The 55,412-nt window shown below is 67.0% G+C and carries 54 protein-coding genes (1 of these 54 running past the window's edge); 17 read left to right on the top strand and 37 right to left on the bottom strand.

Annotated features, from left to right (window positions below):
- The 3 genes from VES41_RS12420 to VES41_RS12410 form a co-directional block, all read right to left on the bottom strand.
- On the bottom strand, positions 1 to 409 hold the beginning of the coding sequence (locus VES41_RS12420; protein WP_324817186.1) for a PTS sugar transporter subunit IIA. 428 nt of this gene lie to the left of the window's left edge; the window shows 409 of its 837 coding nt (coding positions 1–409); it begins with the start codon at positions 407 to 409; the stop codon falls past the left edge of the window.
- 83 nt (positions 410 to 492) lie between these two features.
- Positions 493 to 1,308 carry a TorF family putative porin gene (locus tag VES41_RS12415; RefSeq protein WP_324817182.1) on the bottom strand — a complete coding sequence of 272 codons (816 nt, stop codon included), beginning with the start codon at positions 1,306 to 1,308 and terminating at the stop codon, positions 493 to 495.
- Positions 1,309 to 2,004: 696 nt separating this feature from the next.
- Positions 2,005 to 2,535, bottom strand: coding sequence for a GNAT family N-acetyltransferase (locus tag VES41_RS12410; protein WP_324817180.1), 531 nt, complete (start codon positions 2,533 to 2,535; stop codon positions 2,005 to 2,007).
- Between the two features lie 307 nt (positions 2,536 to 2,842).
- Between VES41_RS12410 and VES41_RS12405 the strand changes: the two genes are divergently transcribed.
- Together VES41_RS12405 and VES41_RS12400 are read left to right on the top strand one after the other, a co-directional pair.
- Positions 2,843 to 3,643, top strand: coding sequence for a cysteine hydrolase (locus tag VES41_RS12405; protein ID WP_324817176.1), 801 nt, complete (start codon positions 2,843 to 2,845; stop codon positions 3,641 to 3,643).
- Between the two features lie 45 nt (positions 3,644 to 3,688).
- Entirely contained in the window at positions 3,689 to 4,249 is a 561-nt protein-coding gene (locus VES41_RS12400) for an XRE family transcriptional regulator (RefSeq protein ID WP_324817174.1), read from the top strand.
- A gap of 100 nt (positions 4,250 to 4,349) precedes the next feature.
- On the opposite strand, the gene VES41_RS12395 is transcribed toward VES41_RS12400, so the two are convergent.
- From VES41_RS12395 to VES41_RS12385, 3 genes are all read right to left on the bottom strand, one after another.
- Positions 4,350 to 4,913 carry a hypothetical protein gene (locus VES41_RS12395; protein ID WP_324817171.1) on the bottom strand — a complete coding sequence of 188 codons (564 nt, stop codon included), beginning with the start codon at positions 4,911 to 4,913 and terminating at the stop codon, positions 4,350 to 4,352.
- Positions 4,914 to 4,927: 14 nt separating this feature from the next.
- Positions 4,928 to 6,421: a carotenoid oxygenase family protein gene (locus VES41_RS12390; protein ID WP_324817169.1), complete on the bottom strand. Its 1,494-nt coding sequence runs from the start codon at positions 6,419 to 6,421 to the stop codon at positions 4,928 to 4,930.
- A gap of 299 nt (positions 6,422 to 6,720) precedes the next feature.
- Entirely contained in the window at positions 6,721 to 7,278 is a 558-nt protein-coding gene (locus VES41_RS12385; protein WP_324817167.1) for a hypothetical protein, read from the bottom strand.
- Between the two features lie 358 nt (positions 7,279 to 7,636).
- Between VES41_RS12385 and VES41_RS12380 the strand changes: the two genes are divergently transcribed.
- Complete coding sequence (locus tag VES41_RS12380) at positions 7,637 to 8,671, top strand: helix-turn-helix domain-containing protein (protein WP_324817164.1); 1,035 nt, start codon at positions 7,637 to 7,639, stop codon at positions 8,669 to 8,671.
- 218 nt (positions 8,672 to 8,889) lie between these two features.
- Here the strand turns inward: VES41_RS12380 and VES41_RS12375 are convergent, their stop codons facing one another.
- The 3 genes from VES41_RS12375 to VES41_RS12365 are packed head-to-tail and all read right to left on the bottom strand — an operon-like array spanning position 8,890 to position 10,488.
- Positions 8,890 to 9,606, bottom strand: coding sequence for an MgtC/SapB family protein (locus tag VES41_RS12375; RefSeq protein ID WP_324817161.1), 717 nt, complete (start codon positions 9,604 to 9,606; stop codon positions 8,890 to 8,892).
- 13 nt (positions 9,607 to 9,619) lie between these two features.
- Positions 9,620 to 9,985 (bottom strand): hypothetical protein, encoded by a 366-nt coding sequence (locus tag VES41_RS12370; RefSeq protein WP_324817158.1) that lies wholly within the window; start codon positions 9,983 to 9,985, stop codon positions 9,620 to 9,622.
- On the bottom strand, positions 9,982 to 10,488 hold the full coding sequence (locus VES41_RS12365; RefSeq protein ID WP_324817156.1) for a cupin domain-containing protein: 507 nt from the start codon (positions 10,486 to 10,488) through the stop codon (positions 9,982 to 9,984). The genes VES41_RS12370 and VES41_RS12365 overlap by 4 nt, the downstream gene beginning before the upstream one ends.
- Before the next feature lie 536 nt (positions 10,489 to 11,024).
- Between VES41_RS12365 and VES41_RS12360 the strand changes: the two genes are divergently transcribed.
- The 4 genes from VES41_RS12360 to VES41_RS12345 all read left to right on the top strand — a co-directional run bounded on the left by VES41_RS12360 (position 11,025) and on the right by VES41_RS12345 (position 13,719).
- A complete protein-coding gene (locus VES41_RS12360) occupies positions 11,025 to 12,062 on the top strand; it encodes a helix-turn-helix domain-containing protein (RefSeq protein ID WP_324817433.1) in 1,038 nt (345 codons plus the stop codon).
- A gap of 275 nt (positions 12,063 to 12,337) precedes the next feature.
- The gene (locus VES41_RS12355) at positions 12,338 to 12,604 is read left to right on the top strand and encodes a hypothetical protein (protein WP_324817154.1); all 267 of its coding nucleotides are present in this window, start codon (positions 12,338 to 12,340) and stop codon (positions 12,602 to 12,604) included.
- 30 nt (positions 12,605 to 12,634) lie between these two features.
- Positions 12,635 to 13,123: a hypothetical protein gene (locus tag VES41_RS12350; RefSeq protein WP_324817152.1), complete on the top strand. Its 489-nt coding sequence runs from the start codon at positions 12,635 to 12,637 to the stop codon at positions 13,121 to 13,123.
- A gap of 131 nt (positions 13,124 to 13,254) precedes the next feature.
- On the top strand, positions 13,255 to 13,719 hold the full coding sequence (locus VES41_RS12345; RefSeq protein WP_324817150.1) for a DUF6790 family protein: 465 nt from the start codon (positions 13,255 to 13,257) through the stop codon (positions 13,717 to 13,719).
- 37 nt (positions 13,720 to 13,756) lie between these two features.
- Here the strand turns inward: VES41_RS12345 and VES41_RS12340 are convergent, their stop codons facing one another.
- Positions 13,757 to 14,239: a hypothetical protein gene (locus tag VES41_RS12340; protein WP_324817148.1), complete on the bottom strand. Its 483-nt coding sequence runs from the start codon at positions 14,237 to 14,239 to the stop codon at positions 13,757 to 13,759.
- 298 nt (positions 14,240 to 14,537) lie between these two features.
- On the opposite strand from VES41_RS12340, the gene VES41_RS12335 reads away from it, so the two are divergent.
- Positions 14,538 to 15,668: an AraC family transcriptional regulator gene (locus tag VES41_RS12335; protein ID WP_324817145.1), complete on the top strand. Its 1,131-nt coding sequence runs from the start codon at positions 14,538 to 14,540 to the stop codon at positions 15,666 to 15,668.
- A gap of 171 nt (positions 15,669 to 15,839) precedes the next feature.
- Here VES41_RS12335 and VES41_RS12330 read toward each other — a convergent pair whose 3' ends face one another.
- The 5 genes from VES41_RS12330 to VES41_RS12310 form a co-directional block, all read right to left on the bottom strand.
- Complete coding sequence (locus VES41_RS12330; RefSeq protein ID WP_324817142.1) at positions 15,840 to 16,292, bottom strand: DUF2214 family protein; 453 nt, start codon at positions 16,290 to 16,292, stop codon at positions 15,840 to 15,842.
- Positions 16,289 to 17,326, bottom strand: coding sequence for a LysR family transcriptional regulator (locus tag VES41_RS12325; RefSeq protein ID WP_324817140.1), 1,038 nt, complete (start codon positions 17,324 to 17,326; stop codon positions 16,289 to 16,291). The genes VES41_RS12330 and VES41_RS12325 overlap by 4 nt, the downstream gene beginning before the upstream one ends.
- Positions 17,327 to 17,334: 8 nt before the next feature.
- The gene (locus VES41_RS12320; protein ID WP_414719112.1) at positions 17,335 to 17,532 is read right to left on the bottom strand and encodes a helix-turn-helix transcriptional regulator; all 198 of its coding nucleotides are present in this window, start codon (positions 17,530 to 17,532) and stop codon (positions 17,335 to 17,337) included.
- The gene (locus VES41_RS12315; protein ID WP_324817135.1) at positions 17,529 to 17,924 is read right to left on the bottom strand and encodes a hypothetical protein; all 396 of its coding nucleotides are present in this window, start codon (positions 17,922 to 17,924) and stop codon (positions 17,529 to 17,531) included. The genes VES41_RS12320 and VES41_RS12315 overlap by 4 nt, the downstream gene beginning before the upstream one ends.
- Positions 17,925 to 17,991: 67 nt before the next feature.
- Entirely contained in the window at positions 17,992 to 19,170 is a 1,179-nt protein-coding gene (locus tag VES41_RS12310) for a CaiB/BaiF CoA transferase family protein (RefSeq protein ID WP_414719111.1), read from the bottom strand.
- A 171-nt stretch (positions 19,171 to 19,341) separates the two neighbouring features.
- Here VES41_RS12310 and VES41_RS12305 point away from each other — a divergent pair, with 171 nt between their 5' ends.
- Complete coding sequence (locus VES41_RS12305; protein ID WP_324817130.1) at positions 19,342 to 21,531, top strand: malate synthase G; 2,190 nt, start codon at positions 19,342 to 19,344, stop codon at positions 21,529 to 21,531.
- Positions 21,532 to 21,582: 51 nt separating this feature from the next.
- Here the strand turns inward: VES41_RS12305 and VES41_RS12300 are convergent, their stop codons facing one another.
- Both VES41_RS12300 and VES41_RS12295 read right to left on the bottom strand, forming a co-directional pair.
- Positions 21,583 to 22,035, bottom strand: coding sequence for a helix-turn-helix transcriptional regulator (locus tag VES41_RS12300; RefSeq protein ID WP_324817127.1), 453 nt, complete (start codon positions 22,033 to 22,035; stop codon positions 21,583 to 21,585).
- A gap of 79 nt (positions 22,036 to 22,114) precedes the next feature.
- Positions 22,115 to 23,044, bottom strand: a complete 930-nt coding sequence (locus VES41_RS12295; protein WP_324817124.1) for a LysR substrate-binding domain-containing protein — start codon at positions 23,042 to 23,044, stop codon at positions 22,115 to 22,117.
- Positions 23,045 to 23,125: 81 nt separating this feature from the next.
- Here VES41_RS12295 and VES41_RS12290 point away from each other — a divergent pair, with 81 nt between their 5' ends.
- The 3 genes from VES41_RS12290 (at position 23,126) to VES41_RS12280 (ending at position 25,914) form a co-directional block, all read left to right on the top strand.
- The gene (locus VES41_RS12290; protein ID WP_324817121.1) at positions 23,126 to 23,443 is read left to right on the top strand and encodes a DUF2917 domain-containing protein; all 318 of its coding nucleotides are present in this window, start codon (positions 23,126 to 23,128) and stop codon (positions 23,441 to 23,443) included.
- A gap of 114 nt (positions 23,444 to 23,557) precedes the next feature.
- A complete protein-coding gene (locus VES41_RS12285; RefSeq protein WP_324817120.1) occupies positions 23,558 to 24,736 on the top strand; it encodes an acetyl-CoA C-acetyltransferase in 1,179 nt (392 codons plus the stop codon).
- Positions 24,737 to 24,750: 14 nt separating this feature from the next.
- The gene (locus tag VES41_RS12280) at positions 24,751 to 25,914 is read left to right on the top strand and encodes an acyl-CoA dehydrogenase family protein (RefSeq protein ID WP_324817118.1); all 1,164 of its coding nucleotides are present in this window, start codon (positions 24,751 to 24,753) and stop codon (positions 25,912 to 25,914) included.
- Between the two features lie 4 nt (positions 25,915 to 25,918).
- On the opposite strand, the gene VES41_RS12275 is transcribed toward VES41_RS12280, so the two are convergent.
- The gene (locus tag VES41_RS12275; RefSeq protein WP_324817115.1) at positions 25,919 to 26,473 is read right to left on the bottom strand and encodes a sugar O-acetyltransferase; all 555 of its coding nucleotides are present in this window, start codon (positions 26,471 to 26,473) and stop codon (positions 25,919 to 25,921) included.
- A gap of 61 nt (positions 26,474 to 26,534) precedes the next feature.
- Between VES41_RS12275 and VES41_RS12270 the strand changes: the two genes are divergently transcribed.
- Both VES41_RS12270 and VES41_RS12265 read left to right on the top strand, forming a co-directional pair.
- Positions 26,535 to 26,777, top strand: a complete 243-nt coding sequence (locus VES41_RS12270) for a cysteine-rich CWC family protein (protein ID WP_324817112.1) — start codon at positions 26,535 to 26,537, stop codon at positions 26,775 to 26,777.
- The gene (locus tag VES41_RS12265; protein WP_324817109.1) at positions 26,774 to 28,030 is read left to right on the top strand and encodes a 6-phosphofructokinase; all 1,257 of its coding nucleotides are present in this window, start codon (positions 26,774 to 26,776) and stop codon (positions 28,028 to 28,030) included. The genes VES41_RS12270 and VES41_RS12265 overlap by 4 nt, the downstream gene beginning before the upstream one ends.
- Here the strand turns inward: VES41_RS12265 and VES41_RS12260 are convergent.
- Positions 28,007 to 29,275, bottom strand: a complete 1,269-nt coding sequence (locus tag VES41_RS12260; RefSeq protein ID WP_324817107.1) for a zinc-binding metallopeptidase family protein — start codon at positions 29,273 to 29,275, stop codon at positions 28,007 to 28,009. The two genes, VES41_RS12265 and VES41_RS12260, sit on opposite strands and share 24 nt — an antisense overlap.
- 118 nt (positions 29,276 to 29,393) lie before the next feature.
- On the opposite strand from VES41_RS12260, the gene VES41_RS12255 reads away from it, so the two are divergent.
- The 3 genes from VES41_RS12255 to VES41_RS12245 all read left to right on the top strand — a co-directional run bounded on the left by VES41_RS12255 (position 29,394) and on the right by VES41_RS12245 (position 34,098).
- Positions 29,394 to 30,899: a DHA2 family efflux MFS transporter permease subunit gene (locus VES41_RS12255; protein WP_324817104.1), complete on the top strand. Its 1,506-nt coding sequence runs from the start codon at positions 29,394 to 29,396 to the stop codon at positions 30,897 to 30,899.
- A gap of 55 nt (positions 30,900 to 30,954) precedes the next feature.
- Complete coding sequence (locus VES41_RS12250) at positions 30,955 to 31,719, top strand: class II glutamine amidotransferase (protein WP_324817101.1); 765 nt, start codon at positions 30,955 to 30,957, stop codon at positions 31,717 to 31,719.
- Between the two features lie 156 nt (positions 31,720 to 31,875).
- Entirely contained in the window at positions 31,876 to 34,098 is a 2,223-nt protein-coding gene (locus tag VES41_RS12245; RefSeq protein ID WP_414719116.1) for a TonB-dependent receptor, read from the top strand.
- Positions 34,099 to 34,210: 112 nt separating this feature from the next.
- Here the strand turns inward: VES41_RS12245 and gshB are convergent, their stop codons facing one another.
- The 18 genes from gshB to VES41_RS12155 all read right to left on the bottom strand — a co-directional run.
- Positions 34,211 to 35,182 (bottom strand): glutathione synthase, encoded by a 972-nt coding sequence (gene gshB / locus VES41_RS12240; protein ID WP_324817095.1) that lies wholly within the window; start codon positions 35,180 to 35,182, stop codon positions 34,211 to 34,213.
- A complete protein-coding gene (locus tag VES41_RS12235) occupies positions 35,179 to 36,396 on the bottom strand; it encodes a benzoate/H(+) symporter BenE family transporter (protein WP_324817093.1) in 1,218 nt (405 codons plus the stop codon). The genes gshB and VES41_RS12235 overlap by 4 nt, the downstream gene beginning before the upstream one ends.
- Positions 36,397 to 36,594: 198 nt before the next feature.
- Positions 36,595 to 37,134 (bottom strand): hypothetical protein, encoded by a 540-nt coding sequence (locus VES41_RS12230; RefSeq protein WP_324817090.1) that lies wholly within the window; start codon positions 37,132 to 37,134, stop codon positions 36,595 to 36,597.
- Positions 37,135 to 37,161: 27 nt separating this feature from the next.
- Positions 37,162 to 38,385 carry a hypothetical protein gene (locus VES41_RS12225; protein WP_324817088.1) on the bottom strand — a complete coding sequence of 408 codons (1,224 nt, stop codon included), beginning with the start codon at positions 38,383 to 38,385 and terminating at the stop codon, positions 37,162 to 37,164.
- Between the two features lie 113 nt (positions 38,386 to 38,498).
- A complete protein-coding gene (locus tag VES41_RS12220) occupies positions 38,499 to 39,071 on the bottom strand; it encodes a hypothetical protein (protein WP_324817085.1) in 573 nt (190 codons plus the stop codon).
- Positions 39,072 to 39,472: 401 nt separating this feature from the next.
- Positions 39,473 to 40,081 (bottom strand): hypothetical protein, encoded by a 609-nt coding sequence (locus VES41_RS12215; protein ID WP_324817082.1) that lies wholly within the window; start codon positions 40,079 to 40,081, stop codon positions 39,473 to 39,475.
- A 365-nt stretch (positions 40,082 to 40,446) separates the two neighbouring features.
- Positions 40,447 to 42,330: a potassium transporter Kup gene (locus VES41_RS12210; RefSeq protein WP_324817080.1), complete on the bottom strand. Its 1,884-nt coding sequence runs from the start codon at positions 42,328 to 42,330 to the stop codon at positions 40,447 to 40,449.
- Positions 42,331 to 42,490: 160 nt separating this feature from the next.
- Positions 42,491 to 43,789 carry a glutamate--cysteine ligase gene (gshA, locus tag VES41_RS12205; RefSeq protein ID WP_324817078.1) on the bottom strand — a complete coding sequence of 433 codons (1,299 nt, stop codon included), beginning with the start codon at positions 43,787 to 43,789 and terminating at the stop codon, positions 42,491 to 42,493.
- A 124-nt stretch (positions 43,790 to 43,913) separates the two neighbouring features.
- Complete coding sequence (locus VES41_RS12200) at positions 43,914 to 45,380, bottom strand: TrkH family potassium uptake protein (protein WP_324817075.1); 1,467 nt, start codon at positions 45,378 to 45,380, stop codon at positions 43,914 to 43,916.
- Positions 45,381 to 45,452: 72 nt separating this feature from the next.
- Entirely contained in the window at positions 45,453 to 46,910 is a 1,458-nt protein-coding gene (trkA, locus tag VES41_RS12195; RefSeq protein WP_324817073.1) for a Trk system potassium transporter TrkA, read from the bottom strand.
- Between the two features lie 28 nt (positions 46,911 to 46,938).
- Positions 46,939 to 48,231, bottom strand: coding sequence for a glutamate-5-semialdehyde dehydrogenase (locus VES41_RS12190; protein ID WP_324817070.1), 1,293 nt, complete (start codon positions 48,229 to 48,231; stop codon positions 46,939 to 46,941).
- A 58-nt stretch (positions 48,232 to 48,289) separates the two neighbouring features.
- Positions 48,290 to 49,363: a DNA polymerase III subunit delta gene (holA, locus tag VES41_RS12185; RefSeq protein WP_324817067.1), complete on the bottom strand. Its 1,074-nt coding sequence runs from the start codon at positions 49,361 to 49,363 to the stop codon at positions 48,290 to 48,292.
- Between the two features lie 28 nt (positions 49,364 to 49,391).
- Positions 49,392 to 50,309 (bottom strand): arginase, encoded by a 918-nt coding sequence (locus VES41_RS12180; RefSeq protein WP_324817065.1) that lies wholly within the window; start codon positions 50,307 to 50,309, stop codon positions 49,392 to 49,394.
- Positions 50,310 to 50,321: 12 nt separating this feature from the next.
- On the bottom strand, positions 50,322 to 51,374 hold the full coding sequence (locus VES41_RS12175) for an ornithine cyclodeaminase (protein WP_324817062.1): 1,053 nt from the start codon (positions 51,372 to 51,374) through the stop codon (positions 50,322 to 50,324).
- A gap of 150 nt (positions 51,375 to 51,524) precedes the next feature.
- Entirely contained in the window at positions 51,525 to 51,998 is a 474-nt protein-coding gene (locus VES41_RS12170; protein ID WP_324817059.1) for an Lrp/AsnC family transcriptional regulator, read from the bottom strand.
- Positions 51,999 to 52,046: 48 nt separating this feature from the next.
- On the bottom strand, positions 52,047 to 52,559 hold the full coding sequence (lptE, locus tag VES41_RS12165; RefSeq protein ID WP_324817056.1) for an LPS assembly lipoprotein LptE: 513 nt from the start codon (positions 52,557 to 52,559) through the stop codon (positions 52,047 to 52,049).
- Positions 52,560 to 52,562: 3 nt separating this feature from the next.
- Positions 52,563 to 55,190, bottom strand: coding sequence for a leucine--tRNA ligase (gene leuS / locus VES41_RS12160; protein WP_324817053.1), 2,628 nt, complete (start codon positions 55,188 to 55,190; stop codon positions 52,563 to 52,565).
- Positions 55,187 to 55,412: hypothetical protein (locus VES41_RS12155; RefSeq protein WP_324817050.1), on the bottom strand; the 226-nt coding region annotated here is incomplete at its 5' end. The genes VES41_RS12155 and leuS, both read right to left, overlap by 4 nt.

Here is a 55,412-nt window from a genome sequence, read left to right as displayed (position 1 = left end):
CTGAGCGGAAGAAGAGATCCGACAAGAGACGAGCGACCAATGCAAGCAACTGCAGATGGTCGTCGCTTGCGCCGCCCTCGGGCACCACGAGGACAAGCAGTTGAGAAACGGGCAGGCCGTCCGGCGCGTCGAAGGCAATGGCCGTCCTGGGTCGCATGAAAAGCGCTGTGGGCTGAGCAATGCCCGCCATTCGGGCATGCGGGATCGCAAATCCTCCGCCCAGGGCAGTGGATCCAGCTTGCTCGCGCCGCCATAGTGCGCGAAACGTGCGCACTGGATCGATCGAATGTCCTTGGCAGATTGCTGTTGCCGCAACCTGAAGCGCATGCGAACGGTCCCGCACCTGAGTTTCCAGGAGGATTGCCTTGGGTTGCAGCCAGGCCGCAAGCAGGTCGAGGCTTTTGGCCATCGCTGAATCTCCGTGACTGCGGACCTCAGGTCGCGTGCAGCTTGCAGCCAATCTGGCGCGCGCGGGCATGGATTGGCCGGTCGTTACAGCGTCTTGGTCAAGGCCACGATGAAGCGGGCCTTGTTTGGGTTGAGGGTGTTGCCATCGGCGCCGGTCACCTCGAAGGCGCTGCCCTTGTTGGCGCCCTGCACGTAGGCACCCAGTGCCAGGCCGGCGCCGAAGTCATACGAGGCGCCGAGGTTGTAGTCGTAGTAGTTCGTGGCCGAGGTGTTGTCCTTGATGTCCGAAGCGAAGCAGGTGTAGCCCACCGCGGCCTTGAGCGTCAGCTTGGGCACCACCTCGTAGGCATAGCCGAGGTTCAGGTAGCCGGTGTTGCGGCCCGACAGACCCGAGCCGCCCTTGGCGCCGGCCCAGTTGAAGTAGTCGTCCGACACGGTGCGCGAGTACTTCACGGTGAAGGCGCCGAAGGCGCTGGCGTAGGTGCCCGCGCCATAGATTTCCCAGGTGTTGCCCTGGGTGCCGCCCGGATAGATGTAGCCGAGCGTGCCTACGTCCCAGTCGATGCCGGCGCCCTTGAACTTGTAGCCGCCGTACAGGTCGGACTCGATGCTGTTGCCGTCAATCCAGTCCACGCTGGAGTTCCAGTTGCCGATGTAGAAGCCGCTCTCGTGGGCGTAGTCGAAGCCGCCCTGGATGGCCGGCTTGACCGCGCTGGTCTTGAAGTTTCCGTTGCTGCCCAGCACGTCCTGGTCCTGGCCGCGGAACTTGTAGTTCGTGGTCAGCGTGACGTTTGCCGTGACGGGAGACGTCTCCGGCGCCGCGGTCTGCGCGCTGCCGAGCATGGGCAGCGTGATCAAGAAGGCAGTTAGCAGGGATCTTTCGAGATTGCGGTAGTTCATGTCCGATGGGCAATTTGAGGAGCCCAGAGCCTACGATCGCTTCCATAAAAGGCATGTAAAAAGGAAGCGTCTGCGCATAAAGGATTGATCTCTGGGCGATCGCGGTTGCCGTGGGCCAAGCTGCCAACAACTTGGATGCGCACGAGATGTGTTGCGCAATTGGGTGTGCGAGTTGCGTGAGGCGCCGCAGCAGCCTTTCCTGCAATGCAAGCAGACGGCGCAGGATGCGGAGATAGCCAGGCTGCGCAAGGAAGTGGCCAAGCTCACATGCTCAGAAAGCTCAGGTCGGTGTCAACGAGCCGGAAGCACCCCACCGGGCCTTGATGCAACGTCCTCGATGTCGATAGCGCGTGAACACGCTACGTCCTTACCAGGTTGCGCACAAAGCCGATGTCCGCTCTTCCAGCGTCAGCGCCTGTATCCCTTCGCTGCTATTCATGAAGTTGGTGCAGGTAGATCCTGCAGGCGCTAAGAATTTTTCAAGGACTGGATCGTCTGGTGAGGGCACATTTCACCTGCACGCGGCGGCCTCCTTGAGGCATCTCAAGTCCAATCCAGCAGTTCCGGGGTCGCATTGCGCGGTCGCGATGAGTGACTCACCCATTCGACTCTGGATGCCATAGCGATGATTTTCTCAGGACCAGCGGAGGTCGGGACGTTCAACGAACATCGTCTCGACCCCGCAAGCTGCTCCCCTCAACCATCAATAGGTGCGGCAGGCGTCTCCAGCAAGAGTTGGTAGAACACCAGATCGAGCCAGCGTCCGAACTTGAAGCCGACCTGCGGCAAGGTTCCGACGTGCTTGAAGCCGAGTCGCTCGTGCAGTGCGATGCTTCCGGCGTTGGACGCGTCGATGGCACCGATCATCGCGTGCACGTCCCGCTGCCTGGCCGCTTCGACCAATGCCTGCATCACGATCCGGCCGAGGCCCGCGCCGCGATGGTTCTTGTGGACGTACACCGAGTGCTCCACGGTGTACTTGTACGCGGGATAGCCGCGGAAGGTTCCGTAGCTGCCAAATGCCAACAGCGTCCCTCCTGCGTCCTCGACGCCGATCACCGGGAAGCTGCCTGAACGCTTGGCCTCGAACCAGCTGACCATGCTCTCTGGCGGGCGCGCCTTGTAGTCGTAGAGCGCCGTCGATGTTTCTATGGCCTCGTTGAAGATTTCGAGCATCGCTGCGGCATGTCGCTCTCGGGTGCACTGCACGATGATGTGTTCGCTCATAGCTTCCTCTTTCACTGAAATGACGCCCCGACGCAATGGGGCCACGCCGGTGCCGACTGCGCACGTGTTCGGGCTCGGCCGACTTCTGTTGGTGCGAAACCGCTGAGAGCGCTTCGCGCCTCAAGGTCTCCCAGCAGCCAGATCGGAGCGCGACGTCTTGCCCAAAGCCTTGCTGCATCTGCAGAATCGAATGGCCGTTCACTATATTACTATGCGCGTCTCCTATGTTGGCATGTCATTTGCATCTGCGGATGAGCGCCTTGGGCCCAAGGCGCCGGAGGACTGAACCACCATAGAGAGGAATTCCATGAACGAATCGACATTGACCCACCGCAGAGCTTTTCTGGGAACGGCTGGCGCCGCAGCAGCCACCCTGCTCGGCGTATCGGGCGCCAGAGCAGCCAGCCCTTCGACGGTCGGCGGCATCCACGCCATCCCGGAGTTGGCCGCACAGTGGAAGGAGCTGGACTTGGCCGAGATCCTGTCCCGGCCCGCGGCCTATTGCTCGGTCAGCCAGAACAAGTCCTGCTACGACGAAGGCGGCGTGCAGGCTGCGGAGGGGCATCGCCAGCGCGGCAGCCTGGAAGCCACCGTGAAAGTCGTGCAAGCCGCACGTTCGGCCAAGAACTTCGTATCCTTCAACTGGATCGGCTACGAGGTGTTCCGCAATGGAAGCGACTACCCCAAGAACGATTTCGACCGCGTGCAGTTCGCCAGTTGGACCAAGGGACTGAACTGGAGCAAGGAGCAGATGGCGCGCGACAACGAACTCGTGGGCGAACTGCGCGCTTTGGTGCGACCCGGCGACAACGAGTTCAACGAGCGCGCGCTGCAAACAGCGTTCATCGGCACGCAGATGCCGCTGGAGCTGTCGAGAAAGAAAGTCGAGGTGATCGTTCTCACCGGCATCCATCTGGACTGGTGCATCGAAGGCAACGCACGCCTGGCGCGCGACAACGGCTACCTCCCGATCATGGTCGGTGACGCGTGCGGTTGTCAGAAGCCTGAACAGGAGAAGGCAGCCATGGAGCGCATCAACAACTTCTTCGCACCGGTCATCGCTGCGGACACCTTCGTCAAGCTGCTCGGCGTCAGGGCACAGGGGTAGGAGAGGTCTGGCTCTTTGCATCCGTTGTCCACTAAAGTAGAACGGATGACAAATGACCTGGACCAGCGCATCGGCGCCCGAATTCGACTGGAACGTGAGAGCCGCGGCTGGTCCTTGACGGATCTGGCCGCCAGGGCCGCGGTTTCGAGGGCGATGATTCACAAGGTCGAGCGGGGAGACAGCAGCCCGACGGCCAATATCCTGGCCAAGCTGTCCGGCGCGTTTGGCCTGAGCATGTCCACGCTCATGGCCCGCGCCGAGATCGCTCAGGGCCGCCTGCTTCGCTTTGCTGACCAGCCCACGTGGACCGACCCCGACACGGGCTACCTGCGCCGCCATGTGTCGCCGCGCTCGGACATGCCACTGGACCTGGTACAGGTGACCTTGCCGGCGAAGAAGCAGGTGCCCATGCCAGCCTCGGCCTACGCCTTCTTGCGTCAACTGATTTGGGTGCTGGATGGAGAACTCGTCTTTGTCGAGGGCCAGGTGCGGCACACCATGCACAAGGGGGATTGCCTGGAACTGGGCCCGCCTACCGACTGCGCGTTTGTCAACAACACCAGCAAGCCATGCACCTATGTGGTGGCTGCGTTGACGATTCGGTGAATCGGCTTGGCGCGTCTGAGCGGACCGGGCTACGGGCGCATCGCAGCGATTGCAGTCGTTCGAGCAGTCCCATGGACCTTGTAAAGTGATCTTCAGAAGTTCATCCGTTGGCCATGCTGTCGCTGCTTATCGCTCGCGCGGTGGCGATCTTTCGCCTCGTGAATCGAACGGCCCACAGAATTGCCAGCACTGACATGACGACGCCGACCTTCAATGGCACGACGGTCACATAGACCATGACGACATCGGCGATCACCAGCATTGCGATGGCAGCCAGCCAGGCCATGCTGATGGCACGGCTCGTCTTAAGGAGCGCTGGCTGATTCCAGACGCGCTGGGGCGTCCTTTCGCGCGCATACGCCAGAGTGAAGGGTCGCCCTACGACGATCGACGCCGCCACGATTATCAGCAGACCAATGTCGACGAACAGCCGCACTTCCAGCACCAGCCAACGCGGTTCGAACAGAAGCGCGTACAGGCCAAGCCCGCCGAAGAGAACCATCGAGCCAATCTCGAGCAGCTTTGGCGTGGTCTTCCGGAGCAGATCGTGCACGATGATCACCGCCGACACCGCAGCGGCCGCGAAAAGTGCAGGCATAAGACTCAAGACATGGCCAAGTACCGCGAAGACCGCAAATGGAGCAAAACCGAGGAGAACGTTCATGTGCTTTCTCCTTCTCAGGCCTTGGCCATCCAATTGCCGTGCAGCCCCTGCGGGACACGCTGGGGCAACTCGACCACTGCAATTGGTCCCTCGTGGATGCGACGGGCATCCAGAAGCACAAAACTACTGCGACGCCGCGCGGGGTCGCAGGTGAAGGCGGCGAGGTAACCGTCGTCCTCGCGCGTTCCCCCTGGCCTGGGTACAAACGCCGCCTCACCGACGATCTGGTTGCCCAGGTCATGCCGCGCAATCTTTCCGGTTTCGGTGTCGAACTTGAGCAACGTGTTGAAGACGGCGGACGGCGGGTTGGGTACCTTGAGCGAGTCGGTGAGCGTCGGCGCATACACGTAGCGGGTGGGTAGCGCTTCGTGCAGATGGTTGATTCGGGGAAACTCCGTGCGGTCATCGGAGAACTTCGCGAGGCTGAAACTGCGCCGCAACGGGTCGATGGTCATGCGCCGCATCGTGGGAGGGGCGCCGCTCTCCAACCCGAACTTCTCATGGTGAACGAAGTCGACCACGATTTCGTTGCCGCGCTCGAAGCCATTACCAAAGTGAAAGGCGAAGAATGACTCACCCTTGATCCACGTGGGTGTGCCGCCGTCGAGTGGGACCAGCGCAATGCGCATCCCCAGGTCGGGTCGCCATTGAAGGAACGGTTTGCCTACCTTCACCGCTTCGACATCGAACACCGCAGGGCCGGCGATCAACACGATGTAGCGCTCGGTGAGGATGAAGTCGTGGATCATCGTCGGCATCGGCAACTCCACCGAGACCGTGCTTGCCAGCACGCCTGCTGGGTTCAGGCGATGGAATTTGACCGTCGGAGTGCGCCATGAATACTCAAGCGCATAGAGGTCGCCCGTGCGCGGATGGTGGCGGTTGTGCGCGCCCATGCGAATGGGTTGATCGGTGCCGGCCTTCCATTGCCCGACCGTTTGCAACTGCTCGGTCATCTCGTAGCAGGTGGTGGCCTCATTGAGGGCCAGCAGTTTGCCTCCGAACTGGATGATGTTGACGAAGGCGCCGTTCTTGATCTGCGAAGGCGTCTCGCTCGGCAGGAAGAGGGCCGGATCGACATGCACCGGACGGGTGAAGCTTCCGAACACCGCACTGCCAGCACGCCGCTCCACCGCCAGGCTCGATGTCTGTACGAAGCGGTTACGGTAGTGCGCTTTGCCATCCTCCAGATAAACGGCGTGGATCATCCCGTCGCCGTCGAGCGGATAGGCGAAGGAGAGGGGCTTGAATTGGGGATTGGGCCCATTGCGCATGTAGACGCCGCGGAGCTCGGCTGGAATCCGACCGTGCGTCACCTTGAGGTTGCTGGCGTCCGTCTCCCGCATGACCGGCAGAAAGTTGCCGCTCAGGTGGGGATCGTCGGAGGTCCAGTCGACGTCGACTGAGGGCTTGCCGGCCCAGGCGGACGGCAGATGTGCGCCGGCAGTCACGGCGGCAATACTGGAAGTGAGCTGGTGAAAGTCGCGACGCGTTGCTGTGAAGTGCATAGGGCTACCTCATTGAACGATGTACCAATGTCGATCTGTGCCTGTGCCGTGAAGTCATTCTGGCGAGCATGCTTGGCAGGTCCAGGAGACGCTCCACGCAGCGCGGAATCTGAGTGGCCTCGCGGCAAAGGGCTTCGCCGGTCTGCGTGGTGCGCACGCCGCGCGCTGCGGCAGCGGCGTGACGCTAGCTCGGCAATCTGCTCACTTAGCGCCGGCTGCGCCATAAACATGGTCACCAGTTCGACATCAACTTTGCGGCCAAGGTCCTACCAGCCGCCTCCAACGCACGCCGATCCGGCTCAGGACTTCTTGACGATCGCAGTCGCAATGGCTTGCGTGTAGGTGATCTTCATCTGATCGCCTACCTTCACGCCGTTCAGGTCGGCCGGGTCCCTCAGATGCACGGCACTGAGATGGCCGAACGGGCCGAGGACGGTCACGTCGCCGTTGGCCCGGTCGACGGCCCAGACATTGGAGATCACGGTTGTGCGCTTCATGCCGTTGCCGCCATCGCCAGACAGGGTCTTCTTGGCCATTCGGATGCCGTCGCCTGTCTGGAAGTCAAGTGCGGTCGCTTGGACGTAAGTTGCGTCAACGGCATCGCCAGGCTGGATGTTCGACAGCTTCACCGACTTTCCGACCTGTACGGCAAACTCATTGCCTGATTCGCCCTTAAGCGTGACGACGCGATTCTTTGCGTCGACCGCAGCAACGGTGGCAACCATCGTTGTGGCCGCTGCGTGGCCGGCAGCGTCGAGGACCTGAACGGGTGCGGCGACGGGCTGCTGGGCAAAAGCCGAACCGGCAAACAAGACACTGGCGCACACGGCGCCAAGGGCAAGAGAGTTGAATTTCATGAGGATGCTCCTGAAAGGATGTGAAACGCGAACAGATGTCGCAGTTGGGTTGTCTCGAGAAGTGCACTTTCGGGTGTGCACACGAGCAGATGAATGATGGTCGCGATCGACGCGCGGCAGTTTCTCCAGCGTGCCAATCGTTGACCTGGCGTGCCATTGGGCCCAGCGAACCGAAAATCCGCACCAATGTCAGGACTTCAAGCACAATTCACCGGGTAACCCCCCGGGAGTTTCATGCCACGTCTTCGCGCATTCGTGGCACGGTTGGTAGCGGGCCTCTTCGTGTGCGTAGTGGGCATACCAGTCATTGCCGCGGCGCAGAGCCCAGAGCCAATGACCTGCTGCGTTGAGGTTCGACATGCAGCATGACCCCGCGTTCCTTGGGGCGCCGCATGTCCACTTCGACTCCAGGTCCATGCCTGCGGAACAGGCGTTGGAGTTCTGGCGAGAATCGCTCTCGCGAAGCTGGGAGATGGACATCCAGCCCCAACACATGCCTGCCTTCCAGGCAGAGGTCGCCATGTGGAAGGCAGATTGCCTGCTCGTCGGCTCCAGCACCTTCGGCCCCACTCAGACGCGCGTTCGGCGAGACGCGAACATCCGTCAGGACCAACTGGACCACTACCGGTTGATCATGTTGCGAGAGGGTCAGTTCAGGTGTGAAGCTGGCGGTCAGGAGGTGACGTTGTCGCCAGGGCGCTTTGTGATCACCGACATGGCCGCGCCGGAGTTGAACGTGTCGTGCTGCAAGGCTTCCATCCTTTATGTCCCGCGCGATGTGCTCGAAAGTGCCCTGCCTCGACCCGTGAGGTTGCACGGAGCATCCCCAGTCAATGCATGTGCAGATCTACTGAGCGGCCACTTGTCTTCACTGCTCAATGCCATGCCCCAGATGTCTGGCCCGGAGGTTGCCGGCGTCACCCGAGCCACCGTCAACCTGCTGGCCGCCAGCCTTGCGCAGAGCCCGGACAACCTCGACGCTGCGCAGCCAGCCATTGACTCAGTGATGCTGCGACGTGTGCGGCAGTACATCGCCCAGAATCTGGTGGACGAGCGACTTTCGGTCGAACAGATCTGCGCGCACTTGCGAGTCTCGCGCTCCACCCTTTACCGGCTGTTTGTCCACCTTGGGGGCATCGCGGACTACATCAGGGAGCGGCGCCTGGCGCGCGTCCACCAGATTCTCAGCAGCGGCCAGCACCTGCGACAGAACCTGGCGCACCTGGCAGAGCAAAACGGCTTCAGAAGTGCCACGCAATTCAGCCGCGCGTTCAAGCAGCAGTTCGGCTACAGCCCGAGCGAAGCGACCGGTCAAATTGGGGCGGTGGTTCAAGGCGCCAGCGCCCATTCGGCCAGTCGATTCGACCGCTGGCTGGAAACACTGGAATCTTGAACCTCCCCGGTGAATCGGCTTTGAGGCTTTTCCAAGGCCAGCAGATAGCGACGCACCTGGTCGGTCTCGCCCTGGCGGGCCGTCATGCCGACATAGCCATCAGCGCGCACGAGCCACATGCCGCCAGGATGCGGTGGCGGCTGAAGGTCGGGCGCCAGTTCTCGCGAGATCGAGTGGACTGCGGCGCTTCGCAAGCGAAGGCGTTGCGCGCTACACAATCAGACGTGGCCGCTGGCATTCCAGAAGGCGTGACTGACCCCGGGCAGCTTTTCCAGCCGCTCGACCACCGCATCGAGTTGCTCCGGAACGACCGAGGTGGCGTACAGCGTCACGAGGATCTCAACGTCATCCCGGCCAAACGGGTTCTGCTCCACGTTTCGCGCCGGATAGTCCTCTGATTCCAGCCATTCGATCAGGCGGTCATGCACCGCACCGCGCTCGCCGCCTTGGCAGATCACGTGGACGGCGTAGTTGGCCTCGCTAGACTGCTCGTCCAGGGGCTTGCGATTGATTCGATCGGCCACTGGGCGCAGCAGCGTATTGGCCGCCAGCACGAAAAGAGCAGCCACCAGCGCCTCGGCGATGCGATCGGCCCCGGCACAGGCGCCGACGGCCGCCGAGCCCCACAGCGTCGCCGCAGTGTTGATGCCGGTGATGTTGGCGCCTTCCTTCATGATGGCGCCAGCCCCCAGAAAGCCAACGCCCGAGACAACATAGGCAATCACCCGCACGGCCCCGTCGTTGCCCGACAAGCCTTGAGCCAGATCGACAAAGGCAGCCGCACCCACCGCGACCAGCGTATTGGTGCGAAGGCCGGCTGTGCGCTGCCTGATCTGCCGCTCCAGCCCGATCAGACTGCCAAGGAGGAACGCCGATCCGACACTCACGAAGGTGTCGAGCATCGAAGCGACGTCGAAATGTTGAAGCGATTGCATGGGTCGCGCCCGACTACGTGGCAGTAGCGTTCTGATCGCGCCGTGGCCAAAGCAGTAGCAACGCAATCCCTGTCAGACCCAGGCCAGCGCGCAGATACAGTCCCGATTGCGGAAGATCCGTGGCGAATGCGTAAAGCGACAAGCCGGACAGAACCAGGTAGCTGCCGATGTTGGCCAATCTGACAGGCGAGTCACTGAGAATCGTTGTCCCGACCAATGTCAGCCCCGCGAGCGCCGCTCCGCCGACGATTGCATTGGCGGCATCCGTCAAGGCCGCCAATGCGCAAACCGCAGCGAATGGCGACAAAGCCAGCATCGCGTCAATAACAGGTCGCTTCACGACCACCGAAGCACCGTAGCGCAGTGCCGATCGCTTCATACCGCCGCCTCCGCCGGTATGGGACCAGCCAGGAATTCGATGCCCCACCGTTGCCCGAACTGCTTTAGGCCTTCGTCCAGACCTTGCCTGGGCGTCTCCCGCCCTAGGTCGAGCAGGAATGCGAGTTGTTCGAAGTACGCGGCCGCGTCGACCCCTGGATCGATGATGATCTGCTGCCGGGCGCCAGTACCGGTGATGTTGACGAAAGCCCGTGCGACGCCGCCGGCCACGCGAACCATGTCGCCTCGGCGGGCGATGAATCGCTGCCCGTCGACCTCGAACAAATAGCGCCCCGAGACAACCTGAAAGATCTCGATCTCGCCCCTGCGATACAAGGGTGGCCCGAAGCCTGCTGCATTGGTGGTTTCGATCACCGTCGGGCCGCCGCCCTGCCCCGGCCCCATTCGTACTCGCACCGTCAGCCCCAATGCCGGGATCCGGATGATCCGTTCTGCCGATTCAGGCCGGGCGAAACTCACGACCCCAGCGGGCATCAGCGGCATGCGTTCGCCTCCATCATGGCTGCGCGACGTGGGTTCTGGCGGCGATTCATTTCAGTCTCCTAGAGCCTTTTGAACTGAGATAGCCGATCGTAGGAACTCGACGGCGCTCTGAATTGGCGCTGTGTCCCAGTTCATGCCTAGGCGTCCGCGTGCGCTCGACCCAAGTTTGGAACCGGTGGACCCGATGGAAATTGACCAGGCGTCCCAAACATTGACGTGGCGTCCCAGCCAGGCCGCACGCCCTGATCGCTTCAGCCCGCGCTAAGGACGCCCACTCAGACTGGCGGGCTTCTTGCGGGGGCACTGGAGGAGCTCCTACTGAGACGCCGGCGCAAGAACTGGGACGAAACGTCGAGTCAAGCGCGGACCGAATTTCTATCATTTCCCCATCGGTGCTCCAAGGCACCCCGCCTGGCGCAAGCAGCCGCGCGGCGCCCACATGCGGCAAGCCACGCGACAGCCTTCGAGCCGCCACGGCCTGTTGGATGACCCGCCGCGTCCGGCTCGAAGACGCAGTGCCCTCAGGAGTGATCGCCATGCCGACCGCCGTTGCGTCCCAATTTTCCCGCCGGACGCCTCATTTCGAGTTTGACTCCCATGCCCACGCCAGCCCGGCCGAAAGCCTTTCCCGTTGGCGCGACAACCTGGCGCGAAGCTGGGACATGGGCCTGCCGGACAAGGCAGACGAAGACCGCTTCACCGCCCGCGTGAAGATGTGGAAGCTGGAGCAGACGCTGCTCGGCTCCGGCGAGTTCGGCCCGGTGCAGACACGGGCGCGGCGCGACCGGAACATCCGCGCAGATCAGCTGGACCACTACCGCGTGATGCTGATTCGCAGCGGCCAGTTCAACTGCGACGCCGGCGGTCAACAGCTTCGCCTGACGTCCGGCCAGCTCGTGATCACCGACATGGCGCGCGCAGAGTCGAGCGAGTCCGCCTGCGCAACGGCGCTCTTGTACATACCACGCGAGCCGCTTGAGCGCGCCCTGCCGCGTGCGCTGGATCTTCACGGCGTCTCTCCCAGAAATGCCTGTGCAAGCCTCCTGGCCGAGCATCTGAACGCACTGAGCGAAAGCATGCCCGGCACGCGCGATGAAGAGCTGCCGGGCCTGGAAATGGCCACCATCAACCTGGTGGCCGCCAGTGTGGCCCAAACGGCCGCCAACGAAGAAGGTGCGCGCGCTGCCGTCGAATGCGTGTTGCTCAGACGCGCGCGCCGCCACATCGACGGCAACCTGGCGGACGAGGAACTCGGAGCCACCCAGCTGTGCAGCCATCTGCGGGTGTCGCGCTCGACGCTCTATCGCGTCTTCGAGCCAGTGGGGGGCGTGTCGCAGTTCATCCGGGAGCGACGCCTGTCGAAAGTGCACGAGATCCTGAGCCGCGGCGGCGAACGCACGCAGATCTCTCGCCTGGCCGAAGCCCACGGCTTCAAGAGCGCGGCGCATTTCAGCAAGGCCTTCCGTGAACAGTACGGCTACTGCGCTCGCGAGACGCCGCGCTATCAGCCGCTGAACCAGGTCAGCACCAGCGAGCGCCGGTTTGAGGACTGGCTCGGTGCGCTGATGCACTGACCGCTGCGCTGCCTAGGCGCGCAGACCCTGCGGATCCATGGATGGCGCCACAAGGCGCCATCGTCATTCTTGAGGGCGTCATCTCGAAAGCAGGGATGCATCGGGTGCGTGCCATTGGTACGCACCGGCAAGAAGTGGGACGCGCACCCAACTGAATCAACGCCGCAGTTCAGACAATTTCCCTGCAACGTCGCCAAAGGCGGCGACCTGCTGAACAAGCGGCACGCCACTCGGCACCGCACACCACTTTCATTCAATCGAACCGAGGTTTCATCATGAAAATGCAATCGATCAAACACTTTGCGCTTGGCGCCTGCTGCATGGCTGCGCTGAGCGCATGCGCGGCTTCTTTCGCGTTGTCGCACCCCAACTTCCAGTCGGCAGAGGAAGCGCTGCAAGCTGCCATCAATCACATTCATGGCGCGCAGAACGTCAACGGACCGACCTTCGGTGGCCACGCCGGGCGCGCGGTCGAACTGATCAAGCAGGCGCAGTCCGAAGTCGCCATCGCCGACGAGTTCCATCAAGGCCGCCGCTGGTAAGGCACGGGAGACAATGTGATGCCGACAAGATTGAGTACAGCCGCTCTCGCGCCACTGGCCCTGGCCACCGCCTTGCTGACCGGCTGTGCCAGCAGCGGCATGGGCGGCGGCGACATCGTGCAGGCTGGCAAGCCGATGCAGCCGGTGCTCATTTCCTGGAAGAGCGATGACGGCGCCATCGACGGCAGCATGACGGCGACGCTTCCCGACGGCGTGTTCCAGGGCCGGTTCATGGAGATCACGCGCCAGACCGTCAGCGATGGCTTGGCCCCGATGTGGGCGCCCTGGCCGATGGGTTGGAACGACTGGCCGGATGAAGTGTGGGCCGGCGGCCCCGTCTGGCAGAGCGAGAGCACGAGCACCCAGTACAGCGGCAAGGTCGTCGCCAACCTCACCGATGCAGGAAACCGCCAGATGCGCTGCCGCATCCAACTCATCACGCCCGATATGGGCATGAAGGGCGGCGGAAGCGGCCAATGCAAAGTCGCTCAGGGGCATTCGTTCACGGTGAACTTCTGATTCAAGCGCTGGCTGTGACGCCCGGAGCATTCGTCCAGCAAGACTGCCAGCACGCTCATTGGCGCGCCGGTGGCTTGGCCCGTGGAGCATGCTCCTGGCGTCGAGGCGATGATTCTTAGGAGTTGCCTGTGATGTACTACCTCAGCGTCAGCTTGCTGATGTTCGTGTTTCCCGTTAGCGCCGTGGTGATCGAGCAGTTCACCCGGTCCGGCCCGCCGCTCGTTGAATCCATCGCACGTTGGTCCGCGTTCTGGGCCGTGGGGGTGCGCCTATTCCTCGCTGGCGCGCGGCAAATCATCAATCCCGCGTACACGGCACGCACACTGCTAGGCATTGCAGGAACCGAGCCGCTGCTCCTTGTGCGCGAGCTGGGGTTTGCCAACGTGTCGTTCGGTGCCCTCGGGTTGCTCAGCCTGTGGCGGAGCGACTGGGTACCGGCAGCGTGTCTCGCGGGCGGCCTGTTCTTTGCACTGGCTGGCATAGGCCATGTGTTCCACCCGCATCGCAACCGACTGGAAAACGTAGCCATGGCGTCCGACCTGCTTGCTGCCTTGGTGCTGCTGGGCTGTCTGGGCACAATGCTGGCGATTCAATGACGAGGCCACAGGATGACCGTCTTGACAATGGTGTGGTTCATGCCGGGCGAAGTTCGCGCTCGAAGGGCAACGCTTGAGCGCGCCGCCACACGATCTGAGCCTGCATCGCCACCATCAGGCCGATCATCAGCATCACTTCACCGAAACCGCCGTGCGGATGGCCGTGGTGCAGATACACCCACGCGCCAAACGCGAACTTGGCACCAACCAACGCCAGGAACAGCCCGATCGTCCATGGCGTTCCCTGGCTGAATGCTTGTCCGTCGGCCTCGCGCCACAGGCGCGTACCTCGCCCACGCAACACGCCCACCACCAGACTGGCGACAAGGCTGACGATCAAGGCCGTCCATGCACCGGTGTCGGGCGGCAGGTAGAAGCCGCCCACGACCAAACCGACCGCAGCGTAGATGAAGGCCAGCTTGAAGCGCGCCAGGCCATGCGCCACCGGGTGCCGGATCGATTGCCGATAGATGGCATAGATGCTCAAGGCGAGCAGGACGGCAACTTGTGTGAGTGACATGTTGAGTTGAGCTGCGCGTTCAAACGCGATGCATCAATTTTTCAATCAGAGACCGAGCGAAAGTTGTCTGCCAGTCCCGTTGTTGACTCTGCCGTTCATTTTCCCGCCCAGACCGTTTGCCGACATCAGCCGCAGCAGCCGTCTTAAGTCTTCTTCCGCCACTCCGACAAAGCTGCTCCTTCGATCAAGCGGGAAAAGGCGCGAAGCGCGTGGGCTACGTCTAGCGGGTTCCACCCACGGGGTCAAAGTCACTCCCGCACCTGACTGGTGCGTCGGTCCGGGCAACGACATCCGACTGATGTCGATGGATTTTGCGGACGCAACGCATATTGCTTCGCTATCATTTGACGCGACTGCGACGCTGCGGTCGACCACCATGCCGAGCACACCCGCCGACACCATTCCCCGGATTTCGTTCCGATCCAGCGACCTTCCTGCGGCACAGGTTCGCGACCACGTTCGCGACCGCTTCGCGTCCTCTGGCAACTACGACCTGCGATTGCCCGAGCAACCGATTCCCGAGGGCGGCATCGAGCACCAGGGCTACATGCTGGGCGGCACCGTGATGATGACGCGAAAGAACGTGCCGCACACCTTGGTGCGCGACCAGCGACTCGTACGCCAGAGCCAGGTCGACCACTACACGCTCAACCTGCCTCTGACTCAGGCCGCGCCATCACGCTTTACGACAGCCGAAGGCCGAAGCTACAGCTTCGGGTTGGGTGCCCCGCTGTTCGCCGACCTGGCCAGCCCGCTCAGATTCGATTTCGAGACTGGCACAGACCTGTCCCTGTTCATCCCCCGCGACGCATTGGATGATCTATTGCCGCGCAAACTTGACCTGCGCGGCTTCGTGCCCGGAGGCGTCGCCGGCGTGCTGCTCGGCGATCACCTTCGCATGCTGGCGAGCGAGGCCGAGACGATGACGCTGCCGCAAGCCCAGATGGTTTCCAAGGCGACGTTGCACCTTCTTGCCGCGAGCATCATGCCGATGTCGGACTCGATGGCGTTGGCGAGATCGGAGCTGGACCATCTGCTTACTCGGCGCATCTGCCGTTATATCGATGTGCACGCGGCCCTGCCCGATCTATCGACAGATCACCTGTGCGCGGAGTTCGGTCTGTCTCGCTCGTCGCTCTATCGAATCATGGCGCCCTTGGGTGGCGTGGCCTCGTGCATTCGCGAGCGTCGGCTTGCCCGTATTCATGCCATGCTGACCAAGAGCAGTGAACGTGTGTACCTGGGGCGCTTGGCGGACGACTTCGGGTTCACGAGCGCTTCGCACTTCAGCCGGGCGTTCCGCGATCAGTACGGCTACAGCCCGAAGGCGGCCCGTGAGATGGCAGCGCCCGCCATCGATCTCAGCGGCAAGCTGACGTCAACGGGCACCACGAAGTTTTCGGACTGGCTCAACGCCATTCACCTCTAACTTCTGTCTCAAGCCCGTCAGAACTTGTAGGTCGCCTTCAACGCTGCGGTATTCGAATGGAGGTGATCGGCAAACTCGCCCGTGTATTCCACGCGGACGTTGACCTTGTCGGGGCGCATCTCGAGCATGTCGGGAATCCTCGTGCGAGGGCTGGGCCGCTCGCTGCTGTCGCTACTTGCCGAAGCCGCGCGCCAGGAACACCGCCGCCAGCGGAATCAGCGCAATGATGTGCGCCTGCACCATCACCAGCTTGCGGGTGCTGCGCACTTCCTCGGGCGCGGGCAGTGCGCCGGTGGCGCGCAGTGCCTTGCGCCAGCGCAGGTAACGGATCGTCGGGAAGATCGAGGTGACGCCGACGATGATGAACAGCGTGACCTTGATGTGCAGCAGCGGGTTCGTCCAGTACCAGGCGGTGCCCTTGATGCCCCACACGGTGCGGGCGATGCCGGTGGCCAGCACCATGACGGCGGCAATGCCGTAGACCATGTCGACCCGCGCCAGCCGCTCGACCACTGCGGCGTTGATCCATTCGACGCGGCACAGCGCCGCTTCGCTGGCGATGAACACCACCATGGTCAGGATGGCCAGGATGTGCAGGTAGGCAAGGATGGCTTCGAGGGTCATCGGGCGCGCTTTCTTGTTGACGTGGTGGGGTTGTTGGTGGTGGCGTTTCGGGCCGGTGCGATTGTGCCGCCCCAGTAGTCCGGCCGCCCATACTCGCTCTTGAGGAAGTCCAGCCACAGCCGCACGCGCAGCGGCAGGTGCTTGCGTTGCGGGAACACGGCGTAGATGCCGTTGGGCGGCGCGGCGAATTCGTCGAGCAGTGGCACCAGCAGGCCGGCGTCGATCTCGGCCTCCACCTCCCAGGTGCTGCGCCAGGCGATGCCCAGGCCGGCCAGGCACCAGTCGTGCAGCACCTGGCCGTCGGAGCAGTCGAGCGGGCCGGTCGGCTTGAGGTGGATGACCTCGTGCTCGCCCATTGGCTGGCCGGCGACGTTGCGAGCGGCACCTTCGTCGGCCCCCGCCTGGGCGGCCAGCGGCACCCGAAACGCCCAGCCGCGTGTTTGCGAGGCGTCGCTCGACAGAGTCAGGCAGTTGAAGCGCACCAGGTCCGACGGATGCGCCGGCCGGCCGTGGCGGCGCACGAACTCAGGCGTGGCGACGCAGCGGCGCCGGTTGTCGGCCAGGCGCAGGCTGACCAGCGACGAATCGGGCAGGTCGCCGACGCGCACCGCGCAATCGAAGTTCTCGCCGGCCATGTCCACCACGCGGTCGCTCAGGTTGAGCGAGACGGTCACTTCGGGATGCATGGCATGGAAGCGCGGCACCAGCGGCGCCACGTGCCGCCGCCCGAAGCCGGCCGGCGCGGTCACGCGCAGGTGGCCGCTCGCCTTGACCCGGCCGGCGCTGACGCTCGCCTCGGCGTTGGCCAGCTCCACAAGCACGCGCTGGCAGTCCTCCAGGAAGGCGCTGCCTTCGTGCGTGAGGGTGACGCGGCGGGTGGTGCGCAGCAGCAGCTTGACGCCCAGGCGCTCTTCCAGCGCGTCGAGCCGGCGGCCGATCACGGCCGGCGCCACGCCTTCGACCTTGGCCGCGGCAGTCAGCCCGCCGCGGGTGGCCACGGCCACGAAGGTCTCGAGTTGCTTGAGCCGATCCATGGCGGGCGTCAGCCGGCTGCCGCGGCGTCGCCGTCGTGGAAGATGGCTTCGATGGGAAGCCCGAAGGCGCGCGCGATCGCGAAAGCCAGCGGCAGGCTCGGGTCGTAGCGGCCGTTCTCGACCGCGTTGACCGTCTGTCGCGACACGGCCAGCCGCTCGGCCAAGTCCTGCTGCGACCAGCCCCGCTGGCCGCGCAGCGCCTTCATCTCGTTGCGCATGAACGGTAGCGGGCGGATGCGACCACCAGCCCAACCATCCAGCAACCTGCCATCAGGGGCCATACCGCAAACATCGACAGCCGCGGAAAGCCGACGTTCTCCAGGAAACCGTAGCTGAACGTGAGCAGCGCGGTGGCGGCGAAGGCGAGGCCCAGCGCCTCCATCTGGATGCGCACCTGCAGCTCGTCGAGCCGGCGCAACTGGCGCATGATCGCCCAGCAGATCGCCAGGGACGGCACCATCGGCGCCAGCGACAGGGCCAGGCGCACACCCTCGTGCCCGAACGCCTCGCCGCGCAGTGCCCACAGTGACGCCACGAGGGTGCCCGCGTAGAGCAACATCGCGGCGCCGAGTTCGAGCAGATATTGCTTGTACCTCATTCTTGTTCGCTCCCATGTAAAGCAAGCTTGTCATTTTGGCGTGGCCACCCGAGATGTCAAGCATGCTTTACACGCCGGCGATCTTCTTCGCCTGCAACGCGGCAATCTCGTCGTCGGCATAGCCCAGTTCGCGCAGCAGCGCCGCCGTGTGCTCGCCAACGCCCGGCGGCTGGCTGCGCACGCCGGGCCGCTCGCCGTCCAGCGTGAAGGGCAGCAGCGGCACGGGGGCCATGTGGCCGTCGTTCATGCGCACCGGCGCAAGGCCGCCGGTGGCCTTCAGGTGCGGGTCGTCGAACAGGTCCTGCGGCCGGGTGATCGGCGCGAAGGGCAGTTCATGCCGCTCGAACAGCGCCGCCAGCTCGGCCGCGCCGTGGCCGGCCAGGCGCTGGCGCAGCGCGGGCAGCAGCCAGTCGCGCGCGCGCACGCGGTCGTTGTTGGTGGCCAGGCGCGGGTCGGCACCCCAGTCCTGCCAGCCGAAGGCGTCGCAGAAGGTTGCCCACTGGCTGTTGCTGACGACGGCCAGGAAGATCTGCTCGCCGTCCCGCACGGTGAACACGTCGTAGATGCCCCAGGCGGAAATGCGCGCGGGCATGGGATCGGCCGCCTGCCCGGTCGCGGCGAACTGCATCATGTGCTGCGCGACCAGGAAGACGTTGTTCTCGAACAGCGCCGATTGCACCTCGCAGCCTTCGCCCGTCTGCTCGCGCCGGCGCAGCGCCGCCATGGCGCCGATGGCCCCGAACAGCCCGCCCATGATGTCGTTGACGCTGCTGCCGGCCCGCAGCGGGTCGCCCGGGCGGCCGGTCATGTAGGCCAGGCCGCCCATCATCTGCACCACCTCGTCCAGCGCCGTGCGGTGGTCGTAGGGGCCCGGCAGGAAGCCCTTGAGGCTGACGTAGATCAGGCGCGGATTGAGCTGCCGCAGGCTGGCGTAGTCCAGCCCCAGCTTCTTCATGGTCCCGGGCTTGAAGTTCTCGCTGACGATGTCGGCGCCGGCCACCAGGCGCAACGCGGCCTCGCGCCCCTGGGGCGACTTCAGGTCGAGCGCAATGCTCTTCTTGTTGCGGTTGAAGGCCGGGAAGAAGCCGGCACCCGAGCCCAGCAGCCGCCGGGTGTTGTCGCCCTCGAGCGGTTCGACCTTGATCACCTCGGCGCCCAGGTCGCCCAGCAGCAGGCCGCAGGTGGGGCCCATCACCATGTGGGTGAACTCGACCACGCGGATGCCTTCGTAGGGCATTACATTCATTTTTGTCATCAATAAATGGATTTCGCGGGGATTAATCTTCTGTCAAGTATCAAATAAAGTACAGGTTGGCGCCGCAGGCGCCGAACCCCTATCTTGCGCGCTGAGCCGGGCCGTCCCGCACCCTGCACGGCCCATCGCCCACGCCCCAGTCTGTCAGAGAGGTACGAACAAATGACCGAACGCACCAACGCCCACGGCCTGCAAGTGGCCACCGAGCTGTATCGATTCATCGAAGACCAGGTGCTGCCCGGCACCGGCATCGCCAGCGACGCCTTCTGGAAGGGCTTCTCGTCCATCGTCGACGAGTTCGCGCCGAAGAACGAGAAGCTCCTGGCCGAGCGCGACCGGCTCCAGGCCGAGCTGGACGCCTGGCACAAGGCGAACCCCGGCCCGATCAAGGACATGCCGGCCTATCGCGCCTTCCTCGAGAAGATCGGCTACCTGCAGCCGCATCCGGCCAACGTCAAGGCCACCACCACCAACGTGGACGCCGAGCTGGCGCTGCAGGCCGGCCCGCAGCTGGTGGTGCCGATCCTGAACGCGCGCTACTCCCTCAATGCCGCCAACGCGCGCTGGGGCTCGCTGTACGACGCGCTGTACGGCACCGACGTGATCCCCGAGACCGACGGCGCCGACAAGGGCAAGGGCTACAACCCGGTGCGTGGCGCCAAGGTGATCGCCTTCGCCCGCCGCTTCCTCGACCAGGCGGCGCCGCTGGCGCAAGGCTCGCACAAGGATGCGCAGGGCTACAGCGTTGCCGGCGGCCAGCTGGTGGTGGCGCTGCCGCAGGGCACGACCGCCCTGGCCGACCCCGCGCAGTTCCTCGGCTACCAGGGCGATGCCGCATCGCCCTCGGCCGTGCTGCTCAAGCACAACGGCATCCACATCGACATCCAGATCGACCGCGCCACGCCGATCGGCAAGACCGACGCAGCCGGCGTCAGCGACGTCGTGCTCGAAGCGGCGCTCTCCACCATCCTCGACCTGGAAGATTCCGTGGCGGTGGTGGACGCGGCCGACAAGGTCACCGCGTACGCGAACTGGCTGGGCATCCAGCTGGGCACGCTCACCGAGGAAGTTGCCAAGGGCGGAAAGACCTTCACCCGGCGCCTGAACCCCGACCGCGTCTACACCGGCGCCGACGGCAAGCCGGTGACGCTGCATGGCCGCTCGCTCATGTTCGTGCGCAACGTCGGCCACCTGATGACCAACCCGGCCATCCTGTGGGGCGGCGGCAAGGAAATCCCCGAAGGCATCATGGACGCGGTCATCACCACGACCATCGCCACCTACGACCTCAAGGGCCAGGGTGCCAACGGCATCCGCAACTCGCGCACCGGCAGCGTCTACATCGTCAAGCCGAAGATGCACGGCCCGCAGGAAGTGGCGTTCGCCTCGGCCCTGTTCGAGCGCGTCGAGCAACTGCTCGGCCTGCCGGCCAATACGGTCAAGCTGGGCATCATGGACGAAGAGCGCCGCACCAGCGTCAACCTCAAGGCCTGCATTGCCGAGGCCGCTTCGCGCGTCGCCTTCATCAACACCGGCTTCCTGGACCGCACCGGCGACGAGATGCACACCGCCATGCAGGGCGGCGCCATGCTGCGCAAGGGCGACATGAAGTCCACGCCCTGGATCCAGGCGTACGAGAAGAACAACGTGCTGGTGGGCCTGGGCTGCGGCCTGCGCGGGCGCGCGCAGATCGGCAAGGGCATGTGGGCCATGCCCGACCTGATGGCCGCCATGCTCGAGCAGAAGATCGGCCACCCCAAGGCCGGTGCCAACACCGCCTGGGTGCCGTCGCCCACCGCCGCCACGCTGCATGCGCTGCACTACCACCAGGTCGCCGTGGAAGCCGTGCAGAAGGAACTGGAGAAGACCGACGCCGACGCCGAGCGCGACAACCTGCTGGGCGGCCTGCTGCAAGTGCCGATCGCGCCCGAGGCCAAGTGGAGCGACGCCGACAAGCAGCAGGAGCTGGACAACAACGTGCAGGGCATCCTGGGCTACGTGGTGCGCTGGATCGACCAGGGCGTGGGCTGCTCCAAGGTGCCCGACATCCACGACGTGGGCCTGATGGAAGACCGCGCCACGCTGCGCATTTCCAGCCAGCACATCGCCAACTGGCTGCTGCACAGCGTGGTGACTCCGGCCCAGGTCAACGCCACCTTCGAGCGCATGGCCGCGGTGGTGGACCAGCAGAACGCGGGCGACCCGCTCTACCGCAAGATGGCCGGCAACTTCAAGACCAGCGCCGCCTACCAGGCCGCGCAGGACCTGGTGTTCAAGGGCGTCGAGCAACCCAGCGGCTACACCGAGCCGCTGCTGCACGCCTGGCGGCTGAAGGTCAAGGCCGCCGCCTGAACCCGAGAACGGCCATCCGACGACAAGGGCGCCCCACGCAGGCGCCCTTTTCTATTCGGCGGCCAGTTGCTGCCGGATGGTGGCCCGGCTCATGGCGCGCAGCGTGGCCAGCCGCTCGAGCTGCCCGGCGTTCGGGCGGGACTTGCCCTGCTCCCACAGGTAGATGGTCGCGCCGCTCATGCCCACCAGCTTGCCGTAGGCCGCGGCGGAAATGCCGAGCTTGGCCCGGTGCGCGGCCAGGCGCGGCGCGCTGAAGCGCCGGGGCGTGCCGCCTTCGTCGTTGCCGTCCGTCTTGCCGGCGGCCCGGACGGCGGGCGCTGCGGCCGATGCGCGGCGGCTTGCATGGCGAAGCTGCTTCTGCAAATCGGCCACCTCCCGCCGCAGCTGCGCAATGGCGCCGCGGTACTGGGCGCTGGCCTTTTTCAGGGTCTCCATCTCGGCGCGCACTTCCCTGCGGGCAACGCGCGCAATCTCGTTCTTCAGCACTGATGCGATATTGCTCATCGGTGCATTCTGCCCTGCGACCGTGCGGGGCCTCCCCGGCGACGGTATGGGAACTGTCCGATCGACGCCGGAGCGCGCCTCAAACCCGGCGCGACGCCTCGGCCTCGGCATGCAGCCAGCGGATGAAGTCCTGCGCATCCGCGTTGGCGGCGCCGCGCCGCGAATCCTCCACGAATTGCCCGCGCCGCGATGCGGCGCCCTCGCCCAGCGGCGCCACCAGCCGGCCGTCGCGCAGCAGTTCGCTCAGCAGCGGCAGGCGGCCGATCACCACTCCGTGGCCGGCCACCGCGGCGGCGACGGCGTCGGTGTAGTGGGTAAAGCGCAGCGTGCTGCGCATGTGCACGTCGCGCAGGCCCATGCTTTCGAGCCATGGCTCCCAGTCGATGGTCGGCGTCTCGTGGTTGCCGGCCGGCGAGTCGATCGTCAGCAGCGTCTGGTTCTGCAGGTCGGCCGGCTCGCGCAGCAGCTCGGCCACGCGCGGGGCGCACAGCGGCACCACGGTTTCCTCGAACAGTGCCGGGCCGGTGCCAAGGGCAGTCGGCACGAAGCGCACCGCCAGGTCGAGCCGGGCGCGGTCCAGGTCGTCGATCACCTCCAACGTGGCCGAGATCCGCACGTCCACCCCCGGATGGGTGGCGGTGAAGGTGGACAGGCGCGGGATCAGCCACAGCGACGCGAAGCCCGGCGTGCAGGTCAACGCCACCTGGCGCAACGCCGGCGCAGCGCGCAGGCGGGCGGTGGCGTCGCGCAGGCGTTCCAGGCATTCGATGGCGGCGCGCTGCAGGATGTGACCCGACTCGGTCAATGCAAGCGCGCGGTGGCGCCGCTCGAACAGCAGCACGCCCAGGCTGTGCTCGAGCTGCTGGATCTGCCGGCTGATGGCCGACTGCGTCAGGTGCAGCTCATCCGCGGCGCGGGTGAAGCTCAGGTGCCGCGCGGCCGATTCGAAGCTGCGCAGCAGTTCCAGCGGCGGCAGGTCATGCAGCGTTCTCGCATTCTCGATTCGCATGCAACGAGTTCCGAACGGTCGTGTGCAATCGCACGGGGCGCTCACTATATTCATTCGCATGATGAATGTGAAGGAGCCGTCATGACGATTCCCCTGACCGCCGTCAGCCACTTCCGCCTGGAGTTGCCGCGGCATGCCGTGTTCACCGTCCAGGATGTCGCCGGCGTGGGCATTGCCTGCCATGCGGGCAGCGTGTGGCTCACCCTGGACGACGATCCGCGCGACCTGGTTCTGGAGCCGGGCGAGCGCTTCGAGGGCGACATTCACCGCCGGGTGCTGGTGTCGGCCTTCGAGGATTCGCACATCGAGGTCTCGCACGCCCTGCCCGCCGCGCTGCCGGTGCCGCAGCAGCGCATCGGCGCACCGCACCACCTGCCACGGGTGCTGTCCCCGGCTTGACCGCGCGCCACGCGGCGCCGGATGATGATCGGTTCCGGCCGCGCCGGGCCGCGGTGCCTCCTGGCACCGGGCGCGCGACGGCCGCGCAACCGCTCACGCAAGGAGACACGAGACATGGCAGAGGCATACATCGTCGCCGCCGTCCGCACGGCCGGCGGCCGTCGCGGCGGCAAGCTGTACGGATGGCATCCGGTGGACTTGGCCGCACAGGTCATCGACGCGCTGCTCGACCGCAGCGGCATCGACCCGGCCGCGGTGGACGACGTGATCCTCGGCTGCGTCAGCCAGGTGGGCGAGCAGGCCACCAACGTGGCGCGCAACGCCGTGCTGGCCAGCCGCCTGCCCGAATCGGTGCCCGGCACTTCGGTCGACCGCCAGTGCGGATCGTCGCAGCAGGCACTGCACTTCGCGGCGCAGGCCGTGTTGTCCGGCAGCATGGACGCGGTGATCGCCGGCGGCGTCGAGAGCATGACGCGGGTGCCCATGTTCTCGCCCAACGCCCTGCCGGCCAAGGCCGGCATGGGCCGGTACATGAGCCCGGCCATGCAGGCACGCTACCCGGACGTGGAGTTCAGCCAGTTCGCCGGCGCCGAGATGATGGCGAGAAAGTACGGCATCGAGAAGGCGGCGCTGGACCGCTACGCGCTCGAGAGCCACCACCGCGCGGTGGCCGCTGCGCAGTCCGGCCGCTTCGACGACGAGGTGGTGCCGGTGGAAATCCGCGACGCGCAGGGCGCCGGCACGGGGGCGTTGCACACCGTGGACGAAGGCATCCGCTTCGACGCCTCGCTGGAGGGCATCAGCGCGGTCAAGCTCATCGCCGAGGGCGGGCGCTGCACGGCCGCCACGGCCAGCCAGATCTGCGACGGCGCCAGCGGCGTGCTGGTGGTCAACGAGCGCGGCCTCAAGGCGCTGGGCGCCCGGCCGCTGGCGCGCATTCATCACATGAGCGTGCTCGGGCACGACCCGGTGATCATGCTGGAGGCCCCCATTCCCGCCACCGGCAGGGCGCTGGAGAAAGCCGGGCTGAAGATTCGCGACATCGACCTGTACGAAGTGAACGAGGCTTTCGCCCCCGTTCCACTGGCGTGGCTGCAGTCGCTGGATGCCGACCCCGCGCGCCTGAACGTGAACGGAGGCGCCATCGCGCTGGGCCATCCGCTGGGCGCCTCGGGCACGCGGCTGATGGCGACGCTGGTGCATGCCTTGCACCGGCAGGGCAAGCGCTACGGCCTTCAGACGATGTGCGAAGGCGGCGGCATGGCCAACGTGACCATCGTCGAGCGGCTCTGACCGACGGACGCCGCATGATCGAACGCCCCCTCTTCACGCCGGAACACGAGGCCTTCCGCGACAGCCTGCGCCGCTTCATGGACAAGGAGATCGCGCCCCTGCATGCCGAGTGGGAAGAGCGCGGGTATGTCGACCGCGAGGTCTGGCACAAGGCCGGCGCCAACGGCTTCCTGTGCATGAGCCTGCCCGAGGAATACGGCGGCGCCGGGGCCGACCTGCTGTATTCGGTGATCCAGTTCGAGGAGCTCTGGGCCGCCGGCCAGACCGGCATCGGCTGGGGGCTGCACAGCGAGATCGTGGCGCCCTACATCCTGCGCTACGGCACCGAGGCGCAGAAGCGCAGCTACCTGCCGCGGCTCGCCAGCGGCGAGATGGTCGGCGCCATCGCCATGAGCGAGCCTGCTGCCGGCAGCGACCTGCAGGCGGTGCGCACCAGCGCCGTGAAGCAGCCCGACGGCAGCTACGTGCTCAACGGCAGCAAGACTTTCATCACCAACGGCTGGCATTGCGACCTGGTGATCGTGGTGGCCAAGACCGACCCGGCCGCCGGCGCCAAAGGCACCAGCCTGTTCCTGGTCGAGCGCGGCATGCCGGGCTTCGAGAAGGGCCAGCGCCTGAAGAAGCTCGGGCTGAAGGCGCAGGACACGTCGGAGCTGTTCTTCAACGACGTGCGGCTGGCTCCCGAGCAACTGCTGGGCGGCCCGGCCATGGAAGGGCGCGGCTTCATCTGCCTGATGGAGCAACTGCCCTGGGAGCGGCTGCAGATCGCCATCAGCGCGGTGGCCGCCGCCCAGGCGGCCATCGACCGCACGGTGGCCTACGTGAAGGAACGCAAGGTGTTCGGGCAGCCGGTGGCCAGCTACCAGAACACGCGCTACACGCTGGCCGAGCTGCAGACGGAGGTGCAGGTGGCGCGCGTGTTCGTCGACAAGTGCATCGAGCTGCTGATGGCCGAGAAGCTCGATACCGCCACTGCCAGCATGGCCAAGTACTGGACCAGCGACCTGCAATGCAAGGTGATGGACGAGTGCCTGCAGCTGTTCGGCGGCTACGGCTACATGTGGGAATACCCGGTCGCACGCGCCTATGCCGACGCGCGGGTGCAGCGCATCTACGGCGGCACCAACGAGATCATGAAGGAAGTGATCACCCGGGCGATGGGCCTGCCGGGCCGCTGAGGGCTCAGCGCGGCGCCCTGGCGCGGGCCGGGTTGCCCACCACGGTCGCGCCGGCCGCCACGTCGCGCGTGACCACGCTGCCGGCGCCGACGAGCGCGCCGTCGCCGATGGTCACGCCCGGCAGGATCAGCGCGCCGGCGCCGATCCAGCAGTCGCTGCCGACGTTGACCGGCCGGCCGAATTCCAGCCCGCTGCGCCGCTCCTGCGCCCCGCGCGGGTGGTCCGCGCTCAGAAACTGCACGCCCGGCCCCACCTGCGTGCGGTCGCCAATGGCCACGCGCACGACGTCCAGCACGACGCAGTTGAAGTTCAGGAAGACTCCTTCGCCCAGGAAGATGTTGAATCCGTAATCGCAGTGGAACGGCGGCCGCACCACCGCGCCGGGGCCGACGGCGCCCAGCCGCTCGAGCAACAGTTCGCGCCGCTGCGCCGGCGTGGCCGCCATCGACGCGTTGTAGCGCGCCAGCCAGGCGTGGCATGCGAGCTGGTCGGCCTGGATCTCGGGCGCGTTGGGGTCGTAGAGCTCGCCGGCGAGCATCCGTTCCTTCTGGGTCTGCATGGCGCGTTATAGCGCCTGCGCCGGGATGCGCAAGAAGCGCGCGCCTGCATGACAATGCCGCATGCCCGCAGCCGATTCCGTCGACGCCACCCGCTGCCCGCTGTGCGGTGGCGACAACCGCTGCGCCATCGAGATCGGCCACGCCACCGGGCAGCCGCAGCCGCCGTGCTGGTGCATGGACACGCGCATCGAGCCGGCGCTGATCGCTCGGGCCGCCCGGCTGGCGCCACAGGCGGCCGGCAAGGCCTGCATCTGCGCGCGTTGCGCCATGGCGGCAGCGCTCGCCAAAGGGGAAACATCATGACGATGACCAACGCCTTCTACGCGCAATCGGGCGGCGTCACGGCGGTGATCAATGCATCCGCCTGCGGCGTGATCCAAGCCGCCCGGCAGCATCCGGACCGCATCGGGACCGTCTTCGCCGGGCGCAACGGCATCCTCGGCGCGCTGGCCGAAGACCTGATCGACACCGGCCAGGAGTCGCCCGAGGCCATCGCCGCGCTGCGCAGCACGCCGGCCGGCGCCTTCGGCTCGTGCCGCTACAAGCTCGGCGCGCTCGACAAGAACCGGCGGCAGTACGAGCGGCTGATCGAAGTCTTCCGGGCCCACGACATCGGCTATTTCTTCTACAACGGCGGCGGCGACTCGGCCGACACCTGCCACAAGGTCAGCCAGCTGTCCGACGCCATGGGCTATCCGCTGCAGGCGATCCACGTACCCAAGACCATCGACAACGACCTGCCGCTGACGGACTGCTGCCCCGGCTTCGGCTCGGTCGCGAAGTACGTGGCGGTATCCACGCTGGAGGCATCGTTCGACGTGCGTTCCATGGCCGCCACTTCCACCCGCGTGTTCGTGCTGGAAGTGATGGGCCGCCACGCCGGCTGGATCGCCGCCGCCGGCGGGCTGGCGGCCGACCACGGCATCCCGGTGGTGGTGCTGTTCCCGGAGGTCGCGTTCGATCAGCCGGCGTTCCTGGCGCGGGTGGATGCGCTGGTCAAGCACCACGGCTATTGCACGGTCGTGGTGTCCGAGGGCGCGCACCATGCAGACGGGCGCTTCCTGGCCGAACAGGGCACGCGCGACGCCTTCGGCCATGCCCAGCTCGGCGGGGCCGCGCCGGTGGTGGCCGGCATGGTCAAGGAGGCGCTGGGGCACAAGTTCCACTGGGCGGTGGCCGACTACCTGCAGCGCTCGGCGCGGCACATCGCGTCGGCCACCGACGTGCGGCAGGCCTGGGAGCTGGGCCAGCGCGCGGTGGAGCTGGCGATCGCCGGGCACAACGCGGTCATGCCCACCATCGAACGGCTGTCGGACACGCCGTACACCTACCGCATCGGAAGCGCCCCGCTCGACCAGGTGGCCAACAACGAGAAGATGATGCCGCGCGAATTCATCACGGCGGACGGCTGGGGCATCACCGAGGCCTGCCGGCGCTACCTGCTGCCGCTGATCGAAGGCGAGGACTATCCCGCCTACCAGGGCGGCCTGCCGGTCTACGCCACGTTGCGCAACGCGCCGGTCGCCAGGCGGCTACCCGCCTTCGACCTTGGCTGACGCCGCCCCGGCGTTGCCCACGGGCGCGGCGGCATCGACCGGCGCGGCCCCGCGCTGCTGCGCCACGAGCAGGTGGATGAACTGCAGCTTGGGCACCACCGCGTGCGGCAGCACGAACGGATAGATGTCGGGCTGCCCCATGCTGCGAGAGAACTCGTTGAGCACGTGCGTCAGCCGCACCCAGCCGTTGAGGAAGTCCAGGAACGTCTGCGCGTCAGGATGATCGGGCCGCCACAGGTGCTCGGCATGGAACAGGTCTTCGTCGGCCAGGTCCGCCCTGGCCGCATTCACCCCGAAGCTCAAGGCGGTGTCGGCGGTGTCGGCCATGTGCAGGTAGTGGGCCCAGGTCTCGGCCCAGTCTTCCCAGGGATGCGCGCCGGCATAGGTGCTGACGAAATGGGTGGCCCAGTCGGCCTTGGGGCCGTTGGCGTAGTGCTGCTGCAATGCCTGCGCGTAGTCGGCCCGCTCGTCGCCGAACAGGGTCCGGAAATCGTCCAGCCATTGAGGCTGCGGCGCCACCAGGACGTCCCAGTAGTAGTGGCCGATCTCGTGGCGGAAATGCCCCAGCAGCGTGCGGTAGGGTTCGTGCATCTGCACCCGCACGCGCTCGCGCACCGCGTCGTCGGCCTCGGCGATGTTGAGGGTGATGACGCCCTCGGCATGGCCTGTCAGGACCGGCCGGTCGGGCTGCTCGGACAAGAGGTCGAACGCCAGCCCGTGGGCCGGATCGGCCGTGCGGGTGCGCACCGGCAGCCCGAGCGCCAGCAACTGAGACAGCAGCCGGCGCTTGGCCTGCTCGAGCAGGTTCCACAGACGCGGGTTCTCCGGCACCGACAGGTCCGGAATGGTGCGCGTGGTGCTGCACGACAGGCACAGGCCTTCGACCAGGCCCTGCGCCTCGGCGGCGGCGGGGTCGACAGGGCGCATCCAGTTGCAGCCGATGGCGCTGCCGAAGTTGTCGCAGCGTTGCAGGAGCGGGCCGCGAGGCTCGCCGAAGACGGTATAGACGCCTTCGTCCGCGGCCGGCGCCAGCGGCAGCACGCCGAGCCGCTCGACGACGAAGCCCAGGGGCGTGCCGCAGGCCAAGCATTCGCTGTTGCGCAGGAACACGGGACGCCCGCATTGGCATTGGTAGGCGCGGCTGACGCTCGGGGCGGGCATGGCCTCGTCGTCCGACGGCGCAGGCGGCACGGGCACGCCCGCGTCCATCGCAGGCCGCGGCTCGGAAATCGGTTGCTCGGGCATCTGTGGCTCCGAAGTTGTGTGCTGGCGATTGTGGGGCGTCACGCGCGCCCGGCTTGTCGGCGCAAAGGCCGATATCCTCGGGCGGTCGGCGCACTTTGACGGGCCGGACCATCGCTTCATGAATCCATCACCCAGCCCCGCCGCCGCACCCGCGATGTCCTCCCTGCGCCAACGCTATGGCGAGCGCTACCGCTGGTATCTCCTGATCTCGGTGATGGTGGGCACGATGGCCTCGATCATGTCCTCCACCGTGGTGAACGTGGCGATTCCGGGGCTGAGCCATCATTTTTCGCTCGACCAGGGGCGCGCGCAGTGGGTCAGCTCCGGCTTCATGGTGGCGATGACGGTGTCGATGCTCACCACGCCCTGGCTGCTCGGGCGCTTCGGCTACCGCCGGACCTACGTGGGCACCATGCTCCTGCTGCTGGGTGGCGGCATCGTCGGCGGCCTGTCGCCGAACTTCTCGCTGGTCTTGCTGGCACGGGTGGCCGAGGGCTTGGCCGCCGGGGTGGTGCAGCCGATTCCGGCCATCATCATCCTGCGCGCCTTCGAGCCGCACGAGCAGGGGCGTGCCAGCGGCCTGTTCGGCATGGGCGTGGTGCTGGCGCCGGCGGTGGGGCCGAGCATCGGCGGCGTGCTGGTCGACCTGTTCGGCTGGCGGTCGATCTTCTACATGGTGGTGCCGTTCTGCCTGCTGTCGCTGTGGCTGGCCTACAAGTTCGTGCCCACGACCGCGCCCGGCGGCGTCACGGCCGAGCGCAGTTCGCGGCTCGACTGGCTCGGCCTGGCGCTGGCCACCACCGGCACGCTGTGCCTTCTCAACGGCCTGGTGGAACTACGCGCCGGCGCGCCATGGCACAGCGCACTGCTGCTGATGGGCGCGCTGGCCGCGCTGATTGCCTTCATCGCCTGGCAGAAGCGCCTGGCCGGCGCCGGCGGCAGCCCGCTCATGAACCTGTCGCTGTTCGGCTACCGCCAGTTCGCCATGGGCAGCATCGTCGCCTTCATCTACGGCACTGCCCTGTTCGGCTCGACCTACCTGCTGCCGGTCTACATGCAGGTGGCCTTGCAGTTGTCGGCCTCGTACGTGGGCTCGATCCTGCTGCCGGCGGGCATCGTGCTGGCCATGACGATCGCCGGCGTCGGCCGGCTGGCCGACCGCCAGCCGACCTGGCTGCTGGTGAGCATCGGGCTGGCGCTGCTGGCCGCCTCGTTCGCGCTGATGATCGTGCTGCGCCTGGACAGCCCGATCTGGCCGCTGGTGCTGTTCGCCGTCATCGGCCGCATCGGGCTGGGCTTCATCCTGCCATCGCTCAACCTCGGATCGATGCGCCCGCTGCCCAAGGCGCTCATTCCGCAGGGCGCCAGCGGGATCAACTTCGTGCGCATGCTCGGCGGCGCGGCCGGTGTCAGCCTGTGCGCGGTGGTGCTGGAGTGGCGGCTGGCGGCGCACGGCGACTCGCTGGCCAACCCCGCCACCAGCGCGGCCCGCCTGGCCGCCTTCGACGAGGTGTTCATGCTGCTGGCCGGGCTGTGCGCGCTGGCCATCTGCGCCGCCTGGCAGTTGCGACCGACCAAGGCCCCGGAGCCGGATCCGGCCGTGCCGCCGCGCCCGACACGGTAGCGCGGGCCACTCCCACGGCGCTGCCGGCGGCGCCGCGAACTGGTGTAATCGGCGCATGTGCCAACTGCTCGGGATGAACTGCAACACGCCTACGGACGTGACCTTCAGCTTCACCGGCTTCGCCCAGCGCGGCGGCCGAACCGACCACCATGCCGACGGCTGGGGCATTGCCTTCTTCGAGGACCGCGGCCTGCGCCATTTCGTGGACCATCAGCCGGCCTGCGAATCCCCGGTCGCCGAGCTGATCCGCCGCTACCCGATCCGCAGCCGCAACGTGGTGTCCCATATCCGCAAGGCGACCCAGGGCGAGGTCAACCTGCAGAACTGCCACCCCTTCGTGCGCGAACTGTGGGGCCGCTACTGGGTATTTGCTCACAACGGCGACCTGAAGGACTTCCGCCCGCGCCTTCACGGCAACTTCCACCCCGTGGGCACGACCGACAGCGAGCATGCCTTCTGCTGGATCATGCAGGAGCTGGCGAAGTCGCACGCCGGCGTGCCGAGCGTGGACGAGCTGACGCTCACGCTGGCGGAACTGGCACCGCGCGCCGCGCGGCACGGCACCTTCAACTTCATGCTGAGCAACGGGCAGGCGCTGTGGGCGCATGCCTCGACGCACCTGTGCTCGGTCGAGCGCCAGCATCCTTTCGCTACCGCCCAACTGGCGGACGAGGACCTGAGCATCGACTTCGCCGAGCACACCACGCCGCAGGACCGGGTCGCGGTGGTGGTCACGACGCCGCTGACCACCAACGAAGCCTGGTCGCACTTCGCGCCGGGCGAACTGCGGGTGTTCGTGAACGGGGAACGGCGCGGCTGACACCCGCCGCGTGCGCGCGCGCCACGAATTTGTGGCCAGAACGTCTCCCTGGCCGGACCTCGGGCGCGCGCACGCGAAAAAACGGCCACGGGCGCGGAGATGCGCGAAATAATGAGAGTCGTTCTCATTTATTGTCCTGTCGAGGCCATCTTGAAAATTCCGAGCCGTCACTCCTTCCCACTGCGCCACGTGGCGCTTGCCGCGGCCCTGTGCGCCAACGCGGGCTGGGCCGCCGCCCAGGCCAACGCCCCGGCACCGGCTGGCGCCGCCCTGCCCACCGTGACAGTGGAGGCCAGCGCCGACGCCTCCGCCGCCGGCCTGGCGCCGGCGTTCTCCGGCGGCCAGGTGGCCACCGGCGGGCGGGTGGGCATCCTGGGCACGCAGGACAATCTGTCGACGCCGTTCGCCACCACCAGCTTCACCAACGAACTGATCCAGAATCAGCAGGCCAAGAGCGTGGGCGACGTGCTGGAGAACGACCCCTCCATCCGCGTGGCGCGCGGTTTCGGCAACTTCCAGGAGTCGTACTTCATCCGGGGCTTCGTCCTTGGCTCCGACAGCGTGGCCTACAACGGCCTGTACGGCATGCTGCCGCGCCAGTACATCTCGTCCGAGCTGTTCGAGCGGGTCGAGGTGCTGCGCGGCCCGAGCGCATTCCTCAACGGCGCCGCGCCCGGCGGCGATGCCATCGGCGGCGCGGTCAGCCTGCTGCCCAAGCGCGCCGGCAACGAGCCGCTGACCCAGCTGACGCTGGGCGGCGCCAGCGGCGGCCAGTTCTACGGCGCGGTAGACATCGGCCGGCGCTTCGGAGAGGACCAGAGCCTGGGCATCCGCGTCAACGCCGCCAGGCGCGACGGCGGCACCGGCGTGGACCATGAGGACGTGGACCTGAGCATGGCCTCGATCGGCATGGACTGGCGCGGCCGCAATGCACGCATCTCGGCCGACGTGGGCTACCAGGATCACCGGCTGCGCCAGGCGCGCGCCAACGTCACGCCCGCGACAAGCGGTGCCGGGGCCGGCGTGCCGACACCGCCCGACGCATCGACCAACTGGGCCCAGCCCTGGAGCTACTCGAACGAGAACGACACCTTCGGCACCGTGCGCGCCGAGGTCGACCTGTCCGACAACGTCACGGCATGGGGCGCGGCCGGCATGCGCCGCGGCGCGGAAGGCAACACCCTGGCCAACTTCAGCCTGACCGATGCCGGCACCGGCGCCGGCACCACCTACCGCTTCGACAACACCCGCCACGAAGACGTCAAGACCGGCGAACTGGGTGTGCGCGGCAAGTTCCACACCGGCTCGGTATCGCACAGCCTGGTGGGTGCGTACTCGTACTTCAGCGACGAGCGGGAGAATGCCTTTGGATACGACAACAAGAACGAGCAGGTCACCAACCTGTACCGCCCGATCTACAGTGCCTTCCCCGGCTGGAGCAGCGGCGCGGTATTCGGCAACGACCTGGACAATCCGGCGCTGCAGTACAAAAGCAAGCTGTGGAGCTTCGCCGTAGGCGACACGCTGGGCTTCCTGAACGACCGCCTGCTGCTCACCCTCGGCGCGCGCTACCAGAAGCTGGACACCCAGAGCTTCGGCTACACCACCGGAGTGCCGGCGCCCGCGTACGGCGACGACCGCACCAGCCCCCTGGCGGGCGTGGTCTACAAGTTCACGGACACGCTGTCGGCATATGCCAACTACGTCGAGGCGCTGTCGGAGGGGGACACGGCACCGGCCCTGTCGAACGGCCGCACCGTGCTCAACGTCGGCGACATGCTCGCGCCCTACGTGTCCAAGCAGAAGGAGATCGGCGTCAAGTACGAAGGCGGCGGCATCGGCGCCAGCGCAGCCTTCTTCAGCATCGACAAGCCGCGCGCCTTCGTCGACGACGCCGGCTACTTCTCTGCTGCCGGTGAAGACCAGCACCAGGGTCTGGAGTTCAACGTGTACGGCGAGCCGGTGCGCGGCCTGCGCCTGCTCGGCGGCGTCACCTTCCTGGACGCCAAGCAGAAGGAAACCGGCGACCCGGCGCTCGATGGCAACAGGGTGATCGGCGTGCCGCGCCAGCAGGGCACGCTTGGCCTGGAGTGGGACGTGCCCGGCGTGCAGGGGCTGACGCTCGAAGGCCGCATGGTGGCCTCGGGCAGCAGCTATGCCGACGACGCCAACAACCTCCGGGTTGCCGGATGGAGCCGCTTCGACGCCGGAGCGCGCTACCTGACCGAGGTCGGCGGCAAGCTGCTGACCATCCGCGGCCGCGTGGAGAACCTGGCCGACCGCAACTATTGGGCCTCCGTGGGCGGCTACCCGGGCGCCGGCTACCTGGTGCTGGGCAATCCGCGCACCTTCACGCTGACGGCGTCGATGGAGTTCTGAGCACGCCAGGCGCCACACGCGTCGACAAAGGCCCGGCGCCTCGCGGCGGCCGGGCGCTTTGCTGACATCGAATCGTGCGACCGCTCCGCTGCGCGCGCGGCGACGGGGCCGATCAGCCGGCGGAGGTCGGCCACTCGCCGCTGGCCAGCAGTTGCTCCAGCGCATCCACGAACATCGCCGGCACGTCGAAGCCGGTCTGCTCGGTGATCTCCTGGAAGCAGGTCGGGCTGGTGACGTTGATTTCGGTCAGCGAACCGCCGATCACGTCCAGCCCGATCAGCAGCAGGCCGCGCGCAGCCAGCACGGGGCCGATGGCATTGGCGATCTTGAGGTCCTCCGGCGTGAGCGGCTGGGCCACGCCCTTGCCGCCGGCCGCCAGGTTGCCGCGCACCTCGCTGCCCTGGGGGATGCGCGCCAGGCTGAACGGCACCGGCTTGCCGCCGATGACCAGCACGCGCTTGTCGCCCTGGACGATCTCGGGCACGAAGCGCTGCACCATGAGGCTGGTGGCGCCGCCGTCGTTGAGCGTCTCGATGATCGAGCCCAGGTTGAGTCCGTCGGCCTTGACGCGGAAGATGCCCATGCCGCCCATGCCGTCCAGCGGCTTGAGGATGATGTCCTGGTGCTCCGCGTGGAAGGCGCGCACCGCCTGCGCCTCGCGCGTCACCAGCGTCGGCGTGGTGTGCTCGGCGAATTCCATGATCGCCAGCTTCTCCGGGTGGTCGCGCAGCGCGCGCGGCTTGTTGACCACGCGCGCACCTTCGCGCTCGGCCTGCTCGAGCAGGTGGGTGGCGTAGATGTACTCGGCGTCGAACGGCGGGTCCTTGCGCATCAGCACCGCGTCGAATTCGTGCAGCGCCCGCTCGGGCGTCGCCTCGACCCGGAACCATTCATCCGGCTCGCCGGTGAGCACGATCTCGCGCACCGTGGCCGTCACCGGCCGCCCGCGCTGCCAGCCCAGGTGGCGCGGCTCGCAGGCAGCGATGCGATGACCGCGCCGCTGCGCCTCGCGCATCATCGAAAACGTGGTGTCCTTGTAGATCTTGAACAGCTCGAGCGGGTCGGCAACGAAAAGGATGTTCATGGCGTCGTGGTCTTTCCTGCGGATACGGATGATGTGTCTTCGCGCTGCTTGCGCCGGCCCAGGCCCTGGATGGCCAGCGCCACCGCGCCGGCCACCACGCCCCAGAAGGCAGAGCCGACACCGGCCAGGGTGACGCCCGACAGGGTGACGAGAAAGGCGAGGAGCGCGGCCTCGCGATGCGATTCGCCCTTGACCGCCATCGCCAGGCCGCTGCCGATGGCGCCCAGCAGCGCAAGGCCGGAGATGGCAGCCACCAGTTCCTTCGGGAAGGCGGTGAGCAGACCGGCCACGGCAGCGCCGAAGATGCCGATCAGTATGTACAGGACACCGCAGCTCACGGCGGCGGTGTAGCGACGCGCCGGGTCTTCGTGCGCCTCGCGCCCCATGCAGATGGCCGCGGTGATGGCGCTGAGATTGAGCGCGAAGGCACCGAATGGCGCCAGCAGCAGGGTCATGAAGCCGGTGAAGCCGATCAGCCTGGAGATCGGCATGTCGTAGCCGGAGGCGCGGATGGCCGCCACGCCAGGCAGATTCTGGGACGCCATGGTCACCACGAACAGCGGCAGCGCCAGGCTCACCACCGCCTGCCAGCTGAAGTGCGGCATGGTGAACACCGGCCGCGCCAGCTCGAAGTGCACCACCTGCCAGGCCATCTCCCCGCGCGCGGCGACGAACGCGATGGCCACCGCCAGCGTGAGCGGCACCGCGTAGCGCGGCAGCAGCCGGCGCGCCAGCAGGTAGGTGCCCAGCATCAGCAGCACCAGCGGCAGCGCCGTCTGCGCCGCCTCGAAAGCCTGCAGGCCGAAGCGCGCCAGCACGCCGGCCAGCAGCGCCGAGGCGATTTCCATCGGTATGCGGTTCATCACCCGCTCGAACCAGCCGGTGACACCGCACACGATGATGAGCAGGGCGCAGACAATGAATGCGCCGACCGCCTCGTGCATGCCGAAGCCGGCCCCGGCCACCGCCAGCACCGCCGCGCCAGGCGTGCTCCAGGCGACCATCACCGGCTTTTTCCACAGCAGCGACGGCAGCGCGGACGACAGGCCCATGCCCAGGCCCAGCGCCCACATCCACGAAGAGATGACGTCCGGCGTCGCCCCGAAGGCCTGCGCCGCCTGGAACACGATCGCCGCCGAACTGGTGAAGCCCACCAGCACCGCGACAAAGCCCGCCACGAAGGCGGACAGGCTCAGGTCCTTGAAGAAACGCATGGCGGCGATTGTGCCGGCACGGCCGCGTTCGCGTCCTTGGCGGGCCTTTACCACCTGTGCTTCTGCCATCCGGAGAAAAAACGGAATCTCCGCCCTGGATGCGCGCCTAGCCGCGCTGTACGTCGGCCGACGTGAGGCCAGGGGCTTCGGCGCCATCAGGCGGAGCGCGCAGACATGGAGTCGCCGTCGGCTTTCGACTTACCGAGGCCGTACCGGCAAGTACTCGCCAAAACGCTTGTCCTTTGCGTTCACCCTCGCGCAGAGCTGACCGCCGCACAAGGTCACATCCGCACGGTCGTAGGCCCTGAGTAGTTCGGCCGAGATCTGGTGGCGGCTGATTTCCCGGAAATAGTGCGCCGAGAGCCAGGCACCACCGGCAAACAGCAGCACGAGACTGGCCACCACCGTGGAGGCCACTTTCCAGACCAAGTGGCGGTGCAGCGATTCGGCGCGCTGAAGTTGCGCCGCAATGGTCAGCGACGCGCGTTCCAGTTGTTCTCCGGCCCTATGCAGCCGTTGCTCGTAGTCGGCGGTCGGATGCTCGAGACCGCGCCGCACGCGGGCTTCGATCTCGCGCGACAGTCGCTGCAACTGCTCGTCGGCGCTTTGCCGCACCGCAGCGGGCACGTCCTGCGCCAGTTTCTCCAATTCCTTGCCGGTATGCTCGCAGCGGCGGTCGAACATCACGACCATTGCGGCCATGCGGCTGGCAAGAATGCCTGTGCATTCTTCATCCATCGGCTCTGCTCCCTCTCTGTCCCAGACCTATCGGTGCATCCGCCGCGGGGGCGCAGCTTGTGACTCCATCTGCTGAGCGCGTTCCTGCCCTTGCTGTTGCGCAGCCAAGAACTCCTGCTCGTCCACATCGGCCTTGGCCTGCGCAATCGACGCCCGGCCGGCCGCCAGGTCGGCCAGACGGTGCGTCATCTGGCGGAGCGTGACATCGTCGCCCGCCGTGCCGGCCCGCAGCATCAGGTCAAGGTAGGCGCCGATGTCCTGCGTGGGAGACAGTTGTTGATGCGCGGCGGGCCCGGACGTCACGTCGCCGCGCCCAAGCCGCGCGCGTTCGTCCAGGCCTTCCGGTGCCAGCGGACGGAACTCGTGGGACTCGTAGGTGTGGTCGAAATGGCGCCGCGTCGGCGGCGCATCGCTGAGGTCGAAATACGGCATGCGCCGTGTAGCATCGCCCAGGTGAAGGCCATTCTCTTCGAGAATCTGTTCGGACAGACCGAGCCGATCCATGTCGATGGCGATACGCGGCGTCGCCCTGTCGCTCAGGGATCGCGAATGGGCATTCTCCACAGCGACGATGCGGCCCACGTTGTACGCGGCGTAGTAGTTGACGTAGTCGGAGTTGCCTCGAAAGCCCAAGTAGGTCTTGTCGCCGGACTTGTCGAAGAAGTTCTTGCCCATGGCCTCCACATTGGCTCGGGTCGGCTCAATCGATAGATCCGGGTTCAGGTGAAGATTAGGCTTGAGGAGGTAGGTGCCTGGCGAATCCGTTCGCTCCTCGAAAAAATCTGCTACACGATAGCCACCCATCTTGACGACTTCGTCCAGTGTTGCCTCTGACGTCTTGGCAATTGAAGCACTGACGACCGCATTCCAGCCCGCGATCGCCGCCGACGCTTCGTCTCGACGATTGCCGGCAAGACGTTCGGCCAGCACCGGCGTGTAGTCATGAACTGGAGCGGGGCTGCTGGCGACGGCGTGGATCGCGCGCTCGAATTCGCCATCGTGTCGCGCCTGAACCTCGGCATTGAATGCGTGCTGGAGTTCATGTCCGAGGACGAAGGTGGCTTCCCCGGATGAAAAAGGGCCCGACTTTGGCGTGCTCAACGATGCAAGCGAAACGTGAATTCGCTTGTCATCTGGATGGAAAGTGCCGCCCGCGTTCGGATTGGTGAGCGGCGCCAAGCCTCGCAGATACCCCAACCGCGTTGCTTCGTTGAACTGATGAAAAAGTAGCGGCGATTGATTGAGGATCATGCGGAGGTTCCCCATCTGATCCGCTGTGACTTCCGGCTGACGACTGAATTCGTCCAGAACGGCAAGTGCGGCGGCGTTGTACTCAGCCTCGTGACGCGCTCCAGTGGGATGCTCTATTCGATCCATACGGTTTCGACGCATCGGTGCCTTGGGTTCTCACTTGATTCGCCGCGCGGCCCGACCTTGATATAGAGGCCCGCCCGCCCCGTTGCCGGACGGAAGTTTTCCGATAGATACCTGCCGCGCTTGGGCGGCGGCGGCGGTCGCAGGACTTCGCCGCTGGGCAACTGCCTCGTCGGCATGGGCACTGGCGGCTGAGCGTAGTCGGGCTTGTGGTCATAGCCCAACGTCTCCAATTCGGCCACGAAACCGTCGAAATCCAGTTGGCAGATGTCTGCCATGGTCGGTGACGAGGAAGGGTTCCGCGCAAAGCGGAAAGTGGCAAATGTTCCGAGCATCGACTTCCGAACCTCGAGAACATAAATCCACTGTGGGGTAAGTTCCGCTGCAATCCCGTAGCCGTGCTTCCAGTATTTCACGACTCCCCCTTCAATCCCTTGCAGGCGCTCAGGCGTGAAGTCTGCAATGGTCTGACTGGTCTGAATGAGCTCAAGCAGCTTGCGCAGCACCTGCTCGGCGTTGAGCCTGGACCGAGGAATGACTTCCTTGTCTTGTTCGGCAGTCATGGTGCGAGCCCCTTCGCTGTTGCTTGTGTGCGGCGCAGCACTACTTCCCTTCGTTGGCGCGCAAGCCGTCAGCGCCAACGCGACCGACAAGCAAAGTGCGCACGGCGCAATGCGCGAGCGCCTTGACATACAGGTTGGCGCAATCAAATTAGTCGCTGGTGTGGCGATAGCGGTCTCCCCGGATACGTTTGCCTCTTGCGGCAAATCGCGCTTCGTGGATCGTAGCGGCTGCCTCGGCGCTCGACCAGCGCGCAAGCGCACACGCTCACCCTCTCACAACGATCATTTCCAGTTCGGCGGTGATTGATCGAGGATCGACCGTAGATTTGGGCATCACGCTTGCACTAACGCCGGGCTGGCGCCTGAAATCGTCCAGGATGGCAAGAGGCGCGACATTGCGCTCAGCCATGGCGCCCTCCCGGCCGGCTCTTCCCATCGACGACCCGTACCGACGTGACGCACAGGCGACCTGGATACGCTCGCGACGCCACCCGCGGAGCGACATCAATGGACAGTCCCGGCCGACCGTCTGCACGATAGAAGCGCTCGGCCAGCAGCCTGCCATGGTTCGGCAGTGGCGATGGCCAATACATCTCGCCATTGGGCAATGGCCGCGGGACGATCGGCACCGGCGGCTGATCGTAGATGGGCTGGTGGTCATAGCCCAGCGCTTCCAGTTCGGCCACGAAGGCCGCGAAGTCCAACTGGCAGATGCCCGTCATGGGTGGCGACACGCCACGACGATGCCCAAAGCGAAAACGAAGTAGAAAGCCGCGCGTCGTCTTCCACATCTCGAACACGTACGTCAGCTGCGGAGTCAGCCGGGCCTGGATCCCGTACCCACCCGACTCGAAGTGTTTCACCTCCCCGCCTTCCAACGCCTCCAGTCGCTGTGGAGTGATATCCGAAACGATCTGGCTCGAACGAATGAGCTCAAGCAGCTTGCGCAGCACCTGCTCGGCGTTGAGCCTGGACCGAGGAATGACTTCCTTGTCTTGTTCGGCAGCCACGGGGCGTGCCACTTGGGTGTTGGTCGTGTGTGGGGCAGCGCTACTTCCCTTCGTTGGCGCGCAAGCCGTCAGCGCCAACGCGACCGACAGGCACAGTGAGCACGTCACGATGCGCGAGCGCCCGGATATACAGGTTGGCGCAATCGGATGATTCGCTGGCGTGGCGATGGCAGTCTCCCCGGATCACGTTTGCCTCTCGCGGCAAATCGCGCTTCGCGGATCGTAGTGGCTGCCTCGGTGCTCGACCAGCGCGCAAGAGCGCGCGCTCACCCCCTCGCAACGATCATTTCCAATTGGGGATACGGATTGTCTGCTCGCCGAGATCCGGCGATTGTCCGGCCGACGACCAGGCCGGCGCATCCACGCTAGATCTCGATCTTCGACCCCAATTCCACCACCGCGTTGTTCGGCAGGCTCAGGAAGTGAGCGACGCCGCTGGCGTTGTGGTGCATCTGCGCGAAGAGCTTCTCGCGCCAGGGCGCCATGCCGCTGGCCAGGGTCGGGATCACCACGTCGCGCGAGAGGAAGTAGCTGGTGGTCATCGGGTCGAGCTGGCAGCCGCGCATGCGCGCGCCCTGGAGCGCGCCGGGCAGGTCGATGTCGTTCTTGAAACCGTAGTGGACGATGGCCTGCCAGCAGTGGTGGCCGAGCGATTCCATCTCGATGCGCTTGTCCATGGGAATCCAGGGAAGCTCGTGGTTGCGCACGGTGACGAAAAGGTTTTCCTCGTGCAGCACCTTGTTGTGCTTGAGGTTGTGCAGCAGCGCGTTCGGCACCACGCCCGGCTCGGCGGTGAGGAACACTGCCGTGCCTTCGACGCGCGCCGGCGGGCTGACGAAGACCGAGTCGAGGAATGAGCGCAGGTCGATGGCGTCCTGGCGTTGCGCCTGCGACATGAGCAATCGGCCGCGCTTCCAGGTCATCATGAGCGTGAAGACGGCGCCGCCGATCATGAGCGGGAACCAGCCGCCTTCAAAGAGCTTGAGCAGGTTCGAGGCCCAGAACGCGAAGTCGACCACGAAGAAGATGGATGTCGACGCGATACACAAGGCCAACGGCAGCTTCCAGGCGAAGCGGATCACGAAGAAGGTCAGCAGCGTCGTGATCAGCATGTCCGTGGTCACGGCGATGCCATAGGCGGCGGCCAGGTTGCTGGAGCTGCGGAACATCAGCACCGCCAGCGCGATCGCCACGAACAGGCTCCAGTTGACGAACGGTATGTAGATCTGCCCGGTGCTGCGCACGCTGGTGTGCTCGATGTTCAGCCGCGGCAGGTAGCCCAGCTGGATGACCTGGCGCGTGACGCTGAAGGCGCCGGTGATCAGCGCCTGCGAGGCGATCACCGTGGCCAGGGTCGCCATGATCACCATCGGCATGACGGCCCACTCCGGCATCATCATGAAGAAGGGGTTCTTCACCGCGGCCGGATCGCGCAGGAGCAGCGCGCCCTGGCCGAAGTAGTTGAGCGTGAGCGCGGGCATCACGATCGAGAACCAGGCGATGCGGATGGGGCCTTTGCCGAAGTGGCCCAGGTCCGCATAGAGCGCCTCGGCGCCGGTGACGCACAGCACGGTCGCGCCCAGGATGAGGAAGCTGGTGAGCGGGTTTTCCCAGATGAAGACGAACGCGTAGTGCGGGCTCAGGGCCCAGAGGATCTCGGGATGCGTGACGATCTGCGACACGCCCAGCGCCGCGATCGCCACGAACCAGACCAGGGTGACCGGCCCGAAGAAGCGGCCGATGCCGGCGGTGCCGTGCTTCTGCACCGCGAACAGGCAGAAAAGGACCACCAGCGTGATCGGCAGCACGTACTCGGTGAAGTGCGGCGAGACGACCTCCAGGCCCTCCACGGCCGAGAGCACCGAGATGGCCGGCGTGATGACGCCGTCACCATAGAACAGCGACGTGCCGAAGATGCCCATCATCAGCAGCAGGTTGCGCAGCCGCGGCCGGTCGGCCACCGCGCGCGAGGCCAGCGCCAGCATGGCGACCAGCCCCCCTTCGCCTTCGTTGTCGGCGCGCAGCACCAGCACGACGTACTTGAGCGACACGATGATCGTCAGCGTCCAGAAGAACATCGACAGGATGCCGTAGACGTTGTCGACGGTGAACAGCACCCTGTCGTGGCGGAACACCTCCTTGGTGGCGTACAGGACGCTGGTGCCGATGTCGCCGTAGACGACGCCGATGGCCGCCAGGATCAGGGCTGCGGACGGGACGGATTTACTGCTGGAGGTGGAGGAAGACAACTTGCTTGGCAACTGCGCGGATGGCCTGGCCGTGTCAGCACGCCGACCCGCGGGTCTTCGCGTCTGCCTCCGTCCCGCGGAATTGATGCTCTGTGATGAAGGGGTCGATTGTGCCGCCGCGCCGCCTCGTCGCCAAACGCCGGCCGACGGCCGGGCGTTCTCAGGCGTAGACCTCGGCTTCCGGGTCGGTGGCTTCGAGCTCGTAGGCAGCGGCCACCATCGCCAGCCGCCCTACCACGCCGTACATGTAGAAACGGTTGGGTGCGCTGGCGCCCGGCTTGGCTCCTGGCTGAGGTAAGTGCACACTTTCTGAAAAGGCCAGCGGCACGTAGCTGGCGCCGGGCGTGTCCAGGCTCTCATCCGGATCGCGACCGGCATGCACGCGGTAGAACCCGCCGACGACGTAGCGGTCCATCATGTAGACGACCGGCTCGGCCACGCCGTCGTGCACCCGTTCGCGCGTGAGCACGCCCTCCTGCACGATCACCTCGTCGACCAGGGACGGCGCGAGGTCGCGGCCACCGCGCCCGCCGCGCGGCTTGCTCGCCAGGGCCTGGAGGTCCTTGACGTCGCGCACGGTGACCACGCCGACGCCGTTGGTCCCGTTCTCGGGCTTGACGATGACGAAGGGCTTCTCGTTGATGCCGTATTCCTTGTATTTGCGGCGGATCTTGGTCAGCAGGGCGTCGCAGTGCGTGGCGAGCTCGTCCAGGCCCTTTCCTTCAGCGAGATTGACGCCCTCGGCGTGGCTGAACATGGGGTGGATCAGCCAGGGGTCGATGCCCAGCAGCTTGCCGAAGCGCTTGGACAGGTCCTCGTAGCTGCGGAAATGCTTGCTCTTGCGCCGCACCGACCAGCCGGCATGCAGCGGCGGCAGCAGGTACTGCTCGTACAGGTCTTCCAGGATGCCCGGCGTACCGGCCGAAAGGTCGTTGTTGAGCAGGATGGTGCAGGGGTCGAAATTCTTCAGGCCCAGGCGGCGGCGGCTGCGCACCACCGGCTCGAGGCAGACCGTTTCGCCGTGCGGCAGTTCGATCTTCTTGGGGGACTTGATCGCCGGGTCGATCGAGCCGACCCGGACGTTCAGGCCGGCCATCTGGAAGATGCGCACCAGTTGCGCGACGTTGGCCAGGTAAAACGTGTTGGCGGTGTGGTTTTCCGGAATGACGAGCAGATTGCGCGCCTCCGGACAGATCTTCTCGATGGCGGCCTGGGCCGCCTGCACCGCCAGCGGCAGCGTCTCCTTGGTGAGGTTGTTCCAGCCGTTCGGGTAGAGGTTGGTATCCACCGGGGCCAGCTTGAAGCCGGCGTTGCGGATGTCCACGGAGCTGTAGAACGGCGGGGTGTGTTCCATCCACTCGAGTCGGAACCAGCGCTCGATGGCCGGCATCGAATCGAGCACCCGCTGCTCCAGTTCGTTGATCGGACCGGTCAGGGCGGTGACGAGATGGGGAACCATGCGGCGGCCTTGTGAGCTGGATATGTTGGAGTGAGCGGCGTGTGCCGGGGGCCATTGTAGGATTTGGGGTCGCCCGGCTCCATGACAAGGTGCGCCCGGGCACCGCGCCGGCGCCGGCGGCCCTTCAGCGGCGCCAGAACGAAGGCGTGAGCAACGCGATGAAGCTCAGCAGCTCCAGGCGGCCCAGCACCATGCCCAGCGTGCACACCCACAGCTGGAAGTCCGTGAAGATCCCGTAGTGCGCCGCCGGTCCGACGGCCCCGAGGCCCGGTCCCATGCAATTGACGCTGGCGATGACCGCGCTGAAGGCGGTCAGCGGATCGACGTCGGCCAGCACCAGCAGCATCGCCAGCGTGATGATGGTCACGCCGTACACCAGCATGAACGCCATCACGGCGAAGATGACGCGGTCATCCACCACCGTCTGTCCCAGCTTGACCGGCTGCACCGCCTGCGGATGGACCAGCCGGCGCATTTCGCGCCCGGCCTGCTTGAGCAGGATCAGCACGCGCACCATCTTGATGCCGCAGCCGGTCGACCCGGCGCTGGTGGCAACGCCCGAGAGCAGCAGCATGAAGATCGGGGCGAACACCGGCCAGGCCAGGTAGTCGACGGTCGAGTAGCCGGTGGTGCTGCCGACCGAGACCGCATGGAACATGCCCAGACGCAGGGCGTCGAGCGGGCCGTACACGCCCTTGACCCACAACACCCCAGCGACCACCAGCCCGCCGCCGACCAGCGCCATCAGGGTGGCGCGCAGCTCCGGGTCGCGCCAGACGCCGCGCCAGTGCCCCTTGCGCACGGCCATGAAGTACAGCGCGAAGTTGCAGCTGGCTACCAGCATGAACACCAGCGCCACCGATTCGAGCACCGGCGAGTCGAAGTGCCCGAAGCTGGCGTCGTGCGACGACAGGCCGCCCAGGCTGACGGTGCTGAACATGTGCATGGCCGCGTCCAGCGGCGGCATGCCGCCCGCCCAGTACGCCAGCATGCACGTCAGCGACAGCACCGCGTAGATGCCCCACAGGCCCTTGGCGGTGTCGGTGATGCGAGGCGTCAGCCGGTTGTCCTTGATCGGCCCGGCCACTTCGGCCTTGAACAGCTGGCTGCCGCCGACGCCCAGCAGCGGCAGGATCGCCACCGCCAGCACCAGGATGCCCATGCCGCCCAGCCATTGGAGGAACGTGCGCCACATGTTGATCGACACCGGCAGGCGGTCCAGGCCGCTCAGCACCGTGGAGCCGGTGGTCGTGAGGCCGGACACGGCTTCGAAATAGGCATGCGTGAAGCTCAGCGGCCGCCCCAGCTGATGCAGCGCCAGCATCAGGGGCAGCGCGGCGAACAGCGGCAGCAGCACCCAGGCCAGCGAGACCAGCACGATGCCGTGCCGCGGGTGCAGCTCGCGCTTGAAGCGCCGCAGGCCGGCCCACAGTGCCGCGCCGCAGGCCAGCGCCACGCCGGCCGACGATATCCAGACGTCGCGCAGGCCGTCGCCTTCCGTCCACGACACCCCGAGCGGGAGCAGGAAGGCCAGCGAGAAGAAGGTCAACACGACGCCCAGCACCCGCAGCACCGGCAGGAACTGGTTCATCGCGGACCCCTCGGGCCGCACGCCGGCGGCGGGGCGGCCGTGCAACGGCTCATGACGATGGGCGCGCGCACGTCAGAAGAAGGTGGCGCTCACGCGGAACAGCTTCTCCACCTCGCGCACCTGGCGCTTGCGCGGAATGAAGATGACCACGTGGTCGTTGCTCTCGATGACGGTGTTGCCGCGCGGGATGATCACCTGCGGCGCAGGCCCCGGATGCGCGTCCACCGGCGCGTCGGGCGCTGGCAGGCCGCGCATGATCAGGCCGAACTGCGCGCCCTTGGGCAACGAGATCTCGTCGATGCATCGGCCGACCACGCGCGACGTCTTGCGGTCGCCCCGCGCCACGATCTCGAGCGCCTCGGCCACGCCGCGGCGCAGGCTGTGGACCACCTGCACGTCGCCCTGGCGCACGTGGGCGAGCAGCTCGCCGAGCATGGTCTGGGCCGGCGACAGCGCGATGTCTATCTGCGTGCCGTGCATCAGGTCGGCATAGCTGCGGCGGTTGATCAGCGCCAGCACCCGCCGCGCGCCCATGCGCTTGGCCAGCAGGCTGGCCATGATGTTGTCCTCGTCGTCGTTGGTCAGGGCCAGGAACAGGTCGATCTCCTCGATGCCCTCGTCTTCCAGCAGGTCCTCGTCGGTGCCGTCGCCGCGCAGCACCAGCACGTCGCCGGGCAGGTCGGCGGCCAGCGCCACGCACCGCTCGGGATTGCGCTCGAGGATCTTCAGCTGCACCCGCCGCTCGCCGTCGACCAGCTGCCGCGCCATGCGCAGGCCCACGCGTCCGCCGCCGGCGATCATGATGCGCGTGACCTCGCGCCGGCCGTTGTCCTCGTAGCGGTGCAGCGCCGAGAGCACCGACTGCAGGTGCTCGCGCGCCGACAGCACGAAGACCTCGTCGCCCGGCTCGATCCGGGTCGCCCCCTCGCACATGATGAAGCGGTCCGGCTGGTCCAGCAGGCGGCGATAGATGGCGACGATGCGCATGTCCGCGTCCGGCACGCGCTCGCGCAGCTCGGCGATGCTGTGGCGCACCAGCGGCGCGCCGGACACCGCCCGCACCGCCACCAGGCAGGCCAGACCGCCGGCGAACTCGCGCACCTGCAACGCCTCGGGGTACTCGACCAGCTTGGCGATGTAGCGGGTCAGCGACTCCTCGGGGCAGATCACACGGTCCACCGCGAAGCCGTCCTTGCCCAGCAGCGGCGAGTCGCCCCGGAAGGCGCTCGAGCGCACCCGGGCGATGCGGGTGGGAATGCCGAACTGCAGGTGCGCCATCTTGCAGCACACCAGATTGGTCTCGTCGAGCGCGGCGCAGGCGATCAGCATGTCCGCGTCGCGCGCTCCGGCCTCCGCCAGGACCTCCGGCTCGATGCCGCTGCCCAGCACGCCGCGCAGTTCGAAGCGGTCTTCCAGTTCGCGCAGCCGGCCCGCGTCGGTGTCGATGACCGTGATCTCGTTGCGCTCCGACACCAGCGTGCCGGCCACGCTCTCCCCGATGCGGCCGGCGCCAAGGATGATGATCTTCATGTCGAGCCTCCCCGGCCCGTTCTTGTTGTCAGCGGCGGATCTCGCCGTTACCCAGCACCACGTACTTGAGCGACGTCAACCCCTCGATTCCGACCGGCCCGCGCGCATGGAACTTGTCGGTGCTGATGCCGATCTCGGCACCGAGCCCGTATTCGAAGCCGTCTGCGAACCGGGTGCTGGCATTGACCATCACGCTGGCCGAATCCACTTCGCGCAGGAAGCGCTGGGCATGCATGTGGTCGCGCGTGACGATCGCGTCGGTGTGGTGGCTCGAATAGTGGTTCACGTGGGCGATCGCCTCGTCCACGTCCGCCACCACCTTGATGCTGATCACCGCCGCCAGGTATTCCTCGGACCAGTCGGCCTCCTGCGCGTCGACCACGCGGGCCTGGGCCGGCAGGACCCCCGGCGCGCGCAGGATCGCCGCGGCCGCGGCATCGCAGCGCATCTCGACCCCCTTGGCCGCGAACACGGCACCGATCCGCGGCAGGAACTCGGCGGCGACGGCGCGCGCCACCAGCAGGCCCTCGGCCGCATTGCACGGGCTGTATTTCTGCGTCTTTGCGTTGTCCACCAGGGTGGTCGCCATGTCGAGGTCGGCGCTGGCGTCCACGAACATGTGGCAGTTGCCGTCCAGGTGCTTGATGACCGGCACCTTGGCGTCGCGGCTGATGCGCTCGATCAGGCCCTTGCCCCCGCGCGGGATGATCACGTCCACGTACTGCGGCATGGCGATCAGGCGCCCGACCGCCTCGCGGTCGGTGGTCTGCACCAGCTGGACCGCCTCGGACGGCAGGCCGGCCTCGGCCAGGGCGTCGGCCACCAGCTGCGCCAGCGCGCGGTTGGAGTCGATCGCCTCCGAGCCGCCGCGCAGGATGGCGGCGTTGCCGCTCTTGATGGCCAGGCTGGCCGCCTCGATGGTCACGTTCGGGCGGCTTTCGTAGATCATGCCGAACACGCCGATCGGCACCCGCATCTGGCCGACGCGAATGCCGCTGGGCTGCTGGCGCATGCCGATCACCTCGCCGATGATGTCCTGCATGGCGGCAAGCTGCCCGCAGCCTTCGGCCAGGGTGTCGAGCACCTTGGGCGTCAGGCGCAGGCGGTCGACCATCGGGGCGGACAGGCCGGCCGCCTCGGCGCGCTCGATGTCCCGGGCGTTGGCCAGGGCCAGTTGCGGCCCGGCCTCGCCGAGTCGGCGGGCGAGCGCCTTGAGGGCGGCGTTGCGGGTGGCGGCATCGGCGCGCGCCATGCGTGCGGCGGCGGCCTTGGCCTGCGCGCCCAGGGCCTGCATGTGTTCGTCGACGTTGAAGGCGTTCATCCCGCCATTGTCCCACCGCCCGCCGTCCGGCGGAGCGCAGGGGGCTTGGCCGGCCGCCTCAGGAACGCTGCGGCCGGCGCTCGGCCATGCACAGCCGGCACAGGCGGAACGCCAGCCGGTGCAGCGCCTGCCAGCCGTCGGCCGGCCAGTCGGGCCGCCGCAGGCCCTTGACGATGCCGTCCACCACGTGTGCGTCGCCCACCAGGCGAGTCAGGATGCGGCCGTCGAGCAGCGGCAGCACCCGCTCGAAGGCCCGCTCGCGGGGTCCCCAGACCCGGTTTTCTCGCAGCGCCATCGGCAGCGGCCTGCCGGCGTCGACGGCATCGCGCACGCGCTTGAGGGCCCGGATGTCCTCGGCCAGGGTGTAGTGCACCAGCACCTCTGCCTCGCCCTCGGCGCGCAGGCCCTCGAGCATGCGGGCCACGCGCTGCGGCTGGCCGCCCAGCACGGCGTGCGACAGCTTGAACACGTCGTAGCGCGCCACGTTGTTGACGGCGCCCTCGACCTGTTCGAACGCCAGTTCGCCGGGCGGGTGCAGCAGCCCCAGCTTCTGTATTTCCTGGTGCGCCGCCAGCAGATTGCCCTCGACGCGATCGGCGAAGAACTGCAGCGTGCGCTGCCCCTCTTCTCCGGCGCGCACCCGCTGGCCCTGGCGGCCGAGCCGCTGGGCGATCCACTCAGGCAGCGCGCCTCGCTCGATGCTGTCGACCTGAAGGCTCACGCCATGCTGCGCCAGCGCGGAGAACCAGGCCCCCTTGCGCGTGGCCATGTCCAGCCGCGGCAGCAGCACCAGGGTGAGCGTGGAGTCGTTGCCGCCAGCGCCTTCGGCCACTTTCTGCAGCGCTTCGCTGCCGTCCTTGCCGGGCTTGCCGGAGGGAATGCGCAGCTCGATCACCTGGCGGTCGGCAAACAGGCTCATGGCGCCGCCGGCCGCCTGCACGGCGCTCCAGTCGAAGCGGGCCCCCTCGACCGTGAAGACGGTGCGCTCGGTGTATCCCTGGGCGCGTGCCGCCGCCCGGATGGCGTCGGCCGCCTCCTGGATCAGCAAGGGCTCGTCGCCGTGCAGGGTGTAGAGCGGGCGCAGCGCTTCCTTCTCCAGGTGCGCGGCCAGCCGGTTGAGCGGCAATTCCATGGCGCGCAAGTGTACGCAGGGCGGCGGCTCAGGCGGCCAGGGGCTGGCGCGGCACGGCCAGCGCCGGGCCGGTCATGGCGTCCAGCAGGGCGAAGGCGGCGCGGGCGGTGCGCCCGTCATGGTCGTGACTCGGGTTGTATTCCACCAGTTCCAGCGCCGCGCAGCCCGGCTGCCTGGCGCTGGCGCGCAGCGCGCCCAGGGCGTCGTCCAGGCCGATGCCGGCCAGCACCGGGGTGCCGGTGCCCGGCGCGTCGCGCGGGTCGAGCGCATCCAGGTCGAAGCTCAGGCCCCAGGCGGCGGTGCCCCGGCGCACGCGCTGCAGCGCCTCGTCCAGGCAGGCGGCGAAGCCGCGCCGCCGCACCTCGTCCATGTACATGATGCGCACGCCGAGCCGGTCCAGCAGCGCCCGCTCGCCGGCCTCGTAGCTGCGCGCGCCGATGATCACCAGGTGGTCCGGCGCGAGCTTGCCGGTCCAGCCGCACAGGCCGGCCAGGGCCGGAGCGCCGTGGCCGAGCAGTGCCGCCACCGGCATGCCGTGCGGCGCCTGGGTCTCGGAGGTGGCGGGCGTGTGCGCGTCCAGGTGCGCGTCGACCCACACCAGGCCGACCGGGCCGGTGGCGCGCCAGGCCTGGGCGACGGCGCTCCAGGTGCCGACGGCGCAGGAATGGTCGCCGCCCACCACCACCGGCAGCGCGCCGTCGCGCAGCGCACCCTGAACGGCCTGCGCCAGTTCGCCGCTGAAGCCGGCGACGGCATCCAGCCGGTCCGCCGCGCCGCTGGCGGGCCGCGCCCGCACCATCGCCGACCAGGCGGCGGGCCGGCCGGGCCGGTCGAGCCAGCCGGCCAATCCACGCTGGCGCAAGGCACGCGCGCCCCACTTGCAGCCGGGGTCGCTCGCGCCCTCGCCGACTTCGGCGCCGATCAGGGCCAGGGGCTTGTGCTGCATCGCGGTCTCCGGTCAGGCGGCCAGCCGGTTGCGCGCGGGATGGCGCAAGGCGTGGCCGTACAGGTCCTTGGGGTCGTCCATGGCGGGCACCAGCTCGATGTCGCGCCCGAGCCCGTGCGCCAGCGCCAGGCCGTGCAGGCAGCGCAGGGCGGAAAAGTCCTCCAGCGCAAAGCCGACCGAATCGAAGACGGTCACCTGGCGTGCGCCCTGGCGCCCGGGGCGCCGCCCCGCCAGCACTTCCCACAGCTCCGTGACCGGGAAATCCGGTGGCATCTGCTGCAGTTCGCCCTCGATGCGCGTCTGCGGCGCGAACTCGACGAAGACCCCGGCCCGGCGCAGGATGGCGGCATCGAGTTCGGTCTTGCCGGGGCAGTCGCCGCCCACGGCGTTGATGTGCATGCCTGGCTCGACCAGGTCTGCGGCGAGAACGGTGGCGTGCGCCTTGGCGGCGGTCGCCGTGGTGACGACGTCGGCGCCGCGCACGGCTTCGGCCACGCTGGCTGCGCGCCGCACCCGCAACGCGCCGCTGCGGATCTGCGGCGCCAGGTTGGCCAGCAGCTTGTCGGTGGCGAGCGGATCGACGTCGAACACGCGCAGTTCGCGGATGCCAAGCAGGTCCATGAACGCCAGGGCCTGGAACTCGGCCTGGGCGCCGTTGCCGACCAGCGCCATGGCGCGCGCATCCGGCCGCGCCAGCTGGGTCGCCGCCAGGGCCGAGGTGGCGGCGGTGCGCAGCGCCGTGGTCAGGGTCAGCTCGCTCAGCAGCAATGGATAGCCGGTCGCCACGTCGGCCAGCACGCCGAACGCCATCACCGTGGGCAGCGAAAGCCGCGGATTGCCCGGGTGGCCGTTGACGTACTTGAAGGCATAGCGCGACGCGTCCGACACCGGCATGAGCTCGATGACGCCGCCAGGCGAGTGGTGCGCGGTGCGCGCGCTCTTCTGGAACGCCGGCCAGCGCAGGAAGTCCTCGCGGATGCACGCCTGCATCTCGCGGCACAGGCGGGCGACGCCGAGTTCTCGCATCAGACGCGTCATGTCGTGGACGTCGACGTAGCGGGTCATGGCTCCTCTCCTTTGGACGAAGGGCCGCGGCCGGCCCTGTCCAGGAAAGTCTAGGCACCGCCATGCGCCGCGAAAGACGTTGTGCGCGCCCCGGCCTGCGCCTGGCGGCCGTGCGCGGTGCCGTGCGCTTCCGAATCGGAAGTGGCCCTTCTACGGCGACGCCAGCGGGAAGCCGGTGAATTCCTTGACCGTGGCCAGTTCGGTGTTGGTGACGATGCGGTCGATGCCCAGTGCCACGTCGTCCAGCCAGGCGTTGGTGAGATGGCGGTAGTGCGCCAGGTCGCGGCAAGCCAGCCGCAGCAGGTAGTCGTAACGGCCGCTGACCAGCCAGCAGCCCACCACCTCGCGGCATTCGGCCACGTGCCGCTCGAAGCGCTGCACCGTGGCCTGCCGCTGGTCCTTGAGGGTGATCTCGGCGAACACCGCCACCGGCTCGGCCACCGCCGAACGGGCCACCTGCGCCCGGTAGCCCTCGATCACGCCGAGCTGCTCCAGCCGGTGGATGCGGTTGAGCGTCGCGCGCGCCGACAGGTGCACCAGCTCGGACAGGGCCTGCGCGCTCATGCGCCCGTCAGCCTGCAGGTTCTCGAGCAGCAGCCGGTCGATGCGGTCGAGCTGGGTCATGTGGACCGAGGCGCCGAGCCGTTCGAGCACGCCCGGCGCATGGCGGGATCAGACCGCCTTGACCGCCGCCAGGCGGCGCAGCGTCTGCTGCACGACGTCGGAGGTCATGTCGCGATAGAGCAGCTGCTCCTCGTTTTCCTTGGCGAGCGCGGCCGTTTCGTTGTAGGTGATGTCGCGCCACTGCTCGACCAGCGAGGGCGCGATCAACTCCTTGCCGGCCGGCGTGCGCACCCTGAAGCGCACGCGCAGGTACAGCTGCATCTCCCGCACCTGGCCGGCCGAGTTGGTCGACAGCACGACGCGATCGCGCGATTCGCCCAGCAGGTCGAAGACGGCCTCGGCATTGCTCGCCTCGGCCATCGGCAGCACCTTGAGCGTGCCGGTGACTTCGATGGCCCGCTTGAGCTGCTTCAGATACGGGCTGGTTTCGGCCAGCGCGATGGTGTGGAAGGCGAAGTTGGGCGCCTCGCGCAGCTTGAAGCCGCAGCCCGCCAGAGCGAGCGAGGCGCCGCCGCCGGCGATCAGCAGTCGGCGGGTGGGATCGAAGCGGCGGGCCGTCATCGGTCAGATCACCACGTTGACCAGCCGGCCCGGCACGACGATGACCCGCTTCGGCTTGGCGCCCTCGGCATGCTTGGCGAAGGCTTCGCTGGCCAGGGCCATCTTCTCGATGTCCTCCTTCGAGGCGGCCGCCGGCACCACCACCGAGCCGCGCAGCTTGCCGTTGATCTGCAGCATGAGCTCCACCTCGTCGCGCGCCAGCGCCTTCTCGTCCACCTGGGGCCAGGGCGAGTCGAGCAGGTCGCCATGGCGCGAGTCGTAGCCGAGCGACTGCCACAGCTCGTAGGCGATGTGCGGCGTGGCCGGGTACAGGCAGCGCAGCAGGATGCCGAAGCCTTCGCGCAGCGCCGCCGCGTCGCCCGCGTCGGCGGGCTTGAGTGCCTCGAGCGCGTTGAGCAGCTTCATCGCGCCAGACACCACGGTGTTGTACTGCATGCGCTGGTAGTCGTAGTCGATCTGGCGCAGCACGGTGTGGACCTCGTGGCGCAGTGCCTTGGCCGCCTTGCCGTAGGCCGGGGCGGCTTCAGTGGCGGGCGGCAGCTCGGCAACGGCGAGCCCGAAGTTCCAGACCCGGCGCAGGAAGCGGAACGACCCTTCCACCGCGGCGTCGTTCCACTCGAGCGTGGCCTCGGGCGGCGCGGTGAACATGGTGTACAGGCGCGCGGTGTCGGCGCCGTACTTCTCGATCAGGTCCTGGGGGTCGACGCCGTTGCGCTCGCTCTTGCCCATCTTGCCGACGCCGCCGTACTCGACCACCGTGCCGTCCGCCAGCGTGCCGCCGACGATGTGGCCTTGCGCGTCGAGCGTGGGCGTGACCTCCAGCGGCGGGTGGTAGTCCTTGCCGCCCTTGGCGTTGCGGGTGAAGTAGATGTGGTTGAGCACCATGCCCTGGGTGAGCAGGCGCTCGAACGGCTCGTCGATCGACACCAGGCCCAGGTCGCGCATGACCTTGGTCCAGAAGCGGGCGTACAGCAGGTGCAGGATGGCGTGCTCGATGCCGCCGATGTACTGGTCCATCGGCATCCAGTACTTCGCCCCTTCGGCCACCATCGCCTGGTCGTTCTTCGGGTCGCAGTAGCGCATGAAGTACCAGGCGCTGTCCACGAAGGTGTCCATGGTGTCGGTCTCGCGCCGGGCGGCCTTGCCGCACACCGGGCAGGTGACGCCGGCGTGGAACCCCTCGTGCTTGTTCAGCGGATTGCCGCTGCCGTCGGGCACGCAGTCGGTCGGCAGCACGACCGGCAGGTCCTTTTCGGGCACCGGCACCGCGCCGTGCTCGTCGCAATGGATGATCGGGATCGGCGTGCCCCAGTAGCGCTGTCGGCTGACCCCCCAGTCGCGCAGGCGCCAGGTGGTCTGCAGGTCGCCCAGGCCCTTCTGCGCCAGCGCGTGGGCGACGGCGCGTACCGCCTCCTCGTGGCGCATGCCGCTGAAATTGTCGGAATTGATGGTGATGCCGCGCACCTTGTCGGCATACCAGTCCTGCCAGCGGTGGTAGTCGAAGTGCGGCTCGTCGTCGACCAGCACGACCTGCACGATCTCGATGCCGTACTTGTTGGCGAACGCGAAGTCGCGCTCGTCGTGCGCCGGCACGCCCATCACGGCGCCGTCGCCGTAGCTCATGAGCACGTAGTTGCCCACCCACACGGGCACCTGCTCCTCGGTGATCGGGTGCGTCACCGTCAAGCCGGTGGGCACGCCCTTCTTTTCCTGGGTCGCCAGTTCGGCCTCGGTGGTGCCGCCGGCCTTGCATTCCTCGATGAAGGCGGCGACCTTCGGGTCGAGCCCGGCGGCATGGGCCGCCAGCGGATGCTCGGGCGCGACGGCGCAGAACGTCACGCCCATGATGGTGTCGGCGCGGGTGGTGAACACGTACATCCGGCCGTCCTGGATGAGCGCACCCTGGGCATCCCGTATGTCATGCGTGAAGGCGAACCGCACGCCCTCGCTCTTGCCGATCCAGTTTTCCTGCATCAGGCGCACCCGCTCGGGCCAGCCGGGAAGCTTGTGCTGGGTGTGCTCGAGCAGTTCGGGGGCGTAGTCGCTGATCTTCAGGTAGTAGCCCGGGATCTCGCGCCGCTCCACCGGCGCGCCGGTGCGCCAGCCCTTGCCGTCCACCACCTGCTCGTTGGCCAGCACGGTCTGGTCGACCGGGTCCCAGTTGACCACCTGGGTCTTGCGGTAGGCGATGCCCTTCTCGAGCATCTTCAGGAACAGCCACTGGTTCCACCGGTAGTAGTCGGGCTGGCAGGTGGTGACCTCGCGGCTCCAGTCGATGGCCAGGCCCATGGCCTGCAGCTGGCCCTTCATGTAGGCGATGTTGTCCAGCGTCCAGGCGTGCGGCGGCACGCCGTTCTTCAGGGCCGCGTTCTCGGCTGGCAGGCCGAAGGCGTCCCAGCCCATGGGCATGAGCACGTTGAACCCGTTCATGCGCAGATAGCGCGTGAGCATGTCGTTGATCGTGTAGTTGCGCACGTGGCCCATGTGCAGCTTGCCGCTGGGGTAGGGCAGCATCGAGCAGGCGTAGTACTTCTTCTTGTTCGCGTCCTCGGTCACGCGATAGGCGTCGGCGGCGCTCCACTTGCCTTGGGCGGCGGCTTCGACGTCGGCGGGTTTGTAGCTGGAATTCATGCGATCTCGGCAGGGGGTTCGGCGCCCGATGGGGCCGGCAACGTGCGGGAGCCCGGATTATCGCGGCTCGGCCGCGCGCCGGTGCGGCGCCCGGACTTGGCCCGCTTTTCGCATGTCACAATGATTTGAACCTCGAAGGTGTGGGAGCGCCCTTTGACATTGAGTGAGTCCACCTTGCGCGCCCTGATGCGGGCCGAACACGGCGACCCGTTCTCGGTGCTC

The organism is Variovorax sp., from assembly GCF_035634955.1.
Classification (GTDB): domain Bacteria; phylum Pseudomonadota; class Gammaproteobacteria; order Burkholderiales; family Burkholderiaceae_C; genus Variovorax.
Note: the sequence above shows the minus strand (reverse complement) of the source record. Positions and strands in the feature narration are given on the sequence as shown.

What these genes read in the sequence shown, in the direction of transcription:
- VES41_RS12415 (WP_324817182.1), bottom strand. Translation starts at nt 1,308, where the DNA reads ATGAACTACCGCAATCTCGAAAGATCCCTGCTAACTGCCTTCTTGATC.
- VES41_RS12410 (WP_324817180.1), bottom strand. Translation starts at nt 2,535, where the DNA reads ATGAGCGAACACATCATCGTGCAGTGCACCCGAGAGCGACATGCCGCA.
- VES41_RS12405 (WP_324817176.1), top strand. Translation starts at nt 2,843, where the DNA reads ATGAACGAATCGACATTGACCCACCGCAGAGCTTTTCTGGGAACGGCT.
- VES41_RS12400 (WP_324817174.1), top strand. Translation starts at nt 3,689, where the DNA reads ATGACAAATGACCTGGACCAGCGCATCGGCGCCCGAATTCGACTGGAA.
- VES41_RS12395 (WP_324817171.1), bottom strand. Translation starts at nt 4,913, where the DNA reads ATGAACGTTCTCCTCGGTTTTGCTCCATTTGCGGTCTTCGCGGTACTT.
- VES41_RS12390 (WP_324817169.1), bottom strand. Translation starts at nt 6,421, where the DNA reads ATGCACTTCACAGCAACGCGTCGCGACTTTCACCAGCTCACTTCCAGT.
- VES41_RS12385 (WP_324817167.1), bottom strand. Translation starts at nt 7,278, where the DNA reads ATGAAATTCAACTCTCTTGCCCTTGGCGCCGTGTGCGCCAGTGTCTTG.
- VES41_RS12380 (WP_324817164.1), top strand. Translation starts at nt 7,637, where the DNA reads ATGCAGCATGACCCCGCGTTCCTTGGGGCGCCGCATGTCCACTTCGAC.
- VES41_RS12375 (WP_324817161.1), bottom strand. Translation starts at nt 9,606, where the DNA reads ATGCAATCGCTTCAACATTTCGACGTCGCTTCGATGCTCGACACCTTC.
- VES41_RS12370 (WP_324817158.1), bottom strand. Translation starts at nt 9,985, where the DNA reads ATGAAGCGATCGGCACTGCGCTACGGTGCTTCGGTGGTCGTGAAGCGA.
- VES41_RS12365 (WP_324817156.1), bottom strand. Translation starts at nt 10,488, where the DNA reads ATGCCGCTGATGCCCGCTGGGGTCGTGAGTTTCGCCCGGCCTGAATCG.
- VES41_RS12360 (WP_324817433.1), top strand. Translation starts at nt 11,025, where the DNA reads ATGCCGACCGCCGTTGCGTCCCAATTTTCCCGCCGGACGCCTCATTTC.
- VES41_RS12355 (WP_324817154.1), top strand. Translation starts at nt 12,338, where the DNA reads ATGAAAATGCAATCGATCAAACACTTTGCGCTTGGCGCCTGCTGCATG.
- VES41_RS12345 (WP_324817150.1), top strand. Translation starts at nt 13,255, where the DNA reads ATGTACTACCTCAGCGTCAGCTTGCTGATGTTCGTGTTTCCCGTTAGC.
- VES41_RS12340 (WP_324817148.1), bottom strand. Translation starts at nt 14,239, where the DNA reads ATGTCACTCACACAAGTTGCCGTCCTGCTCGCCTTGAGCATCTATGCC.
- VES41_RS12335 (WP_324817145.1), top strand. Translation starts at nt 14,538, where the DNA reads ATGTCGATGGATTTTGCGGACGCAACGCATATTGCTTCGCTATCATTT.
- VES41_RS12330 (WP_324817142.1), bottom strand. Translation starts at nt 16,292, where the DNA reads ATGACCCTCGAAGCCATCCTTGCCTACCTGCACATCCTGGCCATCCTG.
- VES41_RS12325 (WP_324817140.1), bottom strand. Translation starts at nt 17,326, where the DNA reads ATGGATCGGCTCAAGCAACTCGAGACCTTCGTGGCCGTGGCCACCCGC.
- VES41_RS12320 (WP_414719112.1), bottom strand. Translation starts at nt 17,532, where the DNA reads ATGAAGGCGCTGCGCGGCCAGCGGGGCTGGTCGCAGCAGGACTTGGCC.
- VES41_RS12315 (WP_324817135.1), bottom strand. Translation starts at nt 17,924, where the DNA reads ATGAGGTACAAGCAATATCTGCTCGAACTCGGCGCCGCGATGTTGCTC.
- VES41_RS12310 (WP_414719111.1), bottom strand. Translation starts at nt 19,170, where the DNA reads ATGAATGTAATGCCCTACGAAGGCATCCGCGTGGTCGAGTTCACCCAC.
- VES41_RS12305 (WP_324817130.1), top strand. Translation starts at nt 19,342, where the DNA reads ATGACCGAACGCACCAACGCCCACGGCCTGCAAGTGGCCACCGAGCTG.
- VES41_RS12300 (WP_324817127.1), bottom strand. Translation starts at nt 22,035, where the DNA reads ATGAGCAATATCGCATCAGTGCTGAAGAACGAGATTGCGCGCGTTGCC.
- VES41_RS12295 (WP_324817124.1), bottom strand. Translation starts at nt 23,044, where the DNA reads ATGCGAATCGAGAATGCGAGAACGCTGCATGACCTGCCGCCGCTGGAA.
- VES41_RS12290 (WP_324817121.1), top strand. Translation starts at nt 23,126, where the DNA reads ATGACGATTCCCCTGACCGCCGTCAGCCACTTCCGCCTGGAGTTGCCG.
- VES41_RS12285 (WP_324817120.1), top strand. Translation starts at nt 23,558, where the DNA reads ATGGCAGAGGCATACATCGTCGCCGCCGTCCGCACGGCCGGCGGCCGT.
- VES41_RS12280 (WP_324817118.1), top strand. Translation starts at nt 24,751, where the DNA reads ATGATCGAACGCCCCCTCTTCACGCCGGAACACGAGGCCTTCCGCGAC.
- VES41_RS12275 (WP_324817115.1), bottom strand. Translation starts at nt 26,473, where the DNA reads ATGCAGACCCAGAAGGAACGGATGCTCGCCGGCGAGCTCTACGACCCC.
- VES41_RS12270 (WP_324817112.1), top strand. Translation starts at nt 26,535, where the DNA reads ATGCCCGCAGCCGATTCCGTCGACGCCACCCGCTGCCCGCTGTGCGGT.
- VES41_RS12265 (WP_324817109.1), top strand. Translation starts at nt 26,774, where the DNA reads ATGACGATGACCAACGCCTTCTACGCGCAATCGGGCGGCGTCACGGCG.
- VES41_RS12260 (WP_324817107.1), bottom strand. Translation starts at nt 29,275, where the DNA reads ATGCCCGAGCAACCGATTTCCGAGCCGCGGCCTGCGATGGACGCGGGC.
- VES41_RS12255 (WP_324817104.1), top strand. Translation starts at nt 29,394, where the DNA reads ATGAATCCATCACCCAGCCCCGCCGCCGCACCCGCGATGTCCTCCCTG.
- VES41_RS12250 (WP_324817101.1), top strand. Translation starts at nt 30,955, where the DNA reads ATGTGCCAACTGCTCGGGATGAACTGCAACACGCCTACGGACGTGACC.
- gshB (WP_324817095.1), bottom strand. Translation starts at nt 35,182, where the DNA reads ATGAACATCCTTTTCGTTGCCGACCCGCTCGAGCTGTTCAAGATCTAC.
- VES41_RS12235 (WP_324817093.1), bottom strand. Translation starts at nt 36,396, where the DNA reads ATGCGTTTCTTCAAGGACCTGAGCCTGTCCGCCTTCGTGGCGGGCTTT.
- VES41_RS12230 (WP_324817090.1), bottom strand. Translation starts at nt 37,134, where the DNA reads ATGGATGAAGAATGCACAGGCATTCTTGCCAGCCGCATGGCCGCAATG.
- VES41_RS12225 (WP_324817088.1), bottom strand. Translation starts at nt 38,385, where the DNA reads ATGATCCTCAATCAATCGCCGCTACTTTTTCATCAGTTCAACGAAGCA.
- VES41_RS12220 (WP_324817085.1), bottom strand. Translation starts at nt 39,071, where the DNA reads ATGACTGCCGAACAAGACAAGGAAGTCATTCCTCGGTCCAGGCTCAAC.
- gshA (WP_324817078.1), bottom strand. Translation starts at nt 43,789, where the DNA reads ATGGTTCCCCATCTCGTCACCGCCCTGACCGGTCCGATCAACGAACTG.
- VES41_RS12200 (WP_324817075.1), bottom strand. Translation starts at nt 45,380, where the DNA reads ATGAACCAGTTCCTGCCGGTGCTGCGGGTGCTGGGCGTCGTGTTGACC.
- trkA (WP_324817073.1), bottom strand. Translation starts at nt 46,910, where the DNA reads ATGAAGATCATCATCCTTGGCGCCGGCCGCATCGGGGAGAGCGTGGCC.
- VES41_RS12190 (WP_324817070.1), bottom strand. Translation starts at nt 48,231, where the DNA reads ATGAACGCCTTCAACGTCGACGAACACATGCAGGCCCTGGGCGCGCAG.
- holA (WP_324817067.1), bottom strand. Translation starts at nt 49,363, where the DNA reads ATGGAATTGCCGCTCAACCGGCTGGCCGCGCACCTGGAGAAGGAAGCG.
- VES41_RS12180 (WP_324817065.1), bottom strand. Translation starts at nt 50,309, where the DNA reads ATGCAGCACAAGCCCCTGGCCCTGATCGGCGCCGAAGTCGGCGAGGGC.
- VES41_RS12175 (WP_324817062.1), bottom strand. Translation starts at nt 51,374, where the DNA reads ATGACCCGCTACGTCGACGTCCACGACATGACGCGTCTGATGCGAGAA.
- VES41_RS12170 (WP_324817059.1), bottom strand. Translation starts at nt 51,998, where the DNA reads ATGACCCAGCTCGACCGCATCGACCGGCTGCTGCTCGAGAACCTGCAG.
- lptE (WP_324817056.1), bottom strand. Translation starts at nt 52,559, where the DNA reads ATGACGGCCCGCCGCTTCGATCCCACCCGCCGACTGCTGATCGCCGGC.
- leuS (WP_324817053.1), bottom strand. Translation starts at nt 55,190, where the DNA reads ATGAATTCCAGCTACAAACCCGCCGACGTCGAAGCCGCCGCCCAAGGC.